The organism is Bacillus sp. FSL K6-6540 (assembly GCF_038007545.1).
On the sequence record NZ_JBBOXH010000001.1, the window covers coordinates 3,266,204 to 3,323,874 of the forward strand.

The 57,671-nt window shown below is 50.8% G+C and carries 48 protein-coding genes (2 of these 48 running past the window's edge); 40 read left to right on the forward strand and 8 right to left on the reverse strand.

Annotation, left to right across the window (positions count from 1 at the left end):
• The 15 genes from MHH82_RS14525 to MHH82_RS14595 form a co-directional block, all read left to right on the forward strand.
• Positions 1–556 carry the 3' portion of a FecCD family ABC transporter permease gene (locus tag MHH82_RS14525; protein WP_015735062.1) on the forward strand. 440 nt of this gene lie to the left of the window's left edge, so 556 of the gene's 996 nt are visible here — the last part of the coding sequence; its start codon lies off the left edge, out of view; its stop codon occupies positions 554–556.
• Positions 553–1,596: a FecCD family ABC transporter permease gene (locus MHH82_RS14530; RefSeq protein ID WP_015735063.1), complete on the forward strand. Its 1,044-nt coding sequence runs from the start codon at positions 553–555 to the stop codon at positions 1,594–1,596. The genes MHH82_RS14525 and MHH82_RS14530 overlap by 4 nt, the downstream gene beginning before the upstream one ends.
• Before the next feature lie 18 nt (positions 1,597–1,614).
• A complete protein-coding gene (locus MHH82_RS14535; protein WP_015735064.1) occupies positions 1,615–2,415 on the forward strand; it encodes an ABC transporter ATP-binding protein in 801 nt (266 codons plus the stop codon).
• A 119-nt stretch (positions 2,416–2,534) separates the two neighbouring features.
• Entirely contained in the window at positions 2,535–3,329 is a 795-nt protein-coding gene (locus MHH82_RS14540; protein ID WP_186326415.1) for a (2Fe-2S)-binding protein, read from the forward strand.
• Between the two features lie 211 nt (positions 3,330–3,540).
• On the forward strand, positions 3,541–4,557 hold the full coding sequence (locus tag MHH82_RS14545) for a glycoside hydrolase family 130 protein (protein ID WP_015735066.1): 1,017 nt from the start codon (positions 3,541–3,543) through the stop codon (positions 4,555–4,557).
• Positions 4,558–4,854: 297 nt separating this feature from the next.
• Positions 4,855–6,150 (forward strand): extracellular solute-binding protein, encoded by a 1,296-nt coding sequence (locus MHH82_RS14550; protein ID WP_015735067.1) that lies wholly within the window; start codon positions 4,855–4,857, stop codon positions 6,148–6,150.
• Positions 6,151–6,249: 99 nt separating this feature from the next.
• Positions 6,250–7,122 carry a carbohydrate ABC transporter permease gene (locus MHH82_RS14555; RefSeq protein WP_015735068.1) on the forward strand — a complete coding sequence of 291 codons (873 nt, stop codon included), beginning with the start codon at positions 6,250–6,252 and terminating at the stop codon, positions 7,120–7,122.
• A gap of 16 nt (positions 7,123–7,138) precedes the next feature.
• The gene (locus MHH82_RS14560; protein ID WP_009592052.1) at positions 7,139–7,969 is read left to right on the forward strand and encodes a carbohydrate ABC transporter permease; all 831 of its coding nucleotides are present in this window, start codon (positions 7,139–7,141) and stop codon (positions 7,967–7,969) included.
• Positions 7,970–8,016: 47 nt separating this feature from the next.
• Positions 8,017–9,840 (forward strand): sensor histidine kinase, encoded by a 1,824-nt coding sequence (locus MHH82_RS14565; RefSeq protein ID WP_015735069.1) that lies wholly within the window; start codon positions 8,017–8,019, stop codon positions 9,838–9,840.
• The gene (locus tag MHH82_RS14570; protein WP_340966397.1) at positions 9,803–11,377 is read left to right on the forward strand and encodes a response regulator transcription factor; all 1,575 of its coding nucleotides are present in this window, start codon (positions 9,803–9,805) and stop codon (positions 11,375–11,377) included. Before MHH82_RS14565 ends, MHH82_RS14570 begins: the two co-directional genes overlap by 38 nt.
• A gap of 39 nt (positions 11,378–11,416) precedes the next feature.
• Positions 11,417–13,741 (forward strand): glycoside hydrolase family 3 N-terminal domain-containing protein, encoded by a 2,325-nt coding sequence (locus MHH82_RS14575; protein ID WP_340966399.1) that lies wholly within the window; start codon positions 11,417–11,419, stop codon positions 13,739–13,741.
• Between the two features lie 190 nt (positions 13,742–13,931).
• A complete protein-coding gene (locus MHH82_RS14580; protein WP_015735072.1) occupies positions 13,932–14,492 on the forward strand; it encodes a TetR/AcrR family transcriptional regulator in 561 nt (186 codons plus the stop codon).
• A gap of 38 nt (positions 14,493–14,530) precedes the next feature.
• Entirely contained in the window at positions 14,531–14,935 is a 405-nt protein-coding gene (locus MHH82_RS14585; protein ID WP_015735073.1) for a DUF5360 family protein, read from the forward strand.
• 202 nt (positions 14,936–15,137) lie between these two features.
• Positions 15,138–16,130: a helveticin J family class III bacteriocin gene (locus MHH82_RS14590; RefSeq protein ID WP_145036160.1), complete on the forward strand. Its 993-nt coding sequence runs from the start codon at positions 15,138–15,140 to the stop codon at positions 16,128–16,130.
• A 213-nt stretch (positions 16,131–16,343) separates the two neighbouring features.
• Complete coding sequence (locus MHH82_RS14595) at positions 16,344–17,162, forward strand: endonuclease/exonuclease/phosphatase family protein (protein ID WP_145036161.1); 819 nt, start codon at positions 16,344–16,346, stop codon at positions 17,160–17,162.
• A 66-nt stretch (positions 17,163–17,228) separates the two neighbouring features.
• Here MHH82_RS14595 and MHH82_RS14600 read toward each other — a convergent pair whose 3' ends face one another.
• Genes MHH82_RS14600 through MHH82_RS14615 form a run of 4 tightly spaced genes read right to left on the reverse strand, consistent with a single transcriptional unit; the run spans position 17,229 to position 21,426 of the window.
• Positions 17,229–18,464 carry a Ger(x)C family spore germination protein gene (locus MHH82_RS14600; RefSeq protein ID WP_036663217.1) on the reverse strand — a complete coding sequence of 412 codons (1,236 nt, stop codon included), beginning with the start codon at positions 18,462–18,464 and terminating at the stop codon, positions 17,229–17,231.
• Positions 18,465–18,494: 30 nt separating this feature from the next.
• A complete protein-coding gene (locus MHH82_RS14605) occupies positions 18,495–18,704 on the reverse strand; it encodes a CLC_0170 family protein (protein WP_036663216.1) in 210 nt (69 codons plus the stop codon).
• Complete coding sequence (locus tag MHH82_RS14610; RefSeq protein ID WP_015735077.1) at positions 18,701–19,795, reverse strand: GerAB/ArcD/ProY family transporter; 1,095 nt, start codon at positions 19,793–19,795, stop codon at positions 18,701–18,703. Before MHH82_RS14610 ends, MHH82_RS14605 begins: the two co-directional genes overlap by 4 nt.
• Positions 19,796–19,797: 2 nt before the next feature.
• On the reverse strand, positions 19,798–21,426 hold the full coding sequence (locus MHH82_RS14615) for a spore germination protein (protein WP_340966409.1): 1,629 nt from the start codon (positions 21,424–21,426) through the stop codon (positions 19,798–19,800).
• A gap of 170 nt (positions 21,427–21,596) precedes the next feature.
• Between MHH82_RS14615 and MHH82_RS14620 the strand changes: the two genes are divergently transcribed.
• The 6 genes from MHH82_RS14620 to MHH82_RS14645 all read left to right on the forward strand — a co-directional run bounded on the left by MHH82_RS14620 (position 21,597) and on the right by MHH82_RS14645 (position 30,542).
• On the forward strand, positions 21,597–22,262 hold the full coding sequence (locus MHH82_RS14620) for a GntR family transcriptional regulator (RefSeq protein WP_015735079.1): 666 nt from the start codon (positions 21,597–21,599) through the stop codon (positions 22,260–22,262).
• A 20-nt stretch (positions 22,263–22,282) separates the two neighbouring features.
• Positions 22,283–23,974 carry a dihydroxy-acid dehydratase gene (ilvD, locus tag MHH82_RS14625; RefSeq protein ID WP_340966414.1) on the forward strand — a complete coding sequence of 564 codons (1,692 nt, stop codon included), beginning with the start codon at positions 22,283–22,285 and terminating at the stop codon, positions 23,972–23,974.
• A gap of 279 nt (positions 23,975–24,253) precedes the next feature.
• Positions 24,254–26,581 carry an AraC family transcriptional regulator gene (locus MHH82_RS14630; protein WP_340966416.1) on the forward strand — a complete coding sequence of 776 codons (2,328 nt, stop codon included), beginning with the start codon at positions 24,254–24,256 and terminating at the stop codon, positions 26,579–26,581.
• A gap of 508 nt (positions 26,582–27,089) precedes the next feature.
• The gene (locus MHH82_RS14635; RefSeq protein ID WP_340966417.1) at positions 27,090–28,061 is read left to right on the forward strand and encodes an ABC transporter permease; all 972 of its coding nucleotides are present in this window, start codon (positions 27,090–27,092) and stop codon (positions 28,059–28,061) included.
• Between the two features lie 48 nt (positions 28,062–28,109).
• Positions 28,110–28,982, forward strand: coding sequence for a carbohydrate ABC transporter permease (locus MHH82_RS14640; RefSeq protein WP_036663212.1), 873 nt, complete (start codon positions 28,110–28,112; stop codon positions 28,980–28,982).
• A gap of 66 nt (positions 28,983–29,048) precedes the next feature.
• Entirely contained in the window at positions 29,049–30,542 is a 1,494-nt protein-coding gene (locus MHH82_RS14645; RefSeq protein ID WP_340969969.1) for an extracellular solute-binding protein, read from the forward strand.
• Positions 30,543–30,625: 83 nt separating this feature from the next.
• Here MHH82_RS14645 and MHH82_RS14650 read toward each other — a convergent pair whose 3' ends face one another.
• Both MHH82_RS14650 and MHH82_RS14655 read right to left on the reverse strand, forming a co-directional pair.
• Positions 30,626–32,059, reverse strand: a complete 1,434-nt coding sequence (locus MHH82_RS14650; protein ID WP_251495363.1) for a serine hydrolase domain-containing protein — start codon at positions 32,057–32,059, stop codon at positions 30,626–30,628.
• Complete coding sequence (locus MHH82_RS14655) at positions 32,059–32,985, reverse strand: pectinesterase family protein (protein WP_251495366.1); 927 nt, start codon at positions 32,983–32,985, stop codon at positions 32,059–32,061. Before MHH82_RS14655 ends, MHH82_RS14650 begins: the two co-directional genes overlap by 1 nt.
• A 287-nt stretch (positions 32,986–33,272) precedes the next feature.
• On the opposite strand from MHH82_RS14655, the gene MHH82_RS14660 reads away from it, so the two are divergent.
• Positions 33,273–34,403 carry a glycoside hydrolase family 88/105 protein gene (locus tag MHH82_RS14660; RefSeq protein WP_340966423.1) on the forward strand — a complete coding sequence of 377 codons (1,131 nt, stop codon included), beginning with the start codon at positions 33,273–33,275 and terminating at the stop codon, positions 34,401–34,403.
• Positions 34,400–35,986, forward strand: a complete 1,587-nt coding sequence (locus MHH82_RS14665) for a glycoside hydrolase family 43 protein (protein WP_145036169.1) — start codon at positions 34,400–34,402, stop codon at positions 35,984–35,986. The genes MHH82_RS14660 and MHH82_RS14665 overlap by 4 nt, the downstream gene beginning before the upstream one ends.
• Positions 35,987–36,037: 51 nt before the next feature.
• On the opposite strand, the gene MHH82_RS14670 is transcribed toward MHH82_RS14665, so the two are convergent.
• A complete protein-coding gene (locus MHH82_RS14670; protein ID WP_251495376.1) occupies positions 36,038–36,880 on the reverse strand; it encodes a helix-turn-helix domain-containing protein in 843 nt (280 codons plus the stop codon).
• Between the two features lie 162 nt (positions 36,881–37,042).
• Here MHH82_RS14670 and MHH82_RS14675 point away from each other — a divergent pair, with 162 nt between their 5' ends.
• The 15 genes from MHH82_RS14675 to cntE all read left to right on the forward strand — a co-directional run bounded on the left by MHH82_RS14675 (position 37,043) and on the right by cntE (position 55,561).
• Complete coding sequence (locus MHH82_RS14675; RefSeq protein ID WP_340966428.1) at positions 37,043–39,370, forward strand: glycoside hydrolase family 95 protein; 2,328 nt, start codon at positions 37,043–37,045, stop codon at positions 39,368–39,370.
• Positions 39,371–39,380: 10 nt separating this feature from the next.
• The gene (locus tag MHH82_RS14680) at positions 39,381–40,952 is read left to right on the forward strand and encodes a glycoside hydrolase family 28 protein (RefSeq protein WP_445661965.1); all 1,572 of its coding nucleotides are present in this window, start codon (positions 39,381–39,383) and stop codon (positions 40,950–40,952) included.
• A gap of 84 nt (positions 40,953–41,036) precedes the next feature.
• Positions 41,037–43,250, forward strand: a complete 2,214-nt coding sequence (locus MHH82_RS14685) for an Ig-like domain-containing protein (RefSeq protein WP_340966432.1) — start codon at positions 41,037–41,039, stop codon at positions 43,248–43,250.
• A gap of 226 nt (positions 43,251–43,476) precedes the next feature.
• Positions 43,477–44,175 carry an iron-sulfur cluster repair di-iron protein gene (gene ric / locus MHH82_RS14690; protein ID WP_340966435.1) on the forward strand — a complete coding sequence of 233 codons (699 nt, stop codon included), beginning with the start codon at positions 43,477–43,479 and terminating at the stop codon, positions 44,173–44,175.
• 202 nt (positions 44,176–44,377) lie between these two features.
• Positions 44,378–45,247: a methyl-accepting chemotaxis protein gene (locus MHH82_RS14695; RefSeq protein WP_340966438.1), complete on the forward strand. Its 870-nt coding sequence runs from the start codon at positions 44,378–44,380 to the stop codon at positions 45,245–45,247.
• Positions 45,248–45,428: 181 nt separating this feature from the next.
• Positions 45,429–46,151, forward strand: coding sequence for a DUF421 domain-containing protein (locus MHH82_RS14700; RefSeq protein ID WP_251495391.1), 723 nt, complete (start codon positions 45,429–45,431; stop codon positions 46,149–46,151).
• Between the two features lie 154 nt (positions 46,152–46,305).
• Positions 46,306–47,187 carry a diaminopimelate epimerase gene (locus MHH82_RS14705; protein WP_340966441.1) on the forward strand — a complete coding sequence of 294 codons (882 nt, stop codon included), beginning with the start codon at positions 46,306–46,308 and terminating at the stop codon, positions 47,185–47,187.
• Positions 47,168–47,962 (forward strand): class I SAM-dependent methyltransferase, encoded by a 795-nt coding sequence (locus MHH82_RS14710; protein ID WP_251495394.1) that lies wholly within the window; start codon positions 47,168–47,170, stop codon positions 47,960–47,962. Before MHH82_RS14705 ends, MHH82_RS14710 begins: the two co-directional genes overlap by 20 nt.
• A gap of 29 nt (positions 47,963–47,991) precedes the next feature.
• A complete protein-coding gene (locus MHH82_RS14715) occupies positions 47,992–49,287 on the forward strand; it encodes an opine metallophore biosynthesis dehydrogenase (protein WP_036663196.1) in 1,296 nt (431 codons plus the stop codon).
• Between the two features lie 37 nt (positions 49,288–49,324).
• Positions 49,325–50,929, forward strand: coding sequence for a staphylopine-dependent metal ABC transporter substrate-binding lipoprotein (gene cntA, locus MHH82_RS14720; protein WP_251495397.1), 1,605 nt, complete (start codon positions 49,325–49,327; stop codon positions 50,927–50,929).
• A 32-nt stretch (positions 50,930–50,961) separates the two neighbouring features.
• Entirely contained in the window at positions 50,962–51,894 is a 933-nt protein-coding gene (gene opp1B / locus MHH82_RS14725; RefSeq protein WP_251495400.1) for a nickel/cobalt ABC transporter permease, read from the forward strand.
• A complete protein-coding gene (gene cntC, locus MHH82_RS14730) occupies positions 51,894–52,781 on the forward strand; it encodes a staphylopine uptake ABC transporter permease subunit CntC (RefSeq protein WP_251495403.1) in 888 nt (295 codons plus the stop codon). Before opp1B ends, cntC begins: the two co-directional genes overlap by 1 nt.
• Positions 52,759–53,568 (forward strand): staphylopine uptake ABC transporter ATP-binding protein CntD, encoded by an 810-nt coding sequence (cntD, locus tag MHH82_RS14735; RefSeq protein WP_251495406.1) that lies wholly within the window; start codon positions 52,759–52,761, stop codon positions 53,566–53,568. The genes cntC and cntD overlap by 23 nt, the downstream gene beginning before the upstream one ends.
• A 1-nt stretch (position 53,569) precedes the next feature.
• Positions 53,570–54,316 (forward strand): ABC transporter ATP-binding protein, encoded by a 747-nt coding sequence (locus MHH82_RS14740; protein WP_015735103.1) that lies wholly within the window; start codon positions 53,570–53,572, stop codon positions 54,314–54,316.
• 30 nt (positions 54,317–54,346) lie between these two features.
• A complete protein-coding gene (gene cntE / locus MHH82_RS14745; RefSeq protein ID WP_251495409.1) occupies positions 54,347–55,561 on the forward strand; it encodes a staphylopine family metallophore export MFS transporter CntE in 1,215 nt (404 codons plus the stop codon).
• A 113-nt stretch (positions 55,562–55,674) separates the two neighbouring features.
• On the opposite strand, the gene MHH82_RS14750 is transcribed toward cntE, so the two are convergent.
• Positions 55,675–56,622, reverse strand: a complete 948-nt coding sequence (locus MHH82_RS14750) for a ketopantoate reductase family protein (protein WP_251495412.1) — start codon at positions 56,620–56,622, stop codon at positions 55,675–55,677.
• Between the two features lie 241 nt (positions 56,623–56,863).
• Here MHH82_RS14750 and MHH82_RS14755 point away from each other — a divergent pair, with 241 nt between their 5' ends.
• Entirely contained in the window at positions 56,864–57,433 is a 570-nt protein-coding gene (locus tag MHH82_RS14755) for a TetR/AcrR family transcriptional regulator (RefSeq protein WP_251495415.1), read from the forward strand.
• Between the two features lie 135 nt (positions 57,434–57,568).
• Positions 57,569–57,671 carry the start of a response regulator transcription factor gene (locus MHH82_RS14760; RefSeq protein ID WP_251495418.1) on the forward strand. Its footprint extends 611 nt past the window's final position, so the window shows 103 of its 714 coding nt (coding positions 1–103); its start codon is at positions 57,569–57,571; its stop codon lies beyond the right edge, outside the window.

Here is a 57,671-nt window from a genome sequence, read left to right on the forward strand (position 1 = left end):
GCTAGTTCTAGCCGGTTCAGCGATAACCGCCTTATTCTCGTCCGGTACGCAGGCTATTCTTGTCATGAATGAAAACGGGCTGCAGGATGTGTTGTTTTGGCTGGCAGGTTCCGTGAGCGGCCGCTCGATTGATCAGGTCCTGCCACTGTTCCCGTTTATGGCGGCAGCGGGCGTGGCAGCCCTGTTCATGGGCCGGGCGGTCAACCTGCTTATGACCGGGGAGGACGTTGCGAAAGGACTCGGACAAAACACCGTGCAGGTGAAACTGATGCTCGGCGTCCTGATCGTCGTTCTTGCCGGCGGTTCGGTAGCCATCGTCGGCGCGGTGGGTTTTATCGGCCTGTTCGTTCCGCATTTGGCACGCTCTTTGACAGGACGGGATTACCGTTGGGCTTTGCCCTTCTCTGCCGTATTGGGGGGGCTGCTGTTAATCATCGCGGATATAGCGGCACGGCTGTTGATTATGCCTAATGAAATTCCGATCGGCGTAATGACGGCGGCTATCGGAATTCCGTTTTTCATTCATGTCGCTCGTAAGGGAGGGGCGTGGAAGTGAAACGATATACCCATATTCGAAGTCGAACGGGAAGCATGGACCTACAATTCGAGACAATAAGTTTGATCTGGATACTACTGGGTTTATTGGCCTTTGTCGTGGCCATTGCCATGGGAACAGGGTGGGGAGATACCTACATATCGCCGAATGCCGTCCTTTCAACCTTATTCGGCACGGGATCGGGAGAGCACGATTTTATCCTGCTAACGCTTCGGCTGCCGCGGGTATTGACCGCCTTGTTCGTCGGAGCGGCCCTTGGCGTAGCCGGTGCCATTCTGCAGGGGATCATTCGCAATCCGCTGGCATCGCCGGATATTATAGGCATTACCGGCGGGGCTTCGGTAGCCGCGGTGAGTTTCATTACGTTTGCCGGCGGTGTCGCAAGTATCAAGCTCCTGCCGTTAGCCTCCATTGCAGGAGCGCTTCTGATCTCCTTGCTAGTGTATGGCCTGTCATGGAAAAAGGGAGTTACGCCGATTCGTATGGTGCTGATCGGAATCGGCTTATCCGCTGCCGCTAAAGCGGCAACGACGCTAATGATTGTCATGAGCCCCGCCATATCGGCCGGCAAAGCATATCTTTGGCTTACCGGAAGCGTTTATGGGGCTTCCTGGCAAAACGTATATACGATTGTTCCGGTTGTTGTGCTTGGTACTTTGCTTGCCCTGGCATTCAGCCGAAGCCTGAATGCCCAGGAGCTTGGCGATGATATTGCAAGCAGTCTGGGCGTCAAGGTACAGCGGCATCGATTCCTGCTCATCCTCATTAGCGTAGTTCTGGCGGGGACTGCCGTATCCGTCGCGGGCGCGATCGGTTTTATCGGTTTGATCGCGCCGCATATCGCGCGGCGATTGGTTGGCCGATTGTATGGGGGAATGATGCTGGTGTCCGGTCTGATCGGCGGGCTTCTCGTCTTCATGGCCGATCTGATCGCCCGTACCCTGTTCTATCCGCTGGATATTCCGGCAGGTATCTTCACGGCCGGTATAGGAGCTCCGTTCTTCATCTATTTACTGTTCAGGAACCGCAATCAGATATAGCTAAGGAGGGAAGCCGTTTTGACAACGCTGCAAGTAAAAGAGCTGACCGTAGGGTATGGGCCCAAGACGGTAATCAAGGATATGAACCTGATGATTCCTGAAGGAAAAATAACCGTATTCATTGGTGGAAACGGGTGCGGAAAATCGACTTTACTGCGCACGCTTGCCCGATTGCAGAAGCCTGACACCGGCGCGGTTTTGCTGGATGGCAGGCAAATTGCCCAGATGTCGACCAAAGAGGTGGCCAAGAGCTTGTCCATATTGCCTCAGGGTCCATCGGCGCCGGAAGGCCTTACTGTCCGTCAATTGGTTCGCCAGGGAAGATACCCGCATCAGAGCTGGTTGAAGCAGTGGTCACCAGTTGATGAAGAGATGGTGAACGTTGCATTAAAGTCTACCCGCGTGGAAGCTTTTGCCGATCAGACCGTGGACTCCCTCTCCGGTGGCCAGAGGCAGCGAGCGTGGATTGCCATGACCCTGGCTCAAGGAACCGGTATGCTGCTGCTCGACGAACCGACGACATATCTGGACCTGTCCCATCAGGTAGAGATATTGGATATGCTGTATGAACTGAATGAGCGGGATCAGCGCACCATCGTCATGGTGCTGCATGACCTGAATTTAGCTTGCCGTTATGCACACTACATGGTGGCTGTAAGCGAGGGGAATATTTATGCGTTCGGAGCACCTGAGGAAATCGTGACGCCGGAAACTGTTAAAGACGTCTTCCAATTGGATTGCAAGGTCATACCAGATCCCTTGTTCGGCACGCCGCTGTGTATCCCTAGGGGAAAGGGTAGAATTATCGGGCAGTTTTAAGCGTCCCTGTTTGGATTGTTGTTTGTAGGAAGGTCTTTCATACTTGCTGCATCGGTACGGGTATCCGTTGAAGGTTGAATACGAACAGAGTGAGGACAAACGATATGGAACCAAAGTGCTTGGACGAGTTACAAAAGAAGTTCGGCATTCGGACGGATGCCGTGACGGGCAGTTATTCAATTGAGCTTCGCTTACTGCTGCAAGACGAGGAAGCGAAGCGGTTTCTCGATGAATACAATGTCGTTATTCGTGGGGAGGATCGAGCAGTCGCAGCTGTTTTTTGCGCGGGTTGGCTGAGCAAAATCGCCTTGGCTCTGCAATATGCCATTTCCGTTTGGCAAATCGCACCCGATTTTTCAATACCGAATATGACTCTTCATTGGACGACCAACAACCATAAAATGAGCTATTTCATAGAGATGAGTCATTGGCAGGCTGTATTAGCTCCTGAGAACGAAGTGGATCGACGGGATTGGTTAGAGAGCGTCATGGAGAGATTTTACTTCGCTACAGCAAGACCTCTATTGGAAAGCTTGTCGGCGGCAAGCGGACTCCACATCCAACAGCTCTGGGGGCAATGGCCAACCCGATTCTATCGGGAACATCAGACATGGCTGGAGGAGCAGCACAACGAAGCGATAAAGAACCGTCTTCATGAGGATTATCGATTTTTACGTGAAGAGCTGGACCCCGAGGCAGCTTTTGCTCGGAAGAAAAATCCCTTCGCAGTGAAAATTCGTCCGCTTCCGCCGTTGGTTGACCCCGACTACCGGCCACCGATGAAAACGGCCTGCTGTCTTTATTACCGCACGGAAGGAAGCGATTACTGTTATACCTGCCCGCGTTTGAATGAACAGCAGCGTGAAGTGAAAAGAAAGGAATACATAGCGATGTTACAGGAAAATACGCATTGATGGGGACCATTCGTGCTCTTAATGCGAAAAACATGAGTCCAGCGGTTCAATGTTGAACCGCTTTTTTTTTATGCTGCGAAGCATCACAGATAACAATATTTCGGATAATATTGAAAGTTTACAGGATATTATGAATGGACCAAGCCTCTTATAATGAGTTAAAGAAAGCAGCTTGATAACACTTACATAGCAATCACGAGGAGGCTTATCCATGAAAATCACCCGGCATGCGGAAAATCCGATAGTAGTGCCTGGACTCTACGATTGGAGAAAGGTGACGGTATTCAATCCGGCCGTCATTATCGATAACGGAAAATTCTATATGATTGAACGGACGGCAGGATCCCTGACTCCCTGCAAGAACTACCTGGGTTTGCTGGAAAGCACGGACGGCGTGCATTTCACCCATGTGCTGGACGAACCGGTGGTAACGCCGGACCAGCTGGGATTCCCCTATGGCAGCATCCAGGACCCGCGAATCGTCAAGATCGACGACACCTTTTATTTGAACTATGCCTTGCGCCCGTGCGCCATGAACTATTACCCGACGGGAGCCGGCATCCCCGAACGCTCGATTCCCGAATATCCGGACGGCTGGGGCGAAGAGGAAGGCCATTGGCTGACGCGTTCCGGGATCCTGACTTCGAAGGATCTCATTCATTGGGAGTACCTGTGCGATACAACGCCGCTTGATATCAATGATCGCGACAACATTCTGTTCCCGGAGAAAATCAACGGCAAGTATGTGCTGCTTCGCAGACCGGAAGAATATGTAGGGGAGGAATACGGAACCGAAAAAGCGGCCATGTGGATCAGCTACTCCGAAGACTTGGTGCATTGGGACGAGCCGAAGCTGTTGGCAAAAGCCGAGAACAACGATTGGGAGTTTAAAAAAATCGGCGGCTCGACGCCTCCGGTGCGGACGGACAAAGGCTGGCTGGTGCTCTACCACGGCGTAGACCAAGATACGGTGTATCGCGTGGGGGCGTTGCTGCTGGATCTGGAGAATCCCGAGAAAATCATCGCCAGAACCCGCCGGTTCATTATGGAGCCGGAGACGTATTATGAAAAATTCGGCTATCAGATCCCGAACGTCATTTTCCCGACAGGCAATGTGGTCAAGGACGATCTCCTCTATATCTATTACGGCGTAACCGATACGGCAATTGCCCTTGCGACGGTACCGTTGGATGACTTAGTGGATTATATTTTGAACGAACCGCAATAAAGACGCTTCAGAGCGTGGCAAATGATTTGGTTTCACTGCCACGCTTTCTGTAGAACCTAAGATGTAAGCGATACCATTAAAATGGAAAAACGCGAATTTAATGTAATGAAAATTAACGCTACCGAGAGAAATATGATGAATAAGAAGTCCGTTTTGTCCGAAATGACTTAAAAAAATTAGATGAAATCGTTTTTTTAGCGGATATTGGGATCGCTAACCCGATTGTATAATTAATATATCTTATATTGTTAAATATAAGAACATGATATGTAACGTATAAAGAGAGGGGTATAACAAATGAAAACGTCTAAGAAGCTTAGAACGATGCTTCTCACCGGAACAGCTGCGCTGCTGCTCATGTCAACCGTCGCTTGCGGCTCCGGGGAGAAAGACGCTGCCGAACCGGAAAAGGTTACCTTGAACATCATGCATCCATGGACATCGCCGAACGTGGATAACGAGGTGTACAAAGAGCGGATCGCCGAGTTCGAAAAACAGCATCCCGACATTATCATCAAGCAGGACGGGGTAGCTGCAACGGAGTATAAAACGAAGCTGCGCACGTTGGCTGCCGCCAACAATCTGTCGGATATCAACGTCGTATGGCCTGGTGCCGACCTGGCTCCTCTGGTAGCCGGGGATCTGCTGATGCCGCTGGATGACCTGATGGATAACTGGAAGGATATTTTGCCGGAGGACGCATTGGCCGGATTTAATCAGAACGGCAGTCAATTCGCCGTGCCGACCAAACAAACCTTCGTGGACATTATTTATTACAATAAAGAGATGTTCGCCGGGGTCGGTTATGACCAATTTCCGGCTACCTACGACGAATTCATCGATGCGGTGAAAAAGCTGAAGGAAGCCGGCATTACGCCGATCTCCTTGGGCAACAAAGAGAAATGGCCGCTTCAATCGTCCTTCTTGTCGATTATCGGGGACCGTTACGTAGGCAGTGACTTCTTGCAGAAAATTTTGAACAAGGAAGCCAAATTTACCGATCCCGAATACGTGAAAGCGATTGCCGTCATCGACGAACTGTCCAAGCTGGGAGCATTCAATACGGATGCGAACAACATGGATTCCGTCCAAGGGCAGGACTATTTCATTCAAGGCAAGGCAGCGATGCATATTTCTTCTTCTACCGTTGACGGAAGAATCCGCATCAACAACGAGGAAGGGGACAAATTCGGCATTGCGCTCTTCCCGAGCGTCCCTGGCGGATCCGGCGATCCGGTGAAAAGCGCGGGCGTCGTTCAGTACGGCATCTCCATTAAAAAAGGATTGAGCGATGAAAAGAAAGCGGCTGCCGAGGAATTCATTAAGTTTTTTGTCAATGAGGACCTGTACAAAGATCTGATCAGTAAAGGCGTTGTCGTACCGGCCAACGTTGAAATTCCTGAAGATGCGAGCCCGTATCTCAAGGAGATGCTGGAGTTGACCAACAAGGGAACGGCACCGGTGTTCGACAGCGTCATTCCGACGCAAGTTACCGACGTCATGCAGAACGGATTGCAGGCTCTGACCATCGGCAGAGGGACGCCGGAGGAGCTCGCCCAAGAGGTTCAGGAAGCTTTCGACAGCATGAAGTAAGTTGCGAATTTCCTTCCTTAAGTCAAGATCATGATGGCACAAAGAAAAACCCGGCAGCGGGTTTTTCTTATTAAAGGCAGAAAGAAAGGAGTTACGCCAATGCATACGCTTAAGCATACGAAATGGGCTATATTCTTGGGCTTGGCGCCAGCACTCATTATCTATATATGTATTGCCATATTTCCCATCGGCTTATCGGTTTATTATTCATTAATGAACTGGGACGGAATCACGCCCATGCGTTTTATCGGGCTGGACAATTTCGTAGATATTTTCAAAGATGATATTTTTTGGCTGTCCGTTAAGAACAACATCATTATCATGTTTACCGGGATAGCGGGTCAGATTCCGCTTGGCCTACTGCTGGCCCTGCTGCTGAATCGAGGACTCAAGGGCTCCAGCTTCTTCCGGACGATCGGATTCCTGCCGGTCGTCATTTCATCGGTGATGGTATCCCTGATCTGGGGCATGGTGTACAACACGGAATACGGGATGCTGAATAACCTGCTCGGCGTTCTGGGTCTTGAGAGCTGGCAGCAAAATTGGCTGGGGGATCCGTTCTGGTCCATGATCTCCATCAGCATCGCTTATATATGGCAAAACTGCGGCTTATATATGATCATTCTATTGGCCGCGCTGCAGAATATCCCCGATGAAGTCAATGAGGCGGCTGCCCTGGACGGGGCGACCGGACTAAGCCGGATCATGCGGATTACGATCCCGATGATCCGAGGAACATTGCTCGTCTCCGTTGTCTACAGCATCAGCAATTCGTTCCGCGTGTTCGATCTGATCCAGATCATGACGGGCGGCGGACCGGCACATGCGACGGAGGTTATGACCGTCTATATGTACAACAACTCGTTTATGAATATGAGATTCGGCTACGGCAGTGCAGTGTCCGTATTGATTCTGCTGTTTAGCCTTATCGTCATCACGATCGTAAATCGATTGGCGAGAGAAAAGGAATAGAAGGGAGAGGGAGGAGATGTACAGACAAACGAAATGGTTCCATTTATCGGCATACACTTTTTTGGGGATATTCGCTATTATTAATATAATCCCTTTCTTTTGGATGATCGTAGATTCGTTCAAAACCGAGCAGGAATATGCGGCGAACCCGTTCTCCATACCGACCGAGCTGCAATTCTCCAATTACGCGAAGGCATGGGAAGTGGCGAATATGGATACCTACTTCCTTAACAGCATCATCGTAACTGTCGTATCGTTGGTCGTGACGGTCCTTCTTGGATCGCTTGCGGCGTACTTCTTGGCAAGGTTCAATTTTAAGCTGCGCGGTGCAACTTACGCGATATTTCTGCTGGGCATGGTCGTTCCGATTCATGCGACCTTGATTCCGATTTTCTTGATCATGCGGAATCTGCATTTGCTGGATACCCACTTATCGCTGATTCTTCCATACACGGCGTTCCATTTGTCCTTGACGATCTTTATCCTGGAGGGTTTCATGAGAGGGTTTCCAAAGGATTTGGAGGAGTCGGGCGTCATGGACGGCGCGGGCGTATTCAAGATTTTCTGGTCGATCATATTACCGATCACGCGTCCGGCGATTTCAACCGTCGTGATCTTGAACTTTATCTATAATTGGAACGAGTACTTGTTCGCACTCGTCTTGATCAGTTCATCGTCGCTGAAAACATTGCCGCTTGGGCTCGCCAACTTTGTCGGCATTGAGACAGCCAGCCTTACGCTGCAAATGGCTGCGTTGACGATCGCGCTTATACCGATCATTATTTTTTACCTGCTCCTGCAAAAACAGCTCGTTAACGGCATGACGGCAGGCGCAGTTAAAGGTTAATCCGGTTTCAGCTCAACATCATGAAGACATCGAAAGAGGGAATGGACATGCGCAGCAGTTTGGGCTGGATCGGGAATTATGGTCTGAAACAGAAGGCTCTGGTCATTTTCCTCTTTTTTGTCATTCTGCCTACGCTGGGGGTCGGCGTCCTGGCCCAAGACAAGCTGAACGAAGTGCTGCGCGGCCAATTTATCCAATCAAGCCAGCGCAGCCTGGAGATCGTAACGAACCAGCTGGAAGAACAAACGGCCATGATCGAGGATATAGCCGATTATTTGATATTGAGCAATGACATGCGCCAATACCTGCGCCTTGATCCACCGCCAGAGAGCGGGAGGGCGGAGCAGTTGAAGCAGAATCTTGAAGGATTCCTGACGTTTCAGCTCATGTCCAAAAACTATATCAAATCGATTTCGATCACCGGGTTTAACGGCAATTCCATTGAGATGGGCGAGCCGATTCACGGCAACGAAGAGTCTTGGAACCGGCTGGCGGACGAGCATAAAGGCGGAATCGTGTGGAGCAACGGCTATCCTTCCACCAGCGGCTGGTATGGTGAAGTAAACCTCGTCTCATTGTTCCGGGTTCTGAATTCCTATGACGAGATCACGCTCCCGCTGGCTAGGCTCGTCATCCGCATGGATGAAGCCAGTATTCTTAAACAGCTGCAGCGGGGGTTGACGCGGGACGAAGGCATGGTATTCATTGTGAATGCCGAAGGACAAATCGTACTTCCCTCCAAAGAATTGCTATCCTTGGATATCGGCGATGGGAAAGCGATTACGGATATCATAACCGCCGGGACGATGGGCTCTTCCACATACCGACACGACGGGGAAGCGTATTTGACCTTTCATCAACGGATGGAGAATACCGATTGGACGATCGTTTCCATGGTGCCCAAGGCTGCGTTGGATCAGGATGTACGCGGCGTATCCATCTTGATGCAGGTCATTCTCATCGGAATTCTCCTGTTGGGCTTATCGGCCTTGATCGGGTTCCACTATACGATTATCAGGCCGATCCTGCGCCTGAAGATTGAGACCAATCGCGTAAAGCTCGGCGATTTCAACGCTCGGGTCCCCATTCGTTCCAAGGATGAGATTTCCGAGCTGAACCGCAGGTTTAACGATATGGTCTCCACGATTCAGGAACTGATCGAGCATAAATACAAGCTGGAACTGAGGGAGCGCGAATCCGAGCTGCGCCTGCTGCAGGAGCAGATGGATCCGCATTTTCTCTATAATACGCTGGATATGATCCGCTGGACCGCCAGGCTGGAGAAGGCCGTCGAGTCCAGCCAGCTCATCGAAATTTTGTCCCGATTCCTTCGTTCCAGTCTGAACAATGGCCATTACGAGACCAGCCTTGCTAAAGAAATGGAATTCGTACGCTCCTATTTGTATTTGCAGCAGAGACGGCTGGGGCGTAAACTGAAATATGCGCTGTACATGGAATATGATCTGGCGAATTCGCTTACCTTGAAGGCTACCATTCAGCCTTTGGTCGAGAATTTTCTCAAGCATGGCCTTGATCGGCGCGAGCCGGTTGCCAGGATAACGGTCATCGCGTATAAGCGGGAGGATGAGATTTGGATCGACGTGCAGGATAACGGCCGGGGTATGGACGATTCTACTTTGGAAGAAGTCAGGGAATCCCTGCGAATCGGAGTCCAAGCCGGCCGCACACGAGGTGCGCTCAGCAACATTCATGAACGTTTATACCTATTTTTCGGAGAACGCTACGGACTGGAAGTGATTGAGGCTTCATCGCAAGGAACCTTGATTCGCCTCAAGCTTCCATATTCTGAAACCTACGGTGGTGAATCGTACGATGCAACACGTGAAGACAGTAAAAATGCTGATCGTTGACGATGAACCGGTGATCTGTCAGGGCTTGCACTATACCATTGACTGGGCGGATTATGGAGTCGAGGTCGTCGCCGAGGCTTATGATGGCAATGAAGCTTTGCAGGTGGTGCAGGAACACGAGATTGATCTGGTTCTGACGGACATCCGAATGGAGGGAATGGACGGGCTTCAGCTTGCTAAGGAGCTGAAGCTCCGTCATCCTCAGATTCGGGTCATCATGATCAGCGGTTATGAGGAATTCGAGTATGCCCGCCAAGCCATCAAGCTTGATGTAACCGATTACTTGCTGAAGCCCGTCGATATTGACGAATTGGTGGCCGCCGTGACGGGAATCGTGGAAGACATTCGCAACCAAGATACCCGTGTCGACGGATCATCGAAGGATGCCGAGCTGTGGCTTTCCGACATGGCAGCGCATAATGAAACTTCATTGGCCAAGGCGGTGCCCGGCGATTTAGTAAACGGTGCCGAATATAAACTCATGGCTACGCAGCTGGAGAAGTTCTCGAACCTTGCAGCTTCCGTATCGGAACAGGATTTAACGATGCTGCAGCATGTATGGATCCGGACGGTTCGTGAAAGCCTCGAAACCAGCGGAATTCGTCAAATATCCGTGTTTGTGCATAAAAATTTGCTGTTGACCCTGCTGATGACGGATCAGCCTCGCCCGAAGCGGCAGTGGGAAGAAATTCTGCAGGCGATGCTGGATGCCTGGCCGGAAGAGCATCGTTTGTACGGCGCGGTATCGGATGCTTACGCTTCCCCGGACCAAACGGCAGCCATCTGCTCGGAGGTGCGAGCGTTATTGCCTTATTATGCCTTGGAACAGCGCCCCTTGCTGGATCGCGAATATAAGTCCGAGGTGGATAACGGCCGGGCCAAGCACGATTTCGACAGTGCCGATATGGTCTCGAAACTGTCCGTGGCTTTATTCAAGCAGGATGCCAAAATGCTGGAAGAGCTAATCGACGGCATGTTCCGATTTTTCCGGGATCAGCGGTACCTGTTGACGGATATGGTGAACGTGTGTGATGAACTGTCCATCATGCTTAGGCAGCGACTTCGTCAAAGCGGTCTGACCCAGCTGGAGCATGGCCTGGAGAGAACGATCGATCTGGAGGTGTTCAATCATCCCGACGCGATTCGTCTGGCGATATCCTCGGAAGTGTTTGATCTGCTGCAGCTGATCGACAGGGTCGGCATCGACAGATCGTTCTGGATCATTGAGAAGGCCAAGAAGTATATGGCGGATCATTATCTCAGCGACCTGAAAGCGTCGGAAGTGGCAGCGTATTTAAAGATTACGCCCAGCTACTTCAGCAATATTTTTAAACAAAGCACGGGAAAAAGCTTCAGCGAATACATGAACGAATTGCGCATCAACGAGGCGAGAAAGCTGCTGCTGACGACGCAGGACAAGGTGTTTGAGATTGCCGACCGCGTCGGCTACAAAGAATACAAGTATTTTGTATCCGTCTTCAAACTGTACACAGGCATGACGCCGAAGAAATATCGGGTCTTGAATATCAAAGAATGATCAGAAGCGTGACGACCAGGATGGAAGGAGTATGGGAATATGGAGAAATATCGGAATGCTGCGCTCCCCGTAGACGAGCGCGTAGAGGATTTGTTGTCCAGAATGACGCTGCAGGAGAAGGTTGGGCAGCTGAACCAGCACTTGTACGGCTGGATGGCATATCGGCGAAGCGAAGGGACCGAAACGGAGTTTGAACTGACCGACTTATTCAAGGAGCATGTCGAGTGGGGGGCCGGCATGGGGGCGCTGTACGGTCTGTTCCGGGCGGACCCTTGGTCCGGGGTGACCTATGAGAACGGGATTCCTACGCAGGACAACGCGAAGGTGGCGAATGCCATCCAGCGTTACGTGATCGAGCACAGCCGGCTCGGCATTCCCGTCCTGCTCTCGGAGGAATGCCCCCACGGCCATCAAGCGCTTGACGGAACGCTTCTGCCCGTCAATACGGCCATCGGTTCCACCTGGAATCCCGAATTAATTGAAAAGGCCTATTCCCATGTGGCCTCCGAGATCCGCAGCCGAGGCGCGCATTTAGGTTTGGTCTCGGTACTGGACATCCTGCAGGATCCGCGGTGGGGACGCTCCGAGGAATGTTACGGAGAAGATCCTTACCTGGCTGCGCGAATGACGGAGGCGGTTGTGTTTGGCATGCAGGGAAGAAACCCGGAAGAATGGAAGAGTCCGGATAAGGCAGCTGCCGTGCTCAAGCATCTATGCGCACAAGGAGCAGGGCAGGGTGGAAGGAACGCAGGCCCGGTTCCCGCAGGCGAGCGGGAGCTGCGGGAAATTCACCTGCCTGCCGCAGAGGCGGGGATCAAAGCAGGAGCGGCTGGCGTCATGGCGGCCTATAATGAACTCGACGGCATTCCATGTCATGCCAATGATAAGCTGTTAACCGGCATTCTGAGAGATGAATGGGGATTTGATGGGATTGTCATGGCGGATGGAACGGCCATCGACCGTTTGGTGTCCATTACGGGAGACTATGAGTCGGCAGCGGCGCTTGCTCTGTCATCCGGGGTCGATCTAAGCCTGTGGGACAAGTCGTTCACGACGCTTGAAGAAGCGGTGAAACAAGGGAAGGCCGATATGGAGAGCATCGACCGCGCGGTTGGTCGAGTGCTTGGCCTGAAATTCCGATTGGGGCTGTTCGAGCAGCCGTACGTAGACGAGGGCTTGGCTGCTTCGACCGTGAACAATGCAGCCGCCAGAGAGTTGAACGTTTCCGTCGCAAGAGAAGCGGTTGTGCTTCTTAAAAACGATGAAGGCGTACTGCCATTGAATCACAACAGTATCAAACGGCTGGCGGTCATCGGTCCTAATGCGGACCGTCTCTACAACCAGCTCGGGGACTACACCAGCGTTCAGCGCGAGGGCAGTGGAGTCACGGCGCTTCAAGGCATTCGGATGGCCGCTCCCGAAGGCACGGACATCGTCTTCGCTCCCGGATGCAGCGTTCGAGGCATGTCCGCCCAGGGCTTGCCTGAAGCAATCGAAGCGGCCCGTTCCGCGGACGCGGTCGTGCTCGTGCTTGGCGGCAGCAGTGCTCGTCAATTCGGGGGCACGTTTGACAATAACGGCGCAGCGATCGTAGCGGAGGGGGATCCGACGGAAATGGACTGCGGGGAAGGAGTCGATCTAGCCGAACTGCGCTTAGGCGGGATACAGGAGCAGTTGGTTCGGGAAATTCACGCGATCGGCAAACCGGTGATCACCGTGCTCATTCAAGGACGTCCGCTCGCCGTCGGCGAGGTGGCCGAGCTTAGCGATGCCTTGCTGTGCGCTTGGTATCCCGGCAGCGAAGGAGGCCGTGCCATCGGAGAAATCCTGTTTGGCCAAGTGAACCCGAGCGGAAAGCTGCCCGTCTCGATTCCGCGCTCCGTAGGTCAATTGCCGGTTTATTATAATCAGAAAAACGCAGGGCGCCCTCGTCCCTATGTCGATATGCCGTCCAAACCGTTATATCCGTTCGGATTCGGCTTGAGTTACAGCTCGTTTGAATATGGATCTCCGGCCATCTCCCAGAATGAAGTGACGCTTGACGAGCTTCGCTCCGGAAGTCGTGTCGAGGTGTGCGTGGAGGTGAAGAACAGCGGAAAGCTGAAGGGGGATGAAGTCGTTCAGCTTTACATACAAGCCGATCAATCAGGGATTACCCGCCGACTTCGAGAATTGAAGGGATTCAAGAAGGTAATGCTGGAGCCCGGGGACAGCACCACCGTTACGTTCAAGCTCGGCTTCGAGGAACTGGCCATCTGGAACCGCAACATGGATTACGATGTCGTCCCTTGCCGAGTCAGCATCGTAGTAGGCGGCCACTCGGATTGGGAGAGCGGCGTTGTTGAGTTGAAGGTAAAGGCCTGAGCGTAAGCCTATTTCAAAGGATTTGCCTACATGTCTAAGCTATCGATATTTTGGAGACAGCATTCCATGCTGTCTCTTTTCGTTGTGATCCGCCTTTCGTTTGACACAAAGAAGGAATCGGGATATTATGTATGGAAAACAAAGAAAATGATGTTGTTTTTTTGTTTTCCAGGGATGGGGGTGAATTTCATTGAGAGAACGAATCGTCGAGGCGGCAAGCAAGGAAATCCGGAGAAGCGGATTGCGATTTACGATGGGTGAACTGGCCAAACAGCTGGGGATGAGCACGAAAACCCTGTATGGCGTTTTCCCGTCCAAAGATGAGCTAATTGCCGAAATTCTCGCGGGGGCGATCGATGAGCTTCAGCATAAAGAGAAGGAAATCATGAATAACGCGAGCCTCAGCACATTGGAGAAACTTAGACGATGTCTGATTCTGATCCCGGCTGATTTTCAGTTTATCGAGCTAAACCTCATCACGGAGCTGCAGCGTTATTATCCTAACCAATGGAACCGTCTGGACCAATTTCTAAATGAGCAATGGGGCAGCATTGCCGAATTATTTCAGGAAGGCATTCGTCAAGGCTTGCTTCGGCCGTTTAACGCCAAAATATTCATTGATCTGTATGTAGGGGGCTTCTATCGGTTAATGGAGGACTCGGCGGCAAACAGGAGCAGTATGACTCTTCAGGAGGGCCTGCGCGATATGGGAGAGATTCTTTTGGCCGGTATCATCAAGAGGGAAACTTGAGCCAACGATAGACCACGAAGGAGAAGAGAGGGTATGCCTTGAGCAAAACATTAAAAGGTTTGTTCTTAGTGACGGATATCGGATTTATTATGTATTGGGTCATTACCGCACTGGCCTTCATTCCTAAAGAGTATTTATATCAGGATTATACCAATGAGCTGTTGGTTATTTGGAATTGGTCGTTCTTTCCGCTGGACATATTCATATCCGTTACCGGGATGTACAGTCTGTATTTACATAAACGAAGAAATGCGAAATGGAAAAATCTCGCCTTAATCTCGCTTACCCTGACGTTTTGTTCCGGACTGCAGGCGATCGTTTTTTGGATCATCAAGTCGGATTTCGACCTCATGTGGTGGGTGCCTAACCTGTACCTTTTGTTGTATCCGTTGTTTTTCATCCCTAAACTGCTAGAGACAAAGGAAGCATTCGCCGAATCTTAAAGCGGATGCTCCTTTTCTTTATGATCTCTTGGGCGTTCCACCGAAAAAAAAGGGCTAAAGGACCATGATTTCCTGAAACTTTAAGTATGATAAGCACAGGAAATCCTTGGGGGAAATGGTAAACTCAAAATGTACATTCACTACCTAGGAAAGGGGGCGCCGAGGAACTCACGGAATTCTATCATTTCATGGAGGTGGATTGATGTTTGACGTTCAAGGGCTGAGCCTTAAGAAAAGGCAAATCAAATTACTAACGTCCTTCATCCTTGCAATGCTTATCTTTTGTATGTCCGGTTTGCCCGCGTTCGCGGCAACCCCAGAGAAAACCGTCAACGCTTCGGCAACGCTTGCCTACAATTTAAAAGGGCTTCAACACAACGTGGCTGTTCAAAAAGCCTACATCGCGGATAAATATTTGTATGTCACGCAGCGTTCCAAGGGAACCTGCTATCTTTCAAGATTGCTCATTAACGGCAATGACGCTACTTTTGTAGATAAAATGACCGTCACCAACACGGGGCACTGTCAAACGCTGGATATGTATACGTACAATGGCGTCAATTATTTCTATTTCAGTTCAAAAGCAGACCCTTCAACCGATTATTATTGGTCGCTCCAGGTAGCAAGACTGCAATATTCGGCCGGCAAGACGGTCGATTATACGGATCTGCATCGATTTACCTATATGAATTACGCCAATAAAACAGGAGCAAGGCTGGGCGAGACCTACCGGGTTGATGGCGGCGGCAACAGTACGCATACGGTGTTCCGCGTTCAGACGAAAGAAGGAACCGTGACCTGGTCCATTTATGACACGGTCGCGCTCAATAAGCTGCTTGACAGCAATGAACAGGTGCGGATGGACAGCGCAGCCGCGGTGAACGCAGCGGTTGGCAGCTTCACGCAATCGGGCAGCGGCATCGTCAGACCGAACGGATCTTTCCAGGGGGCGGATATGCTCGGCCAAACGAAAATCTATACATCAGGCGGAGCCGAAGGAGAAATCCCTCAGATTGCCATGATGTCGAATACGGGGACTTTCAAAACCTTGGTGAAAATTACGAATGTAGGTAACCATGAAATCGAGGGAGTCCAGACCAAGAACGGCAACGTTTATTTTACGATCGTGACGGATCCGGTCAATAAGCAGAATACGCAGAAGGTATATTACGTTCCGGACAGCATTTTTAATTGATGCCCAGGCGGTTTTGACTCATTGACTAGTTGCGATCAACCAAGCGAATGTAAGTCGCAGGTCACAGGCTGGACCAAATTAAGGGTGTCTAGTCTGTTTCTTTTTTACCATTTTAAAGGAGCAGCTCGTGGCTTGATCTGGCGAAAATAAAACCCGTATATAATCAATTTGATTCTTACAATATTAATCTGACTAATGGAAGGAGATTCGTTCATGAAAAAAAGCCTCATTTCGCTAATCGCTTGCTTGTTCATCATTCCCCTGTTTGCAACGGGCGTCATGGCAGCGGGAAAGGGTCAAGGCAAAGAAGTAAGCACCACCGTGATGTCTTACAATATCCATCATGGGGTAGGAATCGATGGTCAGCTGAGCCTGCAGAGAATTGCGGATGTAATCCGCGACTCCGGCGCTGAGATTGTCGGGCTTCAAGAAGTGGATCGGCATTACGGGGAACGAAGCGATTTTAAAGACCAAGCCAAGGAATTGGCTGATTTGCTCGGCTATCATTACGCTTACGGCGCGAATCTTGATTTGGAACCGGGGGAAGGACAAACAAACAACCGTCAATACGGGACAGCCATCGTGAGCAAGTATCCGATACTCCGATCCGAGAATACATGGTTAAGCAGCTTCGGGAAGGAGCAGCGCGGCGTTCTTCATGCCGTCGTTAATCTGAGGGGAATCCATGTGGATGTTTACAACACGCATCTCGGGCTGGATGTCACCAGCAGAACGGCACAGGCTCAGGAAATCATTGACCTTGCTTCCGGCTCTCAGGGACCTGCGCTTCTCATGGGGGATTTTAATGCGGAACCGGACAGTTCAGAGTTTCAATTACTGTTAAACAGCGGTTTATTCGTAAACAGCTTTGAGGGAATAGACGATGCCTATACGTTCCCTGTCATCAATCCGTCGGCAACCATCGATTATATTCTGACTTCCCCTAACGTCCGGCATGCCAATCAACGCGTGATCCAAACCGAAGCATCGGATCATCTGCCGATTGCAGCCGATGTGGTATTCAAGCGATAGCGCTCTTTACCGGTGTTCAAGTTCATTATTTTTATAGCTAATTACTGTGTTGTGGGTCTGACACCATCATTCCGCCTTCATGCCGACTCTTCGGACTTTCGATGTTACACGGAAATCAAAGGTTGTATGTTTATAAATTTCACTCCATTGATCCGCGGTTTTGACATGGCTATTCCAATAGGATGGTTTTCTGGCTCGTACCAATTCACCGAATCCGAAAATATCGGATTCTTTTTTTTGCGTTTTTTGGATTAGTCCGAGCATGAGTTCTTTAACGGATCGTTCATTCTCCCGAGCAATTTCCTCAAGAATATGCGAGTTATTGAGCGGGAGGGTTTCCGTGTTTTTCTCTTCGACATTCACTTCCGTCACTGCCGTGATCGTAAAATGAGGAAGGCCGTTCTTGATGTCTACCTTGATTTCCGATTCCCGGTTCGTTGCATGGATGGTGACGACCTGAGAGTCGTCTCCAACATGAATGATTCCCCGATATCCTGCCGGACTGATTCCCTTAATGACCAAGTATCCGGCAATTTCAAACGGTTTAGTCACGCCGACCAGTGTGGCGCCTTTGAAAAAAGCCATGCCGCTGATTTCCACGTTATCGCCCTTCATGATTTGAATGTAAGGCAGAAATCCTTCCTGGCCCTTCTTCGACGAATTGTTCCAGAAGGTTCCGATATAGTCGCTCGGGAACTTGCCATGCTTAACGGCGTCGTCCAGCGTGGAGGACAAATACAATGCCGGGACGCGCTCCAGCTTCGGGGCTGCTTCCATCAGTTCTCTCGCTTTCCCTTTGGATACCATCAGCCAGGCCATACGGCGGACTTCCGCGTTTCGGTGGAGATAGTCGTTTAAATTCTCCATCCCCTTTCTCGCAAATTCTTCAGAAACGACGATGACACGGAGATGTCCAAAAAACAATTTGCCTGATATTTGCTGCTGGAGATTCATCATCGCATCATCGACGGTATGTCCCACAACATCAAGCACCCACACGGTTTCTTGGGCGCCTTCTCCTGAAGCACCGCCTTCGCCGGGTCCGAGCGGTATTCTGCCGGGAAGAGCGATTTGAACGGATAACTGGATCATTTCCTGTTGCGGTGCGGGATATTTCCCTCGAAGATGAGAAATTTCATCTTCACGAATCTCGGCATTCTTGCCGGCCGTGTCGATTGATATACCTAGAACGACCGCGCGTTCCTCAATCTCCATCCGATCCCAGCAGCCTGTCAGAAGTGAGCAGAGGAGAAGAAGGATCATGAATTTTAGGTTAAAGCCGGCGTTTACTCTCTTACTCATTGAGATCCTCCTGAACTCAGACATCTAAACTCACACGAAGACTTTAACAAGGACGATAACCAGAAACCAAACCGTTACGATACTGATATTGATCCAACCCAGCACGCGGGATACTTTTTTTTCCTTGGTCATGTTCGATTGTCTGTACTTATTCGTGTCGATGAACAGATTGAACAAGCCGCAGAAGAGCCAGATCAGAATGGCAACATCCAAATAACCGCTGTAAATTTCCCCGATCATTTGGCTGCACCTCTTTTTTTGCGCAGGATGGCGATGATCAGCAGGATACCGGGATACGCGATAGTAATCAGCAGTCCGTATTTGGATATCATGCCGTTCACTTCATTCAATTGAATCAAGCTTTGGGGCAGCATGGCCAACACGAACAGAAAGGGGAGGATGAAGAAGGACAACATCCCATGGTCCGCTAACCGGAATAGCTTGCTTATCGAGTAAAGCGTAAAGTAGTAACAAGAGAACAAGGAAGTAAAAACAGCCGTTACCCATACGGCTAGAAAGACTGCATCCAAGCGTTCCAGCACATTGGCAGGCAATGAAGTTGCTTTGGCAAGCTCCAGTGTCGGCCACAACAGCTTTTTGGTTTCCTCGGCTCCGAACACACCCACGGTGGCAGCCACGATCAAAATATACAAAGCGCCGGTTACTACCATGGCCCATAGGCTGGACCGCATCGCTCTTTCAGGTTTGCACATGGCCGGAATGACCATCATCATAATAAAGTATCCTTGGAACACGGTGGAGAGCGTAATAATGCCTGCCGGTATGCCTCCGGGTTCATTTCCCCATAGAGGGAGTACATTGACCAAGTCTGCATTTTTTAATGAAAGGGCGACGATCAAAAGGGCAGGTATCAGAATAAAGGGGCTGTAAAATAAGTGGATATACGAAAAGGTCATGATATTCCGGCGTGAAGAAAATGCAGCCAACAGCAGCATGACCAGTACGGTTATCTCCAGCGGTGTGTTCTTCAGGACAGCCGTAACGACAACCTCTCCGAATTCTCTGGCGACCAGTGAGCTCAAAACCGCAAAAAACGCAATCGAGATCAAGCTTCCGATTCGACCGAACCACTTGCCGATGATGACTTCGCTGTACTCCACGTACGAGTCATTCGGAAACCGCATGCCGAGCCGGGTCATGAAGAAAAGTCCGACAAACGCCAGCAGCATTCCCAAAAAAGTAACGAACGGAGCCCCGGCATCCGCAGCTTTGACCGCAGACAAAGGGAGTGCAAGAACGCCTACTCCCACGATGGTGCTGATCGTAATGGCAGAGGCTTGCAGAACCGTGATTTGGCGCTGTTCATTCATGGTTATCGACCTTTCTCGTCATTAGGTTGGACGGGATTCATGATATTGGTTGAGGAATGATCCACCTGCTCCTTCATTTGATCACCGAGCCTTGATGTGTCAAGCGGGTGGAGGAAGGAAGGCCTGTTCTTCATCTTCCACAGCGGTCCGCGAGTCAGAAGATCCCGCATGCCTTGAAAGTTGCCTGGGACGAATGGGCTTAGATACGGAACTCCGAACGATTTAAGCGACAAAAGATGATTGGCAATCAGGATGATGCCGACCATGACGCCGTACAATCCGAAGATCCCGGCCAATATGATCAGCGGAAAACGCAGCAGACGGAGCGCAAGCGCCGCGTTGTAGGCCGGCGTTGCGAAAGATCCGATGGTCGTTAATGCAATGATGACGATGGTAATCGGACTAGCGAACCCGGCAGATACCGCGGCTTGCCCGATGACGAGCACGCCGACAATGGATAATGCGCCGCCCACCTGCTGCGGCAACCGGATCGTGGCTTCCCGCAAAACCTCCATCGAAATTTCAATAACGAGCACTTCGACCATCGCCGGAAAAGGGACGCCTGCACGTCCGCCTGCGACGGCGACCGCAAATTCCGTGGGAATCAGCTCAGGATTAAAGGAGATAATCGCCACATACAACGAAGGAAAAACCAAGGAAAATACCAAAGCCACCAGGCGGGACAGCCGAATCGCGCTCATCAATAGAAATCGTTCGGTATAATCTTCGACCGTTTGATAGAACTGGCTGAATACGGTTGGAGCGATCAAGGCGAGCGGAGAACCGTCGACCAGAATGGCCACTCGGCCTTCCAGCAGATTCGCCACGACTTTGTCGGGCCGCTCCGTATACTGGATTTGCGGAAACGGAGACCAATGATTGTCTTCGATAAATTGTTCCAGATACCCCGAATCCAGCACGGCATCGATTTCAATGGCGTCCAGGCGCTTATTCACTTCTTTAACGATGCCGGGATTGGTAATGCCATCCATGTAACAGACCGCAACCTTGGATTTTGTTTTCGTTCCGATCTCCATGGATTTCACGCGGAAATCCGGCGTTTGCAGCCGGTAGCGGAGCAGGGAAATGTTGGTGCCGAGCGTCTCGATGAATCCTTCCCGGGCCCCGCGGATCACCTGTTCCGTCGCCGGCTGTTCTATTGAACGCTGCGATATTTTTCGCGTATCAATGATGATGGCCTCGTCCAGCCCTTCGAGCGCTACGACAGACTGTCCCCTTAGAAGATTGTCGGTGAGCACGGAGATTTTTCGTTCCGAGTATCCTTCGCTGTGATAAAGCGTATCCTTCATCAAAGTGTCCATCAACGCATGGCGAGGGAGGTCTGAAACATCGAGATGGCGAGGGCCATATTTAAGTGGTCTTAATAAAGTATTATTAATGACGGCGTGATCCGTCATATCGGAGAAATAAAACAATACGGCCGGATGCTGCCCGAACACATGGAAGGGATGTATCATAAAATCGTCGTTATCGCCGAGAATTTTCTTGATTTCGGATGTGGTCTCTTCTAAGCTCTCCGATATGTTTTGGCCATCTGAACTCGCATCATTTGAGTTGGAAGAGGCTTCGTTACGGGATTGGTTTGAACCCGTCCATGTGGAAAATGGCATGGTTGTTTACACCTCACTTGTTTAAACGGTGGTCCTTAGCTGTTGGATAGTTTGATTAAGTATTTCCTCTGTTTGTTATTTTTATCAAACGAAGCCCTCTAAGTATTGTGTTTAATATATGAATGCGATATATTGCATATAACAAACATAAAGAGTAAGGATGATAAGTCATGCCAGTTCCTAAGAATTATGTCTCTCCCGTACGAATGACCGCAAAAGAAAGAGCCTTCTCCCAAATTCAACGGTGGATTATCGATGGCACGCTTCAGCCCGGCGAGAAATTGCTCGACGCCGAATTGGCGGAATCGCTTGGCGTAAGCCGAACGCCCATCCGGGAAGCTTTTCAACTGCTTGAAGTACAAGGACTCGTGTCCACGCACCCCGGGAAAGAAACAAAAGTTACGGCCATTGAGAGGGAAGATATCTTTAAGATGTATTCGACCATGGCCGTTCTTCAAGCATTGGCCGCTGAAGTAACCACTACCATCATTGTTCCGGAGCAGATCCAGCAATTGCGGGCGATGAATCTGGATTTTGAAAATGCCATGAAGAGCGGGCAAGCTTATCAAGCCATGGAGTTGGATGAACAGTTTCATAATTTCATCGTGGAGCTGTCAGATAATCCTTATGTCGCTGCATATAGTGCCTCGCTTCAGATGCATATCCGGCGGTTTAAGTACGTGTTCTTAAAACAGCCGATTGCTGCCACACAGGCTTCAGTCGATGAGCATGCCTCGATCATCAGCGCTTTCGAGCAGAAGGACGGTGATCGGGCGCAAGCTATGATGAAACAAAACTTCATGCGTCCCATGCAGGAACTACACGGGTTACTCTAAACAGAGGGGGAGAAGGAAGGATGACAAACAAAAAAGATTTACGCATTCGCAGTAAGGTAATCAGTGAGGGCGTCAACAGGGTACCGAACAGGGCGATGCTGCGGGCTGTTGGTTTCACGGATGCGGATTTTAAGAAACCGATGATTGGCGTAGCCAGCACTTGGAGCGAAGTGACCCCTTGTAATATGCATATCGACAAGCTAGCCATAGAGGCCAAGCAAGGGGTACGCAACCATGGCGGCGCTCCGCTTATTTTCAACACGATCACGGTTTCGGATGGCATTTCGATGGGACACGGCGGCATGCTGTTCTCCCTGCCCAGCCGAGAAGCCATCGCAGATTCGATTGAGATCGTGACGGGGGCCGAACGTTTCGATGGTCTGGTGGCGATCGGCGGTTGCGACAAGAATACGCCCGCTTGCCTGATGGCAATCGGACGGATGAATGTTCCTGCGGTTTATGTTTACGGCGGTACGATACAGCCCGGGAAGCTCGATGGCAAGAACGTGGATATCGTCACGGCTTTCGAAGCGGTCGGGCAATATCATGACGGAAAAATGACGGAGGAGCAGTTACACAAGGTGGAATGCAGCGTCTGCCCGGGACCGGGCTCTTGCGGGGGCATGTATACAGCCAATACGATGGCCGCTGCGGCAGAAGCCATGGGGATGAGCCTGCCCGGTTCCTCTTCCACGCCGGCTATTTCACCAGACAAAGCAGCGGAATGCGCTGCGGCTGGAAGACAGGTCCTCTCCTTGTTGGAGCAAGAAATCTATCCCAGGGACATCATGACCAAAAAAGCGTTTGAGAATGCGATAACCGTCGTCATGGCTTTGGGCGGTTCAACCAACGCGTTCCTGCATTTGCTTGCCATCGCTCATTCGGTTGGCGTAGATTTGACGTTAGACGATTTCGAGCGAATCCGTTTGCGAGTTCCCCACCTTGCAGACCTGAAGCCAAGCGGACGACATGCCATGCAGGACTTAAACGAAGTCGGCGGCGTACCGGGCGTCATGAAATTATTGCTCGCCGAGAGGCTTCTGCATGGCGATTGTCTAACGGTCACAGGTAAATCATTGGCAGAGAATCTAGCGGAAGCTGCGCCGTTAGAGGGCAGCCAGGAAATCATTCGCCCCATCGATAAGCCGCTGAAGCCGAACGGGCCATTGGTTGTATTAAGAGGTAATCTCGCGCCAGAAGGTGCGGTTGCCAAAATGTCGGGTATGAAGAAGCTGCGTTTTGTCGGACCGGCCAAGGTGTATGATAGCGAGGAGGATGCAACCGAAGCGATCTTGAGAGATGAAATATGCAAGGGCGACGTGTTAGTCATTCGTTATTGTGGTCCTAAGGGCGGCCCGGGTATGCCGGAGATGCTGTCGGTCACGGCACTCATTGTAGGCAAGGGTCTCGGCGGAGAGGTTGCGCTGATTACGGACGGCAGGTTCTCTGGCGGCTCGCATGGGTTCGTTGTCGGTCACGTTGCGCCTGAAGCACAGGTAGGCGGGCCGATCGCGCTGCTGAGGAATGGAGACATGATCACGATCGACAGCGAAACGCAAGAAATGACGTTCGACGTATCGGATTCCGAATTGGCTGCAAGGGCACAAGCATGGCAGCAGCCTCCACTCAAAGTTTCCACCGGCGTATTGTACAAATATGCAAAATTAGTGTCCTCAGCATCGAGAGGCGCGGTTACCGACTCTGCAGAATAAGTGGAATTTCCAGTCTGAAATCTGGCTTATGGTAAAACAAGCTCTTGCGGTTCGCCAGAGCTTGTTTCGATATGAGTGGACCGGTGGCCCATTATCGCAAAACAAAAAGACATCATAATGCTAACAAAAAAGCATGCGAAGACTAAAAATAAATGCTCGGGTATGTTATGATTTTTAAACTATCATTATGCAAGCGTTATCATTAGGGTGTACATATCCATTTGCGCTGTCCTGTTGATCCTGTTCTTTACATCCAAGGCCAAGAAGGAGCAGACGATATTGGGAACATTCAAATCCAAAATACTCATATACAGTTTGCTGCTGGGATCCTTCCCGACGATTCTTATCGGATTCTTCTCTTATTTCATCGCCGCCAAAGATGTGGAGGAGAAGGTGAACGAAGGCAATATGCATCTGCTGAACCAGACCCGGATGAGGGTGGAGCAGGTGCTCGATTCCATGCAAAGAACCGCCTTGCAGTTTGAGAACTCTTCGCTGCTGAAGTCCGTGATGGACAGCAAGTTAAGCGGACAGGATTTTATCAAGGTCCGGGAACTGACGAAGGAAATGTTCAACCTGCAGACGCAGACCATATTAAACCAGGTGTACGTCGTCAATCTGAAGCATGAATGGGTCGTGGATTTAAACTCACTCAAACCGCTGGAGGGCATGAACAAAGCCGAATTCGACCGGTATCTGAATACCCATGAAAGCATATTCTGGGCAGCGGGATCGGGGGAAATCCCGCAGACCTCGAATCCTGCGGAGACGGATTACTGGAACAGTGCCGAACAAACGGCGACAACTCTTCGGCTGGTACACAAATTACCGCTTCTGTCGAAAAGCGCCGCTCCGTCCGGCATTCTGATTCTGCAAATCACCGCCAAAGATATCCGGAGCATGCTGGAACCCGTCAATTTGCGGGCCAGCCAATATATCCTGAACGAGCAGGGAGAAGCGTTCCTGTCGCCGGTTCAGGATCGGGAGGCTTACCGCTCGATCAACGGAGAGGTCTTATCAAGGATTGGGCAGTCCGTTGAACCCCAAGGCGCATTTCACGCAGAAAGCGAAGGTAATAAGGTGAGCGTGCTGTACACCAAATCGGATTATAACGGCTGGACCTATGTATCCGTCGTATCGCTGGATAAAGTGACCGATCAGACGGGAAAGATTGCACTGATTACAGCCGCAGCCTGTTTCGGGATTATTGTGACCGTGCTGATCGCTTCCTGGTTTGGCAGCCGCAGGATGTATTCTCCAATCCGCAAACTCCACGAGTTCGCGACGAACGTTCAGCCGCAGCAGACCGATGACTACCGGAAAGATGAGTTTGAGTCCATCCGGGAGAGCTTGACCTCCCTTGCCGTTTCAAGAAACGAGCTGGACAAACAGATGAAATCCCAGACGGTGCATCTACGGGAATTCTATGTCCTGAAGCTGTTTACCGAGCAGATGTCCGGAGCCGATGACCAATACGCTTCCGAACGCTACGGGTTTCCAACGGGCTGGGGAAGCCTCGGCGTGCTGCAGCTTGAGTTGGATAACCTTCAGCAGTCGCGGTTTCAGGAACAGGACCGGGAGCTTCTTCTGTTTGCGGTCAGCAATATCGTGTCGGAAACCTTGCCCGTAGAGGCGCGTTTCAGTCCGATCGTGCTGAATCATTCCCAGGTAACGCTGTTAACCAGTAAGGAGGAGAGTGCCGAAGCTGGTCTAGCAATGTTCTATGAGACCTCTCAGCATATCAAAGCCAAGGTTCATGAATACCTCGGGCTCGAATGCAGCATCGGCATCAGCCACCCGTTTAAGCGGTTGTCCGATGCGAAGCGTGCCTATAAAGAAAGCAGTGCGGCTCTTAAATTGCGATTTATTCTCGGGTCGAATATCATCGTGCGTTATGCCGATATTGAGGATCAAGCTAATACTGAGAAGACGGTATACACGAAATTAAGGCTGATCGAGGATCAGATGATGCTTGCCATGGAAGAACGACAGCTTGAAAAGGTGGAGCAGCTGTTTCAGCGTTATTTGGACAAATTGCTGTGCAAGGACGGGTTTCATCAAGAGCATCATTTATTGCTGCTGCAGCTGGCGTCCAGGACCGTTGGCATAGCCCAGGAGCAAGGACTGTCGATGCAGCAAGTATGGAATGGCGAAGAGGAGCTGAAGCATCTGTTCAGGCTGCAGACACGAACCGAAATTGCGAGCTGGTTCCACTCCAGGTTGTTTAAGCCTGTAATCGGAATTTTGGAAGATATGGCCGATAAACAGTTCGTGAACATCACCCGCCGAATCGTCGATATCGTGCAGGAGCAGTACGGTCAAGATATTTCGCTCGACTATTGCGCGGCGGTCATGAATTTTAATCCGGCTTATATCAGCCGTGTATTTAAGAAAGAAATGGGCGTCTCCTTCAGTGAATACATTAGCGAGTACCGAATGAATATCGCCAAAAATCTACTGGCCACGACCGAGATGAAGGTCTCGGAAATCGGCAGGAAAGTGAGCTACACGAATATTAGCGCCTTTATCCGTACGTTCCGTCGTACGTTTGGGTTAACTCCCGGCCAGTATCGGGAGCAGCTCAACAGTGAAGAAGGGAAGGGATGATTAGCACCTCCATTCAAAGATGTAGACACAACCGGCATGATGGATCGGGCTCATCTTATGATGAAATCACCATATCAATCCAAGAAAGCTGTTCCAGCCGTAGCATGTTTTACGGTGATGGAGCAGCTTTTTGCTCCAATAAACGCTCGAGCGGGGTTACGGAAATCGCTGCACGAATCAATCAGTGTGCTGCTAACGTACGGCGCGAAGAACCAACTAAGACTGTATGTCATCAGCGGCACGCTATAGGTAGAATACGGCATATGCGACGGAAAACCGTGATATCTTACCTTCCTTGCAGGATAGGCATTTATCGAAGGTTGGTGCTTGAAGTCATGAACGGAGTATAGCCTTACACGAATTTCGTGACGGATAATAAAAACATGAAAACGCATACAATCAGGCAACAAGAACGATGTTCAAACAGGCAATGCCGATGCTTCCGAAGCGAGTTTAGTTCGAAACCGATTCAGGAAGCAACGCTCACAAAACTTTGAGGAGAGGTGCTATGAAATCTAATCAAACTCCGGCTGCGGCAGGCCCGCAAATAAAAGGGGAACTGAGTCTGGAGAAAAGAAAGCTATTACTGAGGGATCTGGTCAGGGACAGGTGGATGTATCTGATGCTGCTGCCCGGCGTGCTGTATTTTATCGTATTTAAATATGTTCCGATGTACGGGGTGACGATGGCTTTTCAAGATTACAAGCCGCATACCGGATTTTTTGGCAGCCCGTGGGTCGGGTTCAAGCATTTCGAGCGCTTTTTCAGTGAGCCGCAGTTTTGGATGCTCTTTCGAAACACCATTATTTTAGCGTTATATAATCTGATCTTTTTCTTTCCGCTGCCGATTATATTGGCGCTCATGCTGAATGAGTTAAGGCGGGAACGCTTCAAACGATTTGTACAAACGTTGATCTATATTCCGCATTTTGTATCCTGGGTTGTCGTTGTAGGTATTTTCTATATTCTGTTTACGACCGAGAACGGCCTTCTCAATGAGATCATTTACCAGATAACGGGCGAGAAAATCGCATTCTTGCTGGAGAAGGATTGGTTTCGGACGATGATTGTTTCCCAGTCGATATGGAAGGAAGTGGGCTGGGGCACCGTGATCTTTCTTGCCGCCCTTGCAGGCGTAGATCTGCAGCAGTATGAGGCCGCACGGATCGACGGAGCCGGACGCTGGCGCCAGCTGTGGCATATTACGCTGCCGGCCATCCGAAGCACGATCATCATTTTGCTTATTCTTCGTTTAGGCAACTTCCTGGACTCGGGCTTCGAGCAAATCTTCCTCATGATCACGCCGACGAATCGGGAAGTGAGTGAAGTATTCGATACGTACGTGTACACCAAAGGGATGACGCAGGCCCAGTACAGTTACAGTGCCGCCGTCGGCCTGTTTAAATCCTTTGTCGGATTGATTCTGGTTCTTGGATCAAACTGGATGGCCAAGCGATTCGGGGAAGAAGGCGTGTACTAGGACGACGCTGCGGATGCATTTTTTCTAAGATGACAGGAGGGAATACAAGTGCGTCAAGATCAAACCTGGGGCAATCGCCTGTTTGATATCATTAACCATTCGGTATTATTCATCGTTGCGATCGTGTGTGTTCTGCCATTCGTGTATGTGCTGGCGGTATCCTTTGCCAGTCCGGCGGAAGTCGCCAAAGGCGGGTTGATTCTATGGCCCAAAGAATGGTCGCTCGTATCGTATCAATATATTTTCTCGTCGGATACACTGCCGCGAAGCTTGCTCGTGTCGATCTATATTACGGTAGTAGGAACGCTGATCAACCTGGCGTTTACGTCGTTGATGGCTTATCCGTTGTCCAAGCCTCATCTCCGGGGGAGAAATCCCATCCTTCTCGGTGTATTGATCACGATGCTCTTTAGCGGTGGCATGATTCCAACGTACTTTGTCGTGAATGGATTGAATCTGACCAACACGTTATGGTCTTTGATGATTCCCAATGCCATCAGTGCGTTTAACCTGATCGTGCTGAAGAATTTCTTCCAGCAGATTCCCGACGGGCTGGAGGATTCCGCAAAAATCGACGGCTGTAACGACTTGGGAGTCCTGATACGGATCGTGCTTCCCTTGTCCCTTCCGGCCATGGCGACATTTGGATTGTTCTATGCGGTTGCTCACTGGAACACGTTTTTCAATGCGATTCTGTACATCAATGATAACGAGAAGTGGCCGATTCAGGTCCTGCTTAGGGAAATCGTGATTTTGGCACAGAGCCGCGTGGGGGATGCCAGCTTTGACGAAATGGACGTGCAGCCGTTAACGATCCGTATGGCGGTCATCGTCTTTGCCACCGTGCCGATTCTGCTCGTGTATCCTTTTCTGCAGAAGCATTTTGCGAAGGGCGTCATGCTCGGCTCTGTGAAAGGTTAATCGGTTCGATGCGCCTTCTTCCCAAAGAGGGGTTTCTTATAGAATAAATATGATGGAGGGGTAATGATGAAGAAAAGATGGATGACAACCGTGATGGCGTTGCTGGCGGGGATGATGGTTGTAACGGCTTGCGGAGACAAGAGCGGCGGGAGCGGGGTCAATGGCGACGGGCCTTATCCGCTCACTCTGGTGGTGAACCAGGTGGGAGAAATACCTGACCCGAACAATCCGATGGAGGAAAAAATACGCGAATACACGAACACGGATCTGCGGATTCAGTGGATACCTTACTCCGCATACGACGAGAAGGTTAACGTCATGGTCGCTTCCAATGAGCTTCCGAAGCTGATCAAGCTGAACTATACGCCAACAACCATCAGCTCGCTCGAAGCCGATCTGTTCTGGGATATCACAACCCATTTGAAAAATCACCCGAATTTGGCCGCACAGCCGCAAGCCTATTACGATAATATCAGCGTGAACGGCAAAGTATACGGCATCCCTCTTTTCCGGGACATGGGCCGGGCGATCGTCAGCTACCGCAAGGACTGGCTCGATGCAGCCGGCTTGAAGGAGCCGGTGACCCTGGATGATTGGTATGAAATTATCCGGTACAGCACGGAAGAGGACCCCGATGGCAACGGTAAAAGGGACACCTACGGAATGATGCTGGACAAAGGCTATAACCAGGGTACCGCATCAACATTGACCCGGCTTGCCGTTTCCCAAGGCGCACCTAATAAATGGGGCATCGACGAGCAGGGCAATTTCTATCCGGAGTTCGAATCCGAGCAGTTCTTCGAGGTTATGAACCTGTTCCGAAGATTGTATGAAGAGAAGCTGATCAACCAGGATTTCGCCGTGGTGGATTCCTCCGAGCTCAATAAGGTGTATGAATCGGGCCGCGCGAATATCCGGATCTCCGGCGGTAACGGCCAATCGCTGCAAACCAAGCTGGAGAAGGTCGTTCCGGAAGCGGTTGTCGACGTATCGGCGCTGCAAGGACCTGAAGGCGTTCGGGTTCCGGGGGAAAGCGGTAATACCGGCTTTCTGGCGATCCCGAAATCGACGGTCAAGTCTGAAGAGGAGCTGGCTAAAGTGCTGACCTTCGTTGACAAGCTCCTGGATCCGGAGATGGTTAATGTCATTAATAAAGGTATCGAAGGCGTTCATTACGAAGTCGAAGGCGATTATACCGTAACGATCGATGCGGATAAGGACGCTCAAGAGGTCAAGCCTTATCGCGATACGTTTCCGCAACGGGGAGATTTGTACAACATGGAGAAGAAACCGAAAGGAACGGAGCTGTTCAACAAAAATAAACAAATCGTGTACGAGAACGAGAACTATATTGTGCCGAATCCGGCGCTTACCTTGAAATCCACTACGTATAATGAACGCGGCGGCGAGCTGGAGCAGATCATCACCGATGCGCAAACCAAGTTTATTATGGGACAGATTGACGAGGCCGGCTGGAAGGCCGAAGTGGAGAGATGGAGAAAGAGCGGCGGCGATCAAATGGCTGCGGAATATAAAGAGTCCTACGAGAATCAAGAATAGCGGTCATTAATAATGATAACGAGAGACAAAGCGGCAAGGAAAAGGAAGTACCTTTTACGTACTTGGCTGCTTTGTCTCTCGGTTCATGGAGCATCGATTTTCGTTCCGATGAGCACGAGGTCCAAATGATTCGTGCTGAGCGCCCCTGCCGGCTTGATTTGCAGCACAAGACCATCGCGGTCGAAACGGCAGGTCAGGATAAACATCTGCTGCACCTCCAGCAGTTGAATGTGGATCAAGCAAGTCGACGAGTCTGCCCATACGGCACCACAGGCGGAGGGAAGGCCATAAAAAGGATCAGGACCGATATGCCAATCGTTCATGGAGCATAAAACCCTGGCATGACCGGTTTCATGTACGAAAATGAGCTCGCATTGTTGCTCACTGAACATAAAGCGACAATACATCCAACCCGGCTCATTTGCTGAGAGGCGGTATTGCTGCCCAGAGACCTCCGTGGCCGCTGTGGAGGAGGAGCTTCCCTTCGGCAGATGGAGTTTCAAAGCGCTCAGACGCTGCTGCATCCGTTGATAATCGGCATCATCAAGGGGGCAGAACGCACTCATTGAAGGAACCAGATGCGTCCAAACGCTATCCAGGATCCCTTGGTGCTCATCCCGGTTCAGCATGGTGTTGGCCGTCGAGACGAAAACGGCATCTTGTTCCGGCATGACGAGGATGAATTGTCCACCCGCGCCGAAAGCGCAGTAGGCTTGACGCCTGGCCCGCCAGAACTGGTATCCGTACCCGCTTCGACCTTCCAAAAGAATTCCGGCACTGGAGTTATCGACCGCCTTGGATGTGCTTTGTTCTACCCAGCCCTCCGGCAGAATCCGGATCCCGTTCCAGACTCCGTCCTGCAGATAAAGCTGGCCGAACCTTGCCATATCCTCGGGCGTGCAATAAGCTCCGCTGCCGCCCTGGTTAATGCCGAGCGGACAGGTCTCCCATTCGATATCCTGCATCCCGAGGGGCTGGAACAAGCGTGTTTCGAGATATTCGTGCACGGTGGTTCCCGTGACTCGTTGGAGGATGGCACACAGCGTATGCGTACCCGTCGTATCGTAAGCAAAGACGGTACCCGGGGGATGGCTTGGAGGCGTATGAAGATATTCGAATACGATATCCCGGGCCTCTTTATTGGTGGATTTCCGGTGAACGGATTGCATGCTCAGCAGATGCCGGATGGTCATGCTGGCCGTATACGGGTGTACGGCCTCCGGCTGCTTGTCCGGAAAAAATGCAATGACCTTGTCCTCCAGGGAGATTAGCCCTTCTCCAATGGCGATACCGATGGCTGCAGAAGTCAGACTTTTGCTGACGGAGAATATCGGATGCCTTGCATTCTTTCGAAAAGGGTAGTAGTGGCCTTCAGCAGCCACTTTGCCATGCCGGAGCAGCATAAAGCTGTGCAGGTTCATATTTCTTTCCGTCATATCCTCCATAAAGCGGAGGATGGCTGATGGAGGAATACCCACCTCCTCGGGACGGACTCGTGCCAGTGCAGTCATCATCATCAACCTTTCTTCAGCTTAGATGAACCTGGTGCGTAAGGCGAACACCAACCGTCTTGTCCACTGAGCACTTGTTCAATCGTAAACGGTTTAGCCTCGGCTTCGGTAAGGTCCCTAGACCACGAAACCCGCAGGGAGGGGGCTGCTCCGGGGCCGCGGCTGTCGAATTCGGCATAACGGGATGTCTGCTCGCGATCCGGCTGGTTCCAGTTATGCCAGCCTTGCGGATGAACCGAGCCGTCCATCTCGCATCGGATGAACACCACATTGGCGTAATCGCGCCACGGCCGGCCGAGGTATACGTTCTCAACGCCAGGCGCTCCCGATATAGTACAGTCCAGAAAGACATAGCCGAACTCCGCTTCCTTCGGCGTATTGGCTGCGGTCAGGTAACCGCCGGACCGCTTGCAGCGGATCATGCACCTGTCGAATACGGCCGCTGCCGGCCCAAATATAAAATCGACATCTCCTTCGATAAAGCATTCGGCAAAGTAATGACGTCCGCCGGATACATAGAGCGTATCTTGATCGCCTTCGAGCCTTACATGCTGAAAGGACACCCGGTCGGCATCGATAAAGGCGGCGACAGCCTGGCCCGTTCCAGGTCCGGAATCGTTGCGGACGGTCAATTGTTCGGCGCTGAAATCGTCGGCGTAGACATACAAGCTTCCACTGCGAAAGGTGCCAAGGGGCTGACCATCTTCCCCCAGGGTGTGGGCGTTATCCGAATAGGTAAGAATCGTTTCTTCGGCTCCTTCGCCGATCATGCGAATAGCTGGCTTCGATGAAGGGATCGTGATTTTCTCGCAATACACACCCTTTTTGATTTCGAGGATCACAAGGGAATCGGCCTGCTCGGGAATCGAGTCAACAGCGGACTGTACCGTCACGAAGTCGCCTTGTCCGCTGGGATCTACTGTGATTTTCATCGATGAACACGCTCCTTCTATGGATTTTTCATCCATGTTATCGAATTGCAGGCTCTAATAATAACACCTCCGATGTTTAAATCGGTTCATTCTTTGCCTTTTATGCCGAATTTATAAAAATGGCAGCTTATTCTGCTTGTCTTCTTGAACGAAAGCTGATTGGGAAACAGAGCATAAAATGCAAAATATGCGGGAGATTCGGCATCAAATCCGGAATTTTTATGATTTACGTTTCTTTATAATTAGTTAGTGATTAGAACTTCCAAGGATATTGAGGTGAGGCGGTTTTGAAACAAGAGAGCAGATGGTCCGTCTTGACGGCGGATACCATTCTCAGTCAAGCGGACAGCGAGGGACTTCACTCTGAAATTGCACGTCGGTGGGCGTATGTACCCGGGATGATGCTCATGGCGATCGCCCGCACAGGGGATTGTTATAGCAAGGATGCTTATATTGATTTCATGAAAAGGCATATGGATCTGTTTGTTCAAGCGGATGGGGGCATTCGGGGATATCGCATCGAAGAGTATAATCTGGACCAGATCAACCAGGGGAAAAATTTATTTGCTCTGAGCGCCAGATTTCATGACTCCCGTTATGAAAAGGCTTCACATACGCTTGCCGCCCAGCTGATCGGCCAGCCCAGGACGACGGACGGCGGGTTCTGGCACAAGAAAGTTTACCCGTTTCAGATGTGGCTGGATGGGCTCTATATGTCTTCGCCATTTCTGGCGCAATATGCGAAAACCTACAACCGACCTGAATGGTTCGACGAGGTAGCCCATCAGCTTCTGCTGGTGGAGCGAAGAACCCGGGATCGCACAACGGGGCTCTTGTATCACGGATGGGATGAAGCGAAGGAACAAGTATGGGCCGATCCGGAAAGCGGCCGCTCCCCGCATTATTGGAGCAGGGCCTTAGGCTGGTATGCAATGGCGCTGGTGGACAGTCTCGAGTATTTCCCGGTGGATCATCCGAAGCGCGGTACGATCATGGGCATATTCGAACGGTTAAGCCGGGCGCTGGGACGGTATCAGGAAAAAGAGAGCGGGCTGTGGTTCCAGGTGCTCGATCAAGGCTTCCGGGAAGGCAATTATCTCGAAACCTCCGGCTCCTCGATGTTTATTTATGCATTGGCCAAGGGAGTGCGGCTTCAATACCTGGAACAGTCTTCAAGATCCATTGCGGAAAGGGCTTACGAAGGTTTGGTACAGCGGTTTGTCGAGGTTAACGATACCGGCGTGCATCTACATTCCATATGCCATGGAGCGGGGCTCAGCGACGACCGCAACGGCTCTTACGAATATTACATCGGCGAGAAAGTGGTGTCGGACGCCCAGATCGGCGTCGCGCCTTTCATCCTTGCAAGTCTGGAAATGGAGCGGTTAGAAGATTCAAGGGTAGGAGGTTCTATATGATGCACTCATCGTTAACAATGCAAGCATTACAGAACAAACCGTGGTTGTCGGATCAGGGAGACGGAACGTTCGTGAATCCGGTGCTTCATGCGGATTATTCGGATCCGGATGTGATCCGGGTAGGGGAAGATTTCTATATGACAGCCTCCAGCTTTGGCCATCTGCCGGGACTGCCGATTCTGCATTCGAAGGATTTAATTAACTGGAAGATCATGAATCATGTGCTGCCACGGATGGATCTGCCGGGCTATGACGTCCCGCAGCATGGGAACGGCGTCTGGGCTCCGGCCCTTCGATTCCATGACGGCAAGTACTGGGTGTTCTATGGAGATCCGGATGTCGGCATCTTGATGAGCACAGCAGAGGACCCGGCAGGCAGCTGGACGCCACTCCATCTGGTTCAAGAGGGAAAAGGCTTAATCGACCCGTGCCCGTTCTGGGACGATGACGGCCAGGCTTACCTGGTTCACGCGTTTGCCAAAAGCAGATGCGGCATCAAGCATCTATTACGAATGTGCCGGATGTCCCCGGATGGAAAACAGCTGCTGGATGAAGGTCAGATCGTCTTCGACGGGACCGAGCGCCATCCGACGATGGAGGGCCCGAAGCTGTATAAACGGAATGGCTATTATTATATCTTTGCTCCTGCCGGAGGAGTATCAACGGGTTGGCAGACCGTGCTTCGGTCTACCTCGGTCTTTGGCCCTTATGAGGACAAAATCGTGCTGCATCAAGGCGATGGCCCGGTTAACGGTCCGCATCAAGGCGGCTGGGTGGAGCTGGCATCGGGCGAATCGTGGTTTATGCATTTTCAAGACAAGGGGGCTTACGGACGAATAACACATCTGCAGCCCATGCGCTGGGTGGATGATTGGCCGCAGATCGGGATCGACACGAATGGAGACGGGATCGGCGAACCGGTTCTGCGTTATCCGAAGCCAAGTGTCCTTGGGGAGCATATGATTCAAGCCCCGGACGATTCGGACGAATTCGAAGGCGCAACGCTTGGCCTTCAGTGGCAATGGCAGGCCAATCCGAATCCGGATTGGTACGCATTCGAGAAGGACAGCCATTTGCGATTATTCTCCTTTCCCGTGCCGGAGCACCGGCCATCGCAAACGATCTACGATGCCCCTCACTTGCTGCTGCAGAAATTTCCGGCTGAAGTATTTCATGCGGAAGCCAAACTGGATGGAACGTCACTCAAGCCCGGTGAACGGGCGGGTCTGATCATATTCGGACGAACCTTCGCCTATGTCGGCGTTCGGATGAAAACGGACGGATCCGGGATGGAGATTATTCAAGCCGCAGGGAATGACAAGGAGGAGAATATCGTATGGTCCGGCGGATGGAATGATGGGAAGGTAACGATTCGGGTCACGGTTCATCCTGGTGCGATATGCCGCTTCGATTACGCTGCTGCTGACGGTCGTTACATGCCGTGCGGGAAAAAGGATTTCGTAGCGGAAAAAGGTCACTGGGTCGGAGCCAAGGTTGGATTGTTCGCGGTTTGTAAGGAGGATCATCCAGACAGAGGGTATGTGGATGTCGAATGGTTTAGGGTCGGAAGAGGAGAGATGTAGTAAAGGCGGGGCTGTCCCAAGACGGGTGACTACTTTGGAACAGCCCCGATTCTATCCGTGACGCTTGCGATACTGGAGAGGCGTCGTGCCCGCTATTTTTTTGAAGGTTTTATTGAAGTGGGCAATATGTTCAAATCCGGCCAGCTCGGAGATGATTTGCACGGAGTCCCGGCTGCTCACGAGCATTTTTTGGGCTTCGCGGATTCGTACCACCTGCACGTATTCACGAAAGTGAAAGCCTGTCAGCCTGGTGAATACCCTGCTGAGATAGGAGGGACTGATGTAAAACTGCTTGGCGACCTGTTCCAGCGTGAGCTTCTCATGGAAATTCGATTTGATATATTGGGCAATTTCCGAAATTTTTTGATGCATCGGATGCTCGTATTCATGGGTTTGGGATTGCAGCGTAGTCTCAATCCGGTGGAGGCGGATAAGCAACTCGTTCATCAGCGAGCGAACCAATGAGCTGTAGTGAGTCTGCTCCGTTTGGCATTCTGCGAGCATGGAATGCAGCAGCCGCTCGATTTCCGGCTGATGCTTAAGCGGAATACGAATGAGCCTGGACGTCCCATGATCGAGCAAATTGGCGACGCCGGCGTCCCCCTGTTCGATGAAGGTTCTGGAGAAGCCGATCAGCACCCGCTCGAAGAGCAGCTTCTCGGAGCTTGCCGTCGAGTGCAGATCATGCGGGTTCACGATCATCAGATCCCCTTTTTTGACGGTGAACACGTTATCGTCCATGAAGTAAACTCGCTCCCCGTTGAGCAAGTAGTACAACTCGAAGTAGGGATGCTCATGGGGGCGCGGCATGCTGCTGGAACCGTTTCGCGACATGTATTGGATGGAGAAATCATGATCTCCGATGTGGTATTTAGGCTGCAGCCGGTCAATCATTCCTCTCAATCTCCTTTATACGCATGGTTGGATTACCATCGATAGTGATCGTAGAAAATTATATATCATGCCTGCAGCCGATCTTCAAGGATTTTGGCCGCAATCACCAACTTTTTTTAAAACGCTTACAAATTCTTAGCATAAGAAGCTTAGGAGGACAGAATGCCATTAACTTCAGAAACCTTGATATGGTTCGATCAGCCGGCCCAGAACTGGAACGAGGCTTTACCGATTGGGAACGGACGTCTTGGCGGCATGGTATTCGGATGCGCCCAGCAGGAAAAAATCCAATTCAACGAGGATTCGGTATGGTACGGAGGTCCGAGGGACCGCAACAATCCGGATGCGCTCCGACATCTTCCGCTCATCCGCAAGCTGTTGTTCGAAGGGCGGCTGAAGGAAGCCCACCGGCTGTCGGAGACGGCTTTTTCCGGGACGCCGCGCAGCCAGAGGCCATATTTGACGGCGGGCGATTTCTGCATTCAGGTCGATCATCCGCAAGGCGAGTTGTCCCACTATCGCAGGGAGCTGGATCTTGAAAAGTCGATCGCCGTAACGTCATACCAATACGGAGGCGTTACCTTTACCCGGGAAGTGTTTTGCAGTTATCCGGACCAGGTGATGGTCATCCGGCTGGAAGCCGATCGACCGGGTGTTCTGACCTTGACAGCGCGATTTGAGCGGCAGAAAGGGAAGCACATGGATGCAGTCCATCGGCATGGCACGGACACGGTGGTCATGACGAATGATTGCGGTGGGAAGGACGGGCTTACCTACAGTGCCGCTGCAAAAGCCATAACTGCAGGCGGAACCGTACGCGTTGTCGGCGAGCATTTGCTGGTGGATCAGGCCGACGAAGTCGTCATTATCCTTGCCGCGGCCAGCACCTTTCGCGTAGACGATCCGAAATTGCGCTGTGCTGAGCTGCTGGAACATGCAGCGAACCAGGGCTATGCCGCTTTGAAGAAGCGTCATATTGCGGATTATCAGCCGTTGTTTGAGCGGGTAAAGCTGGACCTGGGAGCTCCTGCAGATCAGGAGCGCCATTTGCTGCCGGTGCCTAAGCGGCTTGAGCGTGTGCGGGCGGGAGAGGACGACGCAGGCCTGTACACGCTGTATTTTCACTTCGGAAGATATCTGCTTATTGCCTGCAGCCGCCCTGGATCGCTCCCGGCCAATCTCCAGGGCATCTGGAACGATTCCATGGCTCCACCCTGGGACAGCAAATTTACGATCAATATCAACACCCAGATGAATTACTGGCCGGCGGAAAGCTGCAATCTGTCCGAATGCCATGAACCGCTGTTTGAATTAATTGAACGTATGAGGGACAACGGGCGCGTAACGGCACGAACAATGTACGGCTGCCGCGGATTCGTCGCCCATCATAACACCGATATTTGGGCCGACACCGCGCCCCAGGACATTTATCCTCCGGCCACCCAATGGGTGATGGGCGCCGCATGGCTGACCCTTCATCTCTGGGAGCATTACAAATTCAATCCGAATCCGGATTTCTTGAAAAGAGCCTATGAGACCATGAAGGAAGCGGCACTCTTCTTCACCGACTTTCTGGTGGAAAGTCCTGAAGGATACCTCGTGACGAATCCATCCGTTTCGCCGGAGAACCGTTATTTGCTGCGGAATGGCGAATCCGGAACGCTCTGTTACGGACCGTCCATGGACACGCAAATCATATCGGAGCTGTACAGTGCCTGCATCCAGGCAAGCCTGGAGCTGGACATCGACGAAAGTGCTCGCCAAGAATGGGCGGCCATCAAGGATCGTTTGCCGGAGATGAAGGTAGGAAGGCACGGGCAGCTGCAGGAATGGCTGGAGGATTACGAGGAGGCCGACCCCGGGCACCGGCACATCTCCCATCTGTTCGGTCTTCATCCCGGAACGACGATCAGTCCGGACTCGACGCCGGACTTGGCGGAAGCGGCCCGGGTTACGCTTCGGCGGCGTCTCGCCCACGGCGGGGGACATACCGGCTGGAGCCGGGCCTGGATCATCAACTTCTGGGCGCGGCTGCTGGACGGCGAACAGGCCTATGTTCATCTTAAAGAATTGCTGAGGCAATCGACGCTCCCCAATCTGTTCGACAATCACCCGCCGTTCCAAATCGACGGCAACTTCGGGGCTGCCGCGGGAATTGCCGAAATGCTGATCCAGAGTCACCTGGATCACATCCGTCTTCTGCCGGCGCTGCCAGAAGCCTGGCCGCAAGGGGGCGTACAGGGACTTCGCGCCAGGGGAGGCTTCCAGGTGGATATCGATTGGAGAGACGGGAGCCTTGCGGAAGCGGTGATCACTTCGGTAAGCGGTCGGAAGCTTCGTCTCCATGCGAAGCGGTCCGTACGGGTCACGACCTCGGATGGAAGGGAGGTGCCGATGGAACGTCATGGCCATGTCATCGAAATGGCTACCGAAACCGGCGGAAGGTATTTCGTCCAGCCGATACAAATCGAAAATGAAATCTTACAATAACGGAGGTACCATGATCATGATAACCGAAGAAGCGATATGCCCTGATTTGCCCGTGATCCCGGAACATACGGTAACGATTACAGACTATGGCGCGGTTGGAGACGGTGTTTATGACAATACTCAAGCATTTCATCAAGCGATTGAAGCCTGCGCAAAGGCAGGAGGAGGCACGCTGGTCATCCCTCCGGGGATATGGCTCACCGGTCCGATCAAGCTGCAGAGCCGGATTGAGCTTCATGCCTCAGCCGGTGCCCTCGTCATGTTCAGCAAGTTTTTCGAAGATTATCCGATCCTGATGTCCACGTATGAGGGCCGGCAGATGTTTCGCTGCCAGTCTCCGCTCGATGGCGAAGGGCTGGAGGATGTCGCGATCACCGGGGGCGGGATTTTTGACGGAAGCGGCGAAGCCTGGAGGCCTGTTAAGAGAGGGAAGCTGACGGAAAGCCAGTGGGAGCGCTTAATACAATCCGGCGGCGTCGTGGATGACCAGGGATTGTGGTGGCCAACGCCCGCTGCTCGGGACGGTCAGGAGACCCTGGACCGTATTGAACAGACAGGCAGCGAGGAACCACAGGATTATGAGCCCGTCAGAGACTACTTGAGACCCAATCTGCTCAGCTTGAGAAACTGTAAGCGGATCCTGCTCAGCGGTCCCACCTTTCAAAACTCCGCAGCCTGGTGCCTGCATCCTTGGGCATCGGAGCAGATCACCATTCAAAACATTACGGTCCGCAATCCGTGGTATGCCCAGAACGGGGACGGTCTGGACATTGATTCGTGCAAATACGTAACCGTTGAAAACAGCTCGTTTGATGTAGGAGACGACGCGATCTGCCTGAAGTCCGGCAAAAATGAAGCCGGGCGCCTGCTGGGAAAGCCGAGCGAGCGGATTAGTATCCGGAATTGCACCGTTTATCACGGCCACGGCGGCATCGTGGTCGGCAGTGAAATGTCCGGAGGCATCAAGGATGTATACGTATCCGATTGCACTTTTATCGGCACCGATATCGGCATTCGCTTTAAAAGCTGCCGCGGGCGCGGCGGCGTGGTCGAGAACATCTTGATTGAACGGATTCGGATGCGGGATATCGACGGGGATGCCATCTCCTTCAATTTATATTACGAAGGGAGAGCCGGCTCCGGCGAATACCAAGAGGAAGTAATGCTGCCCGTTACCGAGGAAACCCCCGTGTTCCGGAACATTGTCATTCAGGATATCGTGTGCAGCGGCGCGCATACTGCGCTCCTCATCAACGGCCTGCCGGAGATGCCGGTGGAGAACTTGACGGTGAAGCGGTCCGCCATCACAAGTCGGGAAGGCATTGTATGCCGAAATGGACAAAACCTGAGCATTCAGGACTTGGTCCTTCGCACTCAGGATAATCCGCTGCTTCTTTTTCACCAAAGCCGAAATGTTCAAGTGGCGAATGTCAGCGGAGAAGGCGGTTCGCAGGACGACCGCCTGTTGGTGGTGACCGGGGAACGGTCCAGCCAAATCGAATGCTCGGGGCTGAAGGCCGATAAGGCTAGGGGGATCGAGATCTCTCCTGAAGTGGAACCGGGGGAGGTCGTGATCAAGTAGCTTTCGGATTAAATATGGCTTAGAAAGGAGGTGATCGAATTATAACCGTTGTCAGAATCTCAAAATGATAAGGGAGGTACGCAAATGAAAGCAGCGAAATGGTTGAAGCAAATGCTTGTCTTCACGATGCTGTTTACCGGTTTATCCGGCGGAGGTGCTTACGCTGAGGAAAATCCTGAATCCCCAGCCCCGGCAAATTCCCCGCAAACGCCTGCGTTTCCGGGGGCCGAAGGCGGTGGGAAATATACGACCGGCGGCCGGGGCGGCGAAGTGTACGAGGTAACGACGCTTGCCGACTCGGGAGCGGGGTCGCTTCGTGACGCGGTCAGCGCCGGGAACCGGACCGTCGTATTTAAAGTCGGCGGCGTGATTCAGCTGAAATCCCCACTGAAGATTCTCGGAGACAACCTGACGATTGCCGGTCAAACGGCGCCGGGCGATGGGATTACGGTTATCGGGTATCCAACGTCCTTCGATGGAAACAACCTGATCATCCGTTACATGCGCTTCCGGCTGGGCGATATGAATGAAACGGAAGCAGACTCTTTTGGCGGACGGTACAAGAAAGACATTATCATTGACCACTCCTCGTTCAGCTGGTCCGTTGACGAAGTGCTCAGCCCTTACGGCAACGAAAATGTCACCGTGCAGTGGTCGATCATCGCCGACGCCATGCATATTAGCAGACACGTCAAAGGCAGACACGGGTACGGCGGGATATGGGGCGGAAAGAACACCAGCTTCCATCATAACTTGATCGCTCATAATTCCAGCCGTAACCCGGCGTTTGACAGCACGGCCGGCAACTCCCATGATTTCCGAAATAACGTGGTATACAACTGGGGTTTCTTTGCTTCGTACGGAGGCAAAGGCGCAGTTACCAATATCATCAACAATTATTACAAGCCCGGCCCGGAAACGGAAGTCGTTCGGTTTATGAATGCGGAGAGCACCGGAAGTTACTTTATCGACGGCAACGTCATGGACGGGTATCCGGAATATACGCAGGATAACTGGTCCGGTGTTCATCCATATCCGAATTACGTGAAGCTCGAAACTCCCGCTTCCTTTGCCAATCCATTGCCGACCGAATCCGCCGAAGAGGCTTATGAAGCGGTCATGCAAAGCGCCGGAGCCACCCTGCCGAAGCGGGATGCAATCGATGCCCGAATCATCCAGGATGTGATCCACCGAACCGGCATGCATATTAACTCCCAGAATGAGGTGGGCGGATATCCGCTCGTGGAGCCGGTTGTTTCCACAATAGAAGATGACGATCATGATGGAATGCCGAATGATTGGGAGATCGCCCACGGGCTGGACCCGTTAGATCCGAGCGACCGCAATATGACCAATAACGAAGGATTTACGAATCTGGAGCTGTATCTGAATTCCATACCAGGAAACGGATCGGCCAATCCCTCAGCCGTCATTACCGCCCCGGCAAACAACACGGTGGTAAAAGCCGGCTCGAACGTCACGATTGAAGCGTCCGTTTCCGATGAAGACGGCAGCGTAACCAAGGTGGAGTTTTACCGGAACGGAGAGAAGGTTGGAGAGGACGAAAGCATGCCGTTCCGCTATCAGTGGACGGACGTTGCGGATGGCACCCATTACTGGGCCGCAAAAGCGATCGACGATACAGGCACGATGGCATTCTCAACGAGCGTGGTCGTTCATGCGAACACTAAAGGGAGCATCAGGCCTTGGAAATCGGCCGATGTCGGCAGTCCGGGAATTCCGGGACACACGCAGCTCGGCGGCGCGCCGGGCGAAGTGACCGTCAAGTCCGCGGGTGATATCGGCGGCACGAAGGACGTCTTTCATTTTGCATATCAGAAGGTAAAGGGAGATGCTGAAATCGTTGCCCGGATTGAAAGCATCACTCCCACAAATGAGGAAGCGGAAGCCGGGATCATGTTCCGCGAGAGCCTGAAAGAGGATGCCCCGTTCGTTTCCCTTGTCGTCCCTTATATTCGAACGGGGAAAAGAGGCGTAACCCTTAGTCGAGCCGAGGAGGGCGGCGAGGTTGCGAGGATTCAGCCGGAGCAGGAATTTCAGCTGCCATATTGGATCAAGCTTGTCCGCAAGGATAATCAATTCACATCGTTCATTTCTCAAGATGGAACCAGCTGGACCACGGTTGGAAACGTCCGAATCGATTTGCCGAAGCAAGTCTATGTCGGGCTTGTGGCGGATGCGGCTAAAGTTAACAATGAGACGTGGAAATACAATACTTCCACATTTTCCAATGTAAATATATCGGCGAAAACAGGCAATGGTCCGAGAGCCGAGTAATGTGAACGATGACGAAGAAACTGGGCAGCTTTGAGAACAAAACAGGGATGATTTCATCCATGATTGTTGTTGTCCTGGGTCCCGTTGTCCTTTCGATACTATCGTTCACATAGTGTTACATTTCAGTATGACTGCAATCACATATGCGGGGATGGGAGTTTCATATACTTGAGTTGTAAGAGTGAAAAAGTTCACAAGCACGTATTTAGTCTAGGGAGGTTTGAATATGAGTTCATTCACGCTTCAGAGCCAGGTATCCGATATTGTGACATCCATCCCGCAAACCGCGGATTTATTTCGATCCCTCCGCATCGATTTTTGTTGTGGCGGCCAGGTGCCTTTGGAAGAGGCAGCCAAGCAGCGTCTTTTGGATCCAGCCGCCGTTCTGGAGCAGGTTTGGTCCGTAGAGAGCAAGTTTGCCGATTACCAGGAAAGCCGTCCCGCTTCATTGAAGGAATCCGAACTGATTGATCACATCCAACAAAAACATCATGCCTTCCTCCGTGATGAATTACCGGCATTAACGCCCTATGTCACGAAATTGGCCCGTGTGCATGGAGAGCATCATCCCGAGCTGCTTCGCGTGCAAGAGCTCTTCTCGGAATTGAAAAAGGAGCTGTTAGAGCATACGAAGGACGAGGACGAGCATGTATTTCCGCTCATCTTGAAATTTGTGGCGGACCCTAGCCACCAAGCGGCAGCAGAGCTTAAGCCGCACGTATCCGAACTGGAACATGAACATGCTCATGCCGGCAGCTTGCTGCAGGAGCTGCGGGATGTAACATCCGATTTCGAGCTTCCGGCTGATGCCTGCGGTACGTATCGGCTTGTCTTTCAACGGTTAGCCATGCTTGAAAAGGACACTTTCGAGCATATCCATCTGGAAAACAACATATTGTTTGAGCGGCTGCGCCAAGCGGTATAACCTTTCGACAACGTCCCTTCCTCACCTAATGAGGAAGGGATTTTTATTGTTCCAGCCCATCATCCTGCTCAACGATTCGCTGCATTCGGACGATAAATATAGTGATCAGAAGGGAAGATGCAGTTCCCAATGATACGCCAATAAGCTTGATGACACGGTATGGCAGACAATAGCACCCGTATGAAGGGTTGGGGGAGATAGCATGAGCAATGTAACTGAAGAACAAACACAGCATGAGATGATAGGGGCCTTTGTCAAGGTAGCTCCACTTCTGAAAAGTCTTACGAATGATGACATCACGATTGGCATATACGACACGGAGAAGCTCATCATCAACATTCCGGGAAGAACCTTTTCGCTGAATGTCAAGCCTGGGGACCCGCTCGTGGAGGGGGATATCGTAACCGATGCCATCCGCAATAATAAAGCTTTATCGGCAGTCGTTCCGAAAGAGCTGTTTGGATTTCCGCTTGCTGCACGGGCGATCCCGCTGCATGACGAATTTGGCAGGGTAATCGGCGGCGTAGGCATGGGTACAAGCCTCGAAAAAGCGAATATGCTGTTTGAGATGGCCGAGAGCTTTTCCGCGATTGTCGAGCAGACCACCGCATCCATTGAAGATATTAGCCAATCCATCGCCCGACTTACCGATCGGGTGTCGGACGTAACCGGTCAAATGTCGGAGGTTAGCTCCAGTGCGCAGCAGATCGGCAAGATTTCCACCGTCGTGAAGGAAATTTCGGATCAGAGCAGCATGTTAGGCCTTAATGCTTCTATCGAAGCGGCAAGGGCTGGGGAAGTTGGTAGGGGTTTCTCGGTCGTTGCCGATGAGATTCGGAAGCTGGCGACAAGCTCCAAAGAGAACGTGGACCAGATTAATGGCATCACCAAGCATATACAGGATTTTCTACAGCGGCTAAATCATGCTTTTGCCGATATCCACACGCTGACCGATACCCAGTCAAGGACGATTCAGGAGTTCTCGGCAACGATTCATGAGATTAGCATCAAGGCTGAGGAACTGGCACAGGTTGCTGAAGAAACCTTGTATTCCAAAGAAAATAAGCAATAGGATAACTGAAACTCTCCTAATTCTTTAATTTTATTTTGCAAGGAAGAAGAAATACGCTGATGTATTTCTTCTTTTTTTATTTGATTGATGATCTCCCTTATATACTCGATCTTGTATAGAGATTGCAGCATAAGGGGAACTTACTGAATATGTCAGATTTTGTGGGAAAGGGCTGAAGGTATTGGATTTTTTTGAAAGCCAAGAAACGCTGACTTCCGTCCAATGGATCTTAAGAGGCATCGTTAGCTTTGTTTTTTTACTTTTAGTAACGAAAGTAATGGGGCAGCGCTCCATTTCCCAATTAAGATTTCTAGATTTCATTGTCGCTCTCATTCTCGGTAATATAATTGCTCACCCGCTTTCAGACGAGGGATTGGGCTTGGAAGGATCGATGATCACCACCATCGTGATCATTGTGCTGTATGTTGCGGCAACATGGTTGAGCCTGAAGTGGCCGTTCATCAAACGATATCTAGATCCGCCACCCATCACGCTCGTTAAAAATGGTCTCATCCAATTCCATAACCTGTCTAAAGCAAGGATCTCTGTCGATTATTTATTCTCCGAGCTTAGAAAAGAGAAAATAGAGGATATACAGAAAGTATCTCTGGCTTTGTGGGAACCGGGCGGAACCGTTTCCGTATTCGTGGACACCCCATACCAACCGGTTACTCCGGCTGATATGAACATTAGGACCCAACCATTTACGATCTCAAGGCCGATTATCGTGGATGGAAAAATCGATATGCTGCTCCTTCACGAAATCGGTAAGGATCTTGATTGGCTCAAATCAAAAGTAACGCCCGTTCATAAGAATATTCAAGATGTGGCATTAGCCACCATTAACGATCATGAAGACTTGCGCTTCTACTCCAAGCAAGATAGCCAATATACGCATAAATAACTCTTCCGATGATGACGTCGAAAGAGTTTTTTTCTTGCTAAAATGTTGACTATTTCGAAAAGCCATGCTATATTCTCATCATTCTTAATCGTAACAATTACGATTAGAGAACATCAATCCAACTGGCAATCCATTGGAACAGAGGGAGCCCGTGATGAAGCAGAAGATCGATTTTGTGAAATGCAATCCCACGCAGAACATGACGATTCTCATTAACACCAAGCTTCCGCCCGATGAACATAAACGCGTCGCTGCTAAAATCATGTCTTACGACAATGTTTATGCTGAGCAGGTTGGTTTTATCGAACAATCCATGAAAGATGATGCGGATGCGTTTCTGCGGATGGCAGGAGGTGAATTTTGCGGGAATGCTTGCATGGCCCTAGCGGCATACCTGGCTGAGGTCCAGGGGATAAAACGACATCTAACAACTGAGTTTCGACTAGAGGTTTCAGGGGCGGAGCGGTTAGTGTCATGCCATATAACAAAAAACAAGGAGGATTATCGCTGCAGGGTCAACATGCCGCTTCCGGTGAGAATTGATCAAACGATCCTTCAAGACGGGTGCTCCCTTGTTGATGCGGTTGTTGTTCGATACAAAGACTTTGTTCATTTTGTGATTGAAGTGGAGTGCTTCGATGCGCAAATGAACAGCAGCATGTTGGCCATGGCCAAGCACATCGGACCCTTTCTCGATGCAAGAATGGTTGGAATCCTGTTATACAACTCCCGCATTAGGGAACTGACTCCGCTCATTTATGTACCGGAGCTTAATAGCGCGGTGTGGGAAAGAGGTTGCGGATCTGGCACCGCTTCCGTAGGCGCCTACTTAGCTTGGAAGCATAAGAGGGGTGTCGAGGCTTCCATCAAACAGCCCGGCGGGACGATTCATGTAAAGGCCCTATTTGATCAAAACCGGTTGACGCATCTGGAAATCGAAGGGTCCGTTGGGATTGCAGCTCAAGGCATCGCATTCATTGATCTGGATGAAGACCATATCGCGGGGGTGGGAAATCGTGAAACTAACCATGTTTGATCAATCCTTGGCTGAATATTTAACAAGGTTTAAGTACTACGCAGACCGCTTCGATGATATTTCCCGTCACCGAACGGAGCTGGAACGTCTGGTCGATGATTATTCAGCATTTATCACCGACCAGTCCAACTCCAATATTTGGGATGAGCTGGAGCGGCAAGGAACTGGAGGTTTAAACGGGCTTGCGGAGGAATTGAGAGCGTATTCGGCACGCTGCGTAGCGACCCTGGAGAAATATCGCGCATTGAAATTGATCAAGGGAGACACGGGGATCACCGATTATTTCAGGAATATCGAAGAATGCATCGAGAAAGAGTTCGGAAGCTTCCAAGTGACTTCGAAGTCGATCGTACTGCTGGTTGGCTCCGGCGCATTTCCGATGACGGCTCTATTGATTGCCAAGCGAACGGGAGCCGAGGTGATCGGCATCGACATTGACGATGAGGCCATTGGGCTCGGGGTCAAGGTTATCGAGGCATTGGGCCCGGAGCTGAAGATCCGGCTGATAAATACACCAGTAGAAAATCTTGATTACATACAAGAGGTCACCCACATCATTTTCAGTTCAACGGTTGCTGAAAAGTACGACCTGTTGGAGCGGTTACATCCATTAACGAACGAAAAGGTCGTTGTGGCCATGAGGCACGGAAACCGTTTGAAGTCTTTATTCAATTACCCCATGAAAGAAACGGATGACGACAAATGGAAACTAGTTGATACGGTATTGCGCCAAAACGATATATTCGACATCGCGTTGTACAAAAAGGCACCATAACACATGGATAATCGAAGTGAGGTGTTCTTATGAGAGATATGAAGCGAGTCCTGATATTGGGAACGGGTCCAGCCGCCTTGCAGCTGGCAGTGATCCTTAAGAAAGGGTACCGTTGTCATTTGGGCATTGCGGGTCGGGAATCGGTCCGTTCCGCGGATTTCTTTGAATCGCTTGCGGCCAGCGGTCAAAGGGTTCGCGTAAGCATCCAAAATGAAAAACATCATGCCTTGGAAGGCGAGTGCCGCTTGGATGGCGTATTCCGTGGCATTGAGACGATCGAAGGCCAGTGGGATACCCTGATTTTGGCAGTGACCACCGACGCCTATTTGGAAGTCATGCGACAGATCGACCAAGACGTTCTGCGAAAAGTAAACAGCTTGGTGCTGATTTCCCCGACGTTCGGTTCCAACAGATTGGTAACCGGTTATATCGGGCAATTGAATCCGGGTGCGGAAGTCATAAGTTTTTCTACATATATCGGGGACACCAGATGGGTGGATGACCGGGTTTCCAATCAGGTCATAACGACGGGGGTCAAGAAAAAAGTCTATATCGGCTCGACACGTGGCCGTTCAGATCTTGTCGACAGGCTGTGCGGTCTGTATAAGCAATCGGACATTGAAGTGGAATTCATGAGGACGCCCTTGGAGGCTGAAGCGCGAAATATTTCGTTATATGTTCATCCCGCTTTGTTCATGAATGACTTCTCATTAAACGCCATTTTTGACGAATCGGGTTCTCGCAAGTATGTCTATAAGCTTTTCCCTGAAGGCCCCATTACGCAAGATCTGATCCGCGATATGCTATCCCAGTGGAAGGAAATGATGAGCATCTTAGACCGATTAGGGATGGGACGCATCAATTTGCTGAAGTTTATGACGGATGATAACTATCCGGTGAGAAATGAGAGTTTATCACGACAGGATATCGATTGCTTCGAGCACCTGGAAAGCATTCATCAAGAGTATTTATTGTATATCCGTTACGCCTCATTGTTGATCGATCCCTTCTCTCAGCCGGATCCTGAGGGAAAGTACTTCGATTTCTCGGCGGTGCCGATCCGGAGTTTGTTTATCAATCTGGAAGGCTGCCTGGATATCCCGAGAATGCCGAAGGAGGACTATTATCGGATCAAGATCATACAAGGCATCGCCGGCTTCTTAAAGGTGGAATGTCCAACCATCGATCGGTTCATTTCAGCATATGAAGGCAAAATCGTCAGCGTGGCACTTGCTCATAAGGACCGGTCGTTGTCCGGCGCCTTCGCGGTTCAGAGTTTCGGAGAAGAACTGGCCATGATATGCAAGGACCTAACCAATACATGAACGTTAACATAATCAAGTGGGTAGCAGGAGGAAAACCGTGAAAAGAAAAACCGTAATCATATGGATGTTTTTATGCACATTCGCGCTTTTGGCAGGCTGCGGAGAGACGTATCAGGAAAACAAATCCGCATCGGCTGTCCTGGATGAATTAATCTATGCGACAGCAAAAGATATTCATGATATGAACCCGCATTTGTACACGGGGTCCATGCCGGCTCAGGGCATGGTATACGAGTCGCTGGTGGAGAACACGAAGGAGGGCATCAAGCCGCTGCTTGCGGAATCTTGGGACCTTTCCGAAGACGGCCGGACCTATACCTTTCATTTAAGAAAGGACGTGAAGTTCCATGATGGAGAACCGTTTAATGCCGAAGCCGTCAAATTGAACATCGACGCCGTGCAGCGTAATGCCGAAAAACATGCCTGGATTAAGCTGTCAAGCAAAATCAAAAACGTGAAGGTCGTGGATGAATACACTGTCCAATTGATCTTAAGCGAAGCTTATTACCCAACGCTGGTCGAATTGTCCATGACGCGGCCGTATGTATTCCTATCGCCAAAGGACTTCATGCAAGGGGAAACGAAGGATGGCGTTAACGGCCATAACGGTACAGGTCCTTACAAGTTCACGGAGCATAAAATCGATGAGTACGCCGTCTTTACCGCCAATGAAGAATACTGGAACGGTGCGCCGAAAATCAAGAAAATTACGGCCAAGGTGCTGCCTGCCGGCGAGACGACGTTTCTGGCCATGCAGAAAGGAGAGGTGAACTTCGTATTCACCGATGATCGGGGGGCAGACAGCATCGACGTGCAAGCGATGAATCAACTGGTTGACGCCGGAACCTATCAGCTTGTTCGCAGCGAAGCCATGAATACGAAAATGATAGTCGCCAACAGCAGCAAATCGGACAGCCCGGTAAGCGAAACCGCGGTGCGTGAGGCAATCTGGTATGCAATCGATCGCGAAACGATCAGCAAGGACATATTCGAAGGAACCGAAGCCGAGGCGAACAGGCTGTTCTCGTCCAACGTGAACTATGCGGATGTCGAATTGAAGGAACGCGGCTATGATCCGGGAGCGGCCGAGTTAATCTTGGAACAAGCCGGATGGAAAAAAGGCAGCGGCGACGAGGCCAGGACCAAGTCCGGGCAGCAGCTGGCCATGAGCTTATATTATGACAGCAATTCATCCTCGCAAAAAACACAGGCGGAATTCATTCAGCATGCGCTAATGCAGATCGGTATCAAGCTGGATATCATCGGCGAAGAATCGAGTTCGATCGCGAATCGAAGGTCTACGGGGGACTACGAGTTATTGTTTAATCAGACCTGGGGATTGGCATATGACCCCCAAAGCACCATCGCTGCGTTCACTTCCGAGGCTTCTTATCTGCATACGACCAAAGGGATCGCCGAAGCGGATCATCTCTATGACCGGATACAGCAGGTTATGGTATCGACTGACGAGGAAGCCAGAAAGGCGTTGTATGCCGAGATCATGCGGACGGTTCACGATGAAGCCGTGTTTATCCCGATTTCGAGCGGGAGCGTCACGGTTCTCGCACCGAAGAACCTGAAAGGCATTACGTTCAAGCAAACCCAATTTGAGCTGCCTTTTGAACAAATGTATTTCGAATAGGCTGCGTGCTCATCAATCGATAAGGAGTCATTATGGGAAGTTATATAGCTAAACGATTATTGCTGTCCGTTCCGATTCTGCTCATGATTTCATTCTTGACCTTTCTATTGATCAACCTGTCGCCCATGGATCCTGCCGAAGTGGTGCTCCGCGCCCAGGAAGTTCCCGAAATCACGGAGGAACTGATCGCTAAGACGCGTGAAGAGCTGGGATTGAATCAGCCCTTCCTGAAACAATATGCCGACTGGGTGATGGCCTGTCTTCAATTGGACTTCGGGGAGTCCTACGTCACGGGACAATCGGTGTGGTCCTTGATCAGCCCGGCGTTTCTCAACACGTTAAAGTTAACGTTGGTTTCGTCGATCATCATTATCGTCATGTCCGTCATCTTGGGGGTTGTCTGCGCATTAAACGAAGGCAAAATGCTGGATCGATCGGTAAGAGGCGTTTCTTTCTTTCTGACGGCGATGCCTTCCTATTGGCTGGCTTCGATCTTGATCTGGTATTTCTCCGTCCGGCTCGACTTGCTGCCGACCAGCGGCATGGACTCCTATCAAAGCTATATTCTTCCCGTAACGGTCATATCGGTGAGTTATGTCGGCATTTACTTCAGAAACGTAAGAAGCTCCATGCTGAGTCACTTGCACGAAGACTATGTGGTCTATGGGAGAGCTTGCGGTTTGCCCGAGAGGAAGATTACGAAACATATTCTAAGAAATTCGCTGCAAGTCGCCGTATCCATCTTTTGCATGGCGATCCCTATTATATTGGGCAGTACCGTAGTCATTGAAAATGTATTTGCATGGCCGGGACTTGGGCGCCTGAGCGTGAAATCCATATTGAGCAGGGACTTTCCGGTCATTCAGGCCTATGTCCTGATACTGGCTGTAGCCTTTGTCTTATTCAACACCTTGTCGGACATGATCAATGCTGCGTTCAATCCGAAATTAAGGAAGGAAATCTGATGAGAGCACTGAAAAATCTGAGCAGAGACAAGCTGGCTAGCCTGTCACTGCTCCTTATTGCTTCAATCGTAATCTTGGGGCTGTTCGCCCCTATATTCGCGCCGCATGATCCGAACTATGTCGATATGAAGCTGCGTTATGCCGGCTCGTCGTGGGCGTATTGGTTCGGCAACGACCACTTGGGGAGATGCATCCTGTCCCGGCTGATTTATGGCATACGTCCCAGTATTTTATGGGTTCTGGCCGCCTTGTTGGCATCGGTAGGCGTAGGAGCGGCCGTTGGATTCGTGGCAGGCTACTTCAGAGGCAAAACGGACGCGATTCTGATGAGAATTTGCGATATTATGCTTTCTTTTCCCGGGTATGTCATGACACTGGCGGTTGTCGGCATTCTGGGTGCAGGCCTTGAGAACATCCTGATTGCCTTTGTTGCCATGAAATGGGCGTGGTTTGCCCGCGTCATCCGAACGTCGGTCCAGCAGTATGCCGAAATGGATTATGTGAAGTTTTCAAAAGCAGCCGGTATCAGCAATCGTAGAATCATTATGAAGCATATCGTTCCCGTGACATTCTCGGATATTGCCATCATTGCCAGTGGTTCGATGTGCTCCATGATATTGCAAATCTCCGGATTATCCTTCTTGGGACTGGGCATCAAGGCCCCTCACGCCGAATGGGGAATGATGCTGAATGAAGCGAGAGAGGTTATGTTTTCACATCCCGAGCTGATGTTGGCGCCCGGCTTGGCGATCGTCATTGCCGTATCGGCATTTAATTTTCTGGCGGATGGGCTTCAGGTCGCGCTGGATCCCAAACGATTGAACTCCGGCAAGCAGCCGCGAATTGCAGAGGTGGAGAAACCGAATGTTGAATATGCTAGAGGTTAACCATTTGAGGGTATGGGATGCGAATGAGGGCAAAGAGATCATCCGTGACAGCTCTTTTCGGTTAAAGCCCCAAACCTGCCTGGCCATCGTAGGGGAAAGCGGGAGCGGAAAATCCCTTACGTGCAGATCGATCATCCGATTGCATAAGCCCTGGATTCGTCAATCCGGGGAGATTCTGTTCAAAGGCGAGAATTTGAATCAACTTTCAGATAAAGAAATGAGAAGAAGAAGGGGTAAACAGATTGGGATGATCATGCAGAACGGCATGGGAGCGTTTGATCCATCTTCCGTAGTCGGCGTTCATTTCCAAGAGACGTTGAAGGCGCATTTCGGCTGGAGCAAGAGCCAAGTCGAAACCATGATGAAAAAAGCGATGGAGAGCGTCATGCTCAACCATCCGATCGAAACCATGAATAAGTACCCTTACCAACTATCGGGCGGCATGCTGCAGCGCTTGATGATTGCGCTCACGCTGGTTCTTTCGCCCGACATCGTGATCGCCGACGAGCCGACGACGGCACTCGATACCATCTCGCAATACGAGGTCGTTGAACAATTCATCCAGCTCCGTGAGCGAATGGGAGGCTCCATGATTTTCGTGTCCCACGACTTGGGTGTCGTGAAGAAGATTGCCGATGAAGTATTGGTCATGAGAAATGGCGTCATTGTAGAAAGCGGGAGCGTTGAAGAGGTATTATCGGCACCGCGGCATTCCTATACGCAGTACCTGGTTTCTACCCGTCTTGAGCTGAGCAGCCATTTCAACGAGATTATGAGGGGGGAGTAATTTGCTGAAGGTAGAGAACGTACATAAATCCTACCGGGTAGGCGGCCTGTTTTCGAGGAAAAAGCAGCAAATTCTGCACGATGTAAGCTTCGAATGCGGAAGCGGCGAGTGCCTTGGCATCATCGGCGAGAGCGGAAGCGGAAAATCTACCCTTGGACGATTGATTTTGGGTATTGAACAACCGGACCAAGGGGCCGTTTTATTCGAAGGAAACGATGTGAGGAATCGTCGTGTGCGTTCCGGCAATATGAGTGCCGTTTTTCAGGATTATACGTCTTCGATCAACCCGTTCTATACCGTGAAGGAAGCCATCATGGAGCCCTTAACGGCGCAGGGTCCCGTACGTTCCGACCAAGACGCCCGAGTCGATCGTTTGCTGCATCAGGTCGGGTTGGACGCTTCCTACAAAACGAAATATGCGCATGAGTTATCCGGCGGACAGGCGCAGAGGGTCTGCATTGCCAGAGCGATTGCCACGGAGCCCAAGTGCATCGTGCTCGACGAGGCGATCAGCTCTTTGGACGTATCCGTACAGATACAGGTCCTCCGCTTATTGAAGGAGCTTAAAGACATCTATCAGATGAGTTACGTCTTCATCACGCACGACATTCAAGCTGCCGCTTATATTTGCGACAGGGTTCTTATTTTCAGAAGCGGCAAGGTGGAGGAGACGATCGACGTCAAGCAATTAAAGCATGTTCAGTCGGATTATGCCAAAAGATTAATGGAGCATTTGATTACGTTCTAACGTTTACATGCAAGCAGGAGGAGAAATATAGTGAGTGGAGCGATGTCTTGGCCGTTTTTGCGTTTATATATGCTGGCCCTGCTTTATTTCAGCGCCAATGCCTTACTCAACGTCATCATTCCGCTTCAAGGAGCCGCATGGGGAGCCAGCAGCACAACCATCGGTCTCGTCATGGGGGCTTACATGTTGACAACGATGTTCTTTCGGCCCTGGGCCGGGCATTTGATCCAAAAGCATGGGCCCGTTAAGGTGCTTCGCCTGGTTCTGTTGGTAAACGGCACTGCCCTGATTCTGTACACTTGTACCGGATTAGGGGGATACCTCATGGCTCGAATTTTGCAAGGCATTTGCACGGCTTTTTTTTCGATGGCATTGCAGATCGGCATCATTGATGCACTGCCTGAGAAGGAGCGTTCGCAAGGCATTTCATTTTATTCATTGTTCACCTATATCCCGGGCGTGATCGGTCCGGTTCTCGCATTAGGCCTCTGGCAGACGGGCGGCATGGACTCATTCACGCTTATTCTTGTTGCGATCGCCATTTGTACAGGTTTATTCGGGTATAGCGTCAAGATGGACACAGAGAAGGCCCCATCAGAACAAGCGACAAGCCGTTCAGGCGTGTTCCATTCCTTCGGGCAAATCGTTAAGAATCGGTTCCTGTTCCGATGCAGTGTCTTGATGCTGTCGGCATCCATCGTATTCGGAGCGGTCACCACGTTTATGCCTTTATACGGCGAGCAGCTGAACAGCGGCAGCGCCGGCATTTACTTGATGCTTCAGGCTGCGGTCGTAGTCGCTTCGCGGTTTGTCCTGAGAAAACGAATTCCGTCCGATGGCAGATGGCATTCATGGTTTATCATGGGTACCATGCTTCTTGTAACCCTGGCTTCGGCATGCATCAGCCTGTCTTCAGAGTTAGGAAGCATGCTGTTGTACGCAGGCGCCATTCTTATGGGCATGGCCCAGGCGCTGCTGTACCCTACGTTAACGACTTATTTGTCATTTGTATTGCCCACGTACAATCGCAATGTCTTAATCGGTCTGTTCATTGCGATGGCCGATTTAGGCGTATCCTTGGGCGGGGTCGCGATGGGACCGATCGCCGATTATTTGTCCTACTCCACCATGTACATGATCTGTGCAATGTTAAGCATGATGATGGTTATTTTCGCGTACGAGCGAAAAGGAGGCTTGGCTGCTTCAAGCAGCAGCCATATCAGGGAGAGGGAAGGGGAGGTTTAGCCATGTGCGCCTGAAGGTTCATGAATCTCTGCTCGCTGGTTGAGCAGAGATTCTTTATAATTTACTCAAAAGCTTCTCTTATACTGGCTACGTGATCGATCCATAGCCATCAACTATGAGCTCTGCCGCTCAAGCGGGAAATATTGTTGAAGCTCATCCCAATGCGGCGTCGCCATATTCGCGCTTTTCTTTAAATCAGCAAAAGCTTGCTGCAGCGCTGCCACCTCGTTGGCCGACACCGCCTTATCACTTAACAGAATTCTGCTGATCGGGATAGACAGCATCATCTTCAATAGAATGTAAAAGAGCTTTCTGTTTTTGCGGGCGAACTGCTTTTGAGCGGCAGGCGTAACCGTGAACCCGTTTTTCTCTAATACTTGATGCCCCTCATCCATAGCATGGATGACAAGATGAAGAAGCTTCCTGTCTTTGGCGGCTCTGCGCAAATTCCCGTTATATGCAGAAGCAATGGAATTCAAAGCCAAGATCATAACATAATGACTCTTCAGCCACTCATTCATATTTTTTTGGTAGGTCCATGCATATTTGGTGTTTGCCAAAGCCTGATCGATGAACGGCCGCCAAGACAGATCCTCGCCTAAACCTCCGATATTGATTTTGGTTCTTGGGCCGCGCACGCTAATGACAAGGCCGTTCTCTCTCCAGCCAGCGATCGATTGAAAAGCGAAGGCCACATGTTTCGTCACAGAACTATGGGCTTGCAAGTAGGTTTGCATGTCCTGAGGGCTTGCATTGTTGCCCATGATCACGACATGGCGGCTGTGATTCGCAGCCAGTGCAGGCAATACGGCCTCGAAATCCGGATATTTCATCACGACAAAAATAAGGTCATATACATCGTCCGGCTCTAGCTCGCGAATGACCCTCACGTTATGAACCGTAGTTTTGAATTGAAAATAATGCCGGATGACATTGCCATTCTTCTCCAGCTCGTTCGCTCTTTGTCCTCTGGCCAGCATCGTGACGTTGTGTCCTACGCGCACCATCTCGTGAGCTAAATAACTGCCCAGAACGCCTGCGCCGTAAACCAATATTCGCATAATAGGTCCCCCATTGTAGATTGAGCGCTTGGATCAAAACGTGTTTGCTCAAGCGCATATTTCATGTATCGAACATAGTTTTTAAATAATCGACTCGATATTTAAAAATTATAGCTTGATTCTATATGGATCTTGTTAAGACTGTCAAGAAGTTTTTAAATATTGACTGAGTAATTTAAAAACTGTGCAGGTTATGTTAAACTAGGTGTAGTGATGAATGCGGAAGCGAGTGAGGATTTTGATGAACAAATTCGAAGTGAGAACCCAACAGAAGAAGGATGCGATCGTTCAAGCGGCCTTAAAGCTGTTCAAAGAAAAAGGCTTCGTCCACGTCAGCATCAAAGACATTGCCGAAGAATCCGGAGTGTCGTCCGTATCGCTGTATAACTATTTTGGCAGCAAAGAAGGGGTGGTCAAAGAATGCGCAAACGTTCTGATGCAGAATACCATCCGTATGGCCACGGAGCTGTTAAACCAAGATATTGAGTTTAAAGACAAGTTATCCCGCGTGCTTGCGATCTGCGCCGACCAAGACTATCAATTGCTTTGTACCCCAGGCGCGGTCGAGGATCAGGTGCTGGCGAGTTTATACAGCGAAAGCACCAATAACATTAGAATGGAGCTTATTCAGGAATTTATTGAGCTGGGGAAGAAGGAAGGGGCGATTCATTCTTCGGTTTCGCTGGAGACCCTATTGGAATTATTGAATGCCGTCGGGACGCTGCAAGCTTCTTGGGCAAGAGCCGGGAACTATAACGACAAGATGGCTGAGCTTAACCAGCTTCTCTTGTTTGGTTTTATCGGACGCTAATGAATCAATCATAAAATGACCTCCGCCGAATCTGGCGAGAGGTTATTTCTGTTTAATAATGCTGACGAGACAACGCAAAAAAGGAAATTAGCCTTCCAAGGAGAACCCTATACTACTTGAAGGAGGATGCTATTTATGCATAGAACCATACTTGTGGTCGATGATGATCCGGATATCGTAGACATGCTGAAACTCTATTTAGACGCTGAAGGATATACGACTTTGGCAGCCTTCGACG

What these genes read in the sequence shown, in the direction of transcription:
- MHH82_RS14545 (WP_015735066.1), top strand. Translation starts at nt 3,541, where the DNA reads ATGAAAATCACCCGGCATGCGGAAAATCCGATAGTAGTGCCTGGACTC.
- MHH82_RS14550 (WP_015735067.1), top strand. Translation starts at nt 4,855, where the DNA reads ATGAAAACGTCTAAGAAGCTTAGAACGATGCTTCTCACCGGAACAGCT.
- MHH82_RS14555 (WP_015735068.1), top strand. Translation starts at nt 6,250, where the DNA reads ATGCATACGCTTAAGCATACGAAATGGGCTATATTCTTGGGCTTGGCG.
- MHH82_RS14560 (WP_009592052.1), top strand. Translation starts at nt 7,139, where the DNA reads ATGTACAGACAAACGAAATGGTTCCATTTATCGGCATACACTTTTTTG.
- MHH82_RS14565 (WP_015735069.1), top strand. Translation starts at nt 8,017, where the DNA reads ATGCGCAGCAGTTTGGGCTGGATCGGGAATTATGGTCTGAAACAGAAG.
- MHH82_RS14570 (WP_340966397.1), top strand. Translation starts at nt 9,803, where the DNA reads ATGCAACACGTGAAGACAGTAAAAATGCTGATCGTTGACGATGAACCG.
- MHH82_RS14575 (WP_340966399.1), top strand. Translation starts at nt 11,417, where the DNA reads ATGGAGAAATATCGGAATGCTGCGCTCCCCGTAGACGAGCGCGTAGAG.
- MHH82_RS14590 (WP_145036160.1), top strand. Translation starts at nt 15,138, where the DNA reads ATGTTTGACGTTCAAGGGCTGAGCCTTAAGAAAAGGCAAATCAAATTA.
- MHH82_RS14595 (WP_145036161.1), top strand. Translation starts at nt 16,344, where the DNA reads ATGAAAAAAAGCCTCATTTCGCTAATCGCTTGCTTGTTCATCATTCCC.
- MHH82_RS14600 (WP_036663217.1), bottom strand. Translation starts at nt 18,464, where the DNA reads ATGAGTAAGAGAGTAAACGCCGGCTTTAACCTAAAATTCATGATCCTT.
- MHH82_RS14605 (WP_036663216.1), bottom strand. Translation starts at nt 18,704, where the DNA reads ATGATCGGGGAAATTTACAGCGGTTATTTGGATGTTGCCATTCTGATC.
- MHH82_RS14610 (WP_015735077.1), bottom strand. Translation starts at nt 19,795, where the DNA reads ATGAATGAACAGCGCCAAATCACGGTTCTGCAAGCCTCTGCCATTACG.
- MHH82_RS14615 (WP_340966409.1), bottom strand. Translation starts at nt 21,426, where the DNA reads ATGCCATTTTCCACATGGACGGGTTCAAACCAATCCCGTAACGAAGCC.
- MHH82_RS14620 (WP_015735079.1), top strand. Translation starts at nt 21,597, where the DNA reads ATGCCAGTTCCTAAGAATTATGTCTCTCCCGTACGAATGACCGCAAAA.
- ilvD (WP_340966414.1), top strand. Translation starts at nt 22,283, where the DNA reads ATGACAAACAAAAAAGATTTACGCATTCGCAGTAAGGTAATCAGTGAG.
- MHH82_RS14635 (WP_340966417.1), top strand. Translation starts at nt 27,090, where the DNA reads ATGAAATCTAATCAAACTCCGGCTGCGGCAGGCCCGCAAATAAAAGGG.
- MHH82_RS14645 (WP_340969969.1), top strand. Translation starts at nt 29,049, where the DNA reads ATGAAGAAAAGATGGATGACAACCGTGATGGCGTTGCTGGCGGGGATG.
- MHH82_RS14650 (WP_251495363.1), bottom strand. Translation starts at nt 32,059, where the DNA reads ATGATGATGACTGCACTGGCACGAGTCCGTCCCGAGGAGGTGGGTATT.
- MHH82_RS14655 (WP_251495366.1), bottom strand. Translation starts at nt 32,985, where the DNA reads ATGAAAATCACAGTAGATCCCAGCGGACAAGGCGACTTCGTGACGGTA.
- MHH82_RS14665 (WP_145036169.1), top strand. Translation starts at nt 34,400, where the DNA reads ATGATGCACTCATCGTTAACAATGCAAGCATTACAGAACAAACCGTGG.
- MHH82_RS14670 (WP_251495376.1), bottom strand. Translation starts at nt 36,880, where the DNA reads ATGATTGACCGGCTGCAGCCTAAATACCACATCGGAGATCATGATTTC.
- MHH82_RS14675 (WP_340966428.1), top strand. Translation starts at nt 37,043, where the DNA reads ATGCCATTAACTTCAGAAACCTTGATATGGTTCGATCAGCCGGCCCAG.
- MHH82_RS14680 (WP_445661965.1), top strand. Translation starts at nt 39,381, where the DNA reads ATGATCATGATAACCGAAGAAGCGATATGCCCTGATTTGCCCGTGATC.
- MHH82_RS14685 (WP_340966432.1), top strand. Translation starts at nt 41,037, where the DNA reads ATGAAAGCAGCGAAATGGTTGAAGCAAATGCTTGTCTTCACGATGCTG.
- ric (WP_340966435.1), top strand. Translation starts at nt 43,477, where the DNA reads ATGAGTTCATTCACGCTTCAGAGCCAGGTATCCGATATTGTGACATCC.
- MHH82_RS14695 (WP_340966438.1), top strand. Translation starts at nt 44,378, where the DNA reads ATGAGCAATGTAACTGAAGAACAAACACAGCATGAGATGATAGGGGCC.
- MHH82_RS14705 (WP_340966441.1), top strand. Translation starts at nt 46,306, where the DNA reads ATGAAGCAGAAGATCGATTTTGTGAAATGCAATCCCACGCAGAACATG.
- MHH82_RS14715 (WP_036663196.1), top strand. Translation starts at nt 47,992, where the DNA reads ATGAGAGATATGAAGCGAGTCCTGATATTGGGAACGGGTCCAGCCGCC.
- opp1B (WP_251495400.1), top strand. Translation starts at nt 50,962, where the DNA reads ATGGGAAGTTATATAGCTAAACGATTATTGCTGTCCGTTCCGATTCTG.
- cntC (WP_251495403.1), top strand. Translation starts at nt 51,894, where the DNA reads ATGAGAGCACTGAAAAATCTGAGCAGAGACAAGCTGGCTAGCCTGTCA.
- cntD (WP_251495406.1), top strand. Translation starts at nt 52,759, where the DNA reads ATGTTGAATATGCTAGAGGTTAACCATTTGAGGGTATGGGATGCGAAT.
- MHH82_RS14750 (WP_251495412.1), bottom strand. Translation starts at nt 56,622, where the DNA reads ATGCGAATATTGGTTTACGGCGCAGGCGTTCTGGGCAGTTATTTAGCT.
- MHH82_RS14755 (WP_251495415.1), top strand. Translation starts at nt 56,864, where the DNA reads ATGAACAAATTCGAAGTGAGAACCCAACAGAAGAAGGATGCGATCGTT.